Below are 51,349 nucleotides of genomic sequence, written 5' to 3'. Positions count from 1 at the left end.
AGCGGTCAATGCCGCTGCGGATGGTGTTGAGATCGGATGTGGCCTGACGGTAATCAAAGAAAAAACGGCCACGGTCAGCCGGGTCGGCCTGTGCTGCCGCCACGCGGGCCCGTTCAAGCGACGCCTGAACCTGGTCCAGCTGACGCTGAACAGACGCAAGCTCGTCTTTCTCGGATGCCTGTGCAGTAGCTGACGCCAGAAAGGTCAGCAGCAGCAGGCCGGTGATGCCCGGGACACGATGGTTGTGCCACATAGCCGGACGACTTGAGTTCATACGCACCTCCAGAAGGATTAAGGGGTGCGGACAGGATGCGGAAGGGAGAGCGCCAGGTCAGCGATAAACCTGAGCAGGAATTTCAAAATTAGTTGCAGGTCAGTGCTGCGTGGGGGATGAGCTTACAGGATTGGCGGTTCACTGATACTGACGCGCCATGAACAGTCGTTTCATGGCTTGTCTGCTGACGGCAGGCGCGCAAAACACGTTTTGCACGCCTCCGTCCAGCCCTGATTTAAAGATACTTCTTGAACGAAGCCGTGGTCACGGTCACGGCGATCCCCAGCAGGACAGCCGCCGGCAACAACAGCAAGTTCGGGTAGACTGCCGTGGGCCAGGAAAGGTACAGCATGGCGGGCACCACAGCGGCCGGTCTGACCAGCTTTTTGGCATGGTGATAGACAAACGAACTTTCATACCCCGCCCCGTACCGCCGCAGATCACGCCGCCCCAGCCCCTCAACCAGCGCCACCACCACGACCAGCACAAACAGCGGCACGGACAGCACCAGGATGGTGACGCGTACCAGGGTAATGATGCTTATCCACACCGTGGCCAGCAGGTATTCACGCAGGTAGCCGGCAAGCCAGCCGCTCCAGCTGTTGATTTCCCGGGTGACGGCATTGTCACTGTGCATCTGGTGTGCATACTGCTGCCGGACCCAGTCCAGGAAGCCACTGTCCACAAAGGCCCACTGATAGGCGGTACTCACCCAGCGCACAACCGTCACCGATGGCTCAGACAGCAGCAGGCTGCGGGTGAACTCTGTGGACAGCCACCCCAGCTCGGTGTTCATGACCGCTTCACTGTGCGCCGCCCCGGCTTCCGGCCAGAAGAAGGCGATGCCGATATATTCAATCAGCAGGCTCAGCAGCAGCGAGGACAGCACCACGCCCACCAGGGCCCATGGCCAGCCCCAGAGCAGGTTATACAGCATGCCGTGTTTGCGCTCCGGCAGCGTCTGCTGCTGTGGGGGACGTTTTACCTCAACCATTCTCCCCCTCCTGTGACCGGCACGTTCAGGGCCGGACCGTCCCGCCACCAGGATTCGCCGCTGTGATAGCTGCGCCGCATCTCCTCCGCTATTTTCTCAATACTTTCCGGCATCAGCACATCATCAGCATCCCCGGCAGGCAGCGGCATGCGGATTTTCCACAGCTGCCCGCCTTCCAGCAGGGCAAACGCCTGCCCTTTCGGCAGCGTCACGATATCAGCCGGCTCCAGCAGCGGGACTTTTACCGTCCCGACGCGGTCCTGGGTGCTGGAGGTGAAGTCCTGGTCTGCGTTGACATCGGCCGTGTCCTGGTGCCCGGAGACCAGCGTTTTGGTGTAAATCTCCACCTGCGGCAGCTGCGTGGTCAGCAGCTCAGCGGTGCGGTTCTCCCTGACGCGCAGCATAATCAGGTTGTTAAAGTTACCCTGTACCTGGGCCGTCTTGGCCGCATTCCCGATGCGGGCTTCAATATCAGAAGATGTCTGGGTATAGGCCGTCACCTGCATGCCGGCACCGCCCCCTTTGTTGATAAGAGGAATAAACTCATCCCCCATCAGCTCGTTAAACTCATCGCAGTGCAGGTTAATCAGGGACTTCCCTTCTTTCCCGCCCGGCAGGCCCGCATTGATGCCGTGTTTATAAATGTGCCCGGCCACACTCACCAGATCGGCGAACATGGAGTTACCGACCGCGCTCGCTACCATACTGTCACTGAGCGCATCAAGCCCCACATAGACCACGGCCTTTTTACGGATGATTTGCTCCCAGTCAAATATGGGCCGTGAGTCATCCATATCGAGATAGTCAGGGGCCAGCAGTTCAGCGGTCTTGCCAGTGGTCAGCTTTTCCAGCAACGGCAGCAGGGAGGCCACGATTTTGTCAAAGTAAGTGCGGTCATAACGCACTGCTGACCGCAGCCCGTCGAGGATGGGATCATAGAGCTTCTTACCTTCCTCTGAACTCAGCGCAACCTCAATGGCCCAGATGCGTAACGCATCCGGCTGCCCCTGCATGTTGCGGGGCACGTCGTCCTCGCCCAGCACCTGCTGATTATTCTCAATCTGCGTCTGCAGGGAGGGCAACTGCGCCTGGATGATTTTTTCCGCATAGCGGATATAGAGATCGGCGATATTGTTCACGTAGCGCATAATCAGCGTGTAGTCAGGGCGTTCCCCCAGGGCGACCAGCGCACGGGCGATGATGTTGACGAACCGCCAGGCAAATTCGCGGAATGCCGCGCTGTTCCCCTCACCCGACAGCTGTCCGGCCACGCGGGACGCCACCTCTGACACGCGGCCAAAACGCCCGACGGCATTATAACGGGCTGACATTTCAGGCCAGCCGAGATGAAAGATATACAGCTCATCCCCGCGCCCGGCCCGGTGGGCCTCTGCCCAGACGCGTTTCATCAGGTCTGCGTCGCCTTTCGGATCAAACACGATGGTGACTTCACCCCGCCGGATATCCTGGGTGACCAGCAGCTCTGCCAGCCGGGTCTTACCGACGCGCGTGGTGCCGTACACCACCGTATGACCAACGCGCTCCCCCAGAGCCAGCGTGACGTCTTTTTCGTCGGGTTCGATGCCGTGCAGCGCCGGATTCCCGCCCACCGGCGGTAATGGCCGCACCGGGTTCAGCGGCGTGTCGGCACTCAGCAGCTTTCCCAGCCAGGGCAGACGATGTTCTGTCAGCAATTCAAGCTGACGCGCGCCCTGGTAAAAGCGGTTCGGCTGCAGATAGCGGGCCACTTCCGGGCGGAGCGTATCCTGCAGGCGCTGGGTGTGTTTCTGGGTCCAGCGGAACCCCCGGCCGAGAAACAGGCGACGATGGCTGACGGGGATCTGTTTAGTACTCATGACATAGCGCGGCAGGCGGCGGAGATTCCGGCGGTAGCGAATAATCTTCATCCCCTGATGGGTGCGGGTGACGGCCAGCGCCGCAAACCCGGCGGCAGTGACATAGCTGACAGACGGAGCCAGGGCGACAGCCCAGGGTGCCTGCACACAGACATACGCCGCCATGCCCGACACCACGGCGGTATTCAGCTCCACGGCCGGGCGCAACAGGGCTTCAATAACGTATCGGTTACTCATCGTCTGTCTCCTTTATGATTTTACCGTCGGCCCTGCGGGTATACGTCCCCTTTGCGGAGCCGGCTTCCCTGCGGGGCAGACAGTGGTAATGCAGGGCATTCGCCAGTAAGCGCCAGAGCACATACAGAACATTCGACAGAAAGAGAAAAACAATCCATACGGCCCGCAATGACCGCAGGTAATTGTTCGCCGCGGTTTCTGTGGAGACGGCTGTGACGGTACAGGCTGCCGGCTTTGCTTCAGGCGGAGCCGCATTATCAGGTGCCGGGCATTCCTCCCACATGTAGTGTCCGGGCGGCGCGGTGCGCCATGCCGTTGCCTCCTTCTGCAGCTGGTCGTTAAGGTCACGGACCGGATGGCCCAGGACAATCCAGGCGAGCAGAATTACACCGCCGAAAGCGGCAGGCAGGACCACGGCATGACGGAATAAACAGAACACAAGCCACAACGCGTAGCGCAGGCTGTTCACGATGATATTCATAAATGATTCCTCAGAGGTACTGCCGGACGTCCTGCCCGGCGAGAATGGCCAGCAGGCGTTGCCCGCTGATGATGCGCAGGCGCGGTGACGCCGTACGAAGGGTGCGGCTCATTTTCCCGGTGCGGCCCGTGTGGATAAACAGCCCCCGGCGGCCGGACTGCAGGAGAAGCCGGTCGAAGTCCTCAACATGTGCGGGGGAAACAGCACGGCTGTACCGTTTGGCCTGGATAAGCCAGTGCTCACCGTCGATGATGACCTGGCCATCAAGGCCGCCGTCACCGCTGTAGGAGGCATTGCGCACCACGGTCAGCCCCTGGCGTTCAAAGGCAGAGAGCAACAGCTCTTCAAAGACATAGGGGCTGATTTTGCGCAGATAAGTCAGGCGCTGTGCATCCCCCGGCAGGCGGGTCAGCTTATTCAGTACTCGGTCCGCTGTTGCCCGGTATCGCCGGTGACGACGGGTGCTGGCGCACTCACGACGGCGCAGGTTGAGAAAGGCCATCACCACCAGGAACAGGATGACCAGCATGGCAATCCCTGCGGAGTGACCTGTCAGCAGACCGTTGAGCGGTGTCGCGACCATTACGGCCTCACCTGCTGCGTCAGGCCGGTATCGGTGATGAGTACCGGATAATGCGCAATCTGCAGGCGACGGGCCAGCTCGCTGCCGGAAGCCGGGGCCAGACTGACTCCGGGGGCCAGCTCGCGCAGCTCGCGCACGGCAGCCATGTCCGCGACGTTGACGATCATCCCGGCCGCATGCTGTTCAGACAACGCGCCGGCATTGGCCTTCAGCCAGTCACGGGACAGGGCATCATCCCCGAGAAGAAACAACGCCCCGATGCCGGGCAACTGCAGCGGCCGGTCGGCCACGCTGCCCGGCCGCAACTCCGGCGTGAATACCGGCAGCATGGCGGCCTCGCCCTGCACCACGAGTGACGGGGGGGAAGATGCGATCTCTTCCGTACTCATGCCGGGCTGTTTATTAACGGCCTCAAAGTACGGGGCGGCATCCTGACCGCCCAGGTCAGCAATGACGTTCAGTTCAGCATGCCCGGTCAGGGGAAGGAGGGAAAAAAGCAGTAACGAAAGCATTTTCATCAGGGTTATCTCCCGGGTTCAGTCCAGACAAAGCCTGGATCGGGGGTGAGCGCAGCAACCGAACGGGGCGCTGCCGCTGTCGGCGCAGAAATGCGGGGGACAGGGCTGATTTTTGCCAGATGCCCGCTCACGATGGCGCGGTAACGTGCAGCAGGCTGACCACCTGCGGGATGGTGGTAGCAGCCGGCCGCATCCAGCCAGCTGCCGGGCTTACGCGCCCAGCACTCACGCAGAATGGTGGCGGCGGCGTTCAGGTTGATGTAGGGGTCAAACGCCTCCCACGTCGAGGCAAAATGATGACCGTTCCAGCCCAGATTGACCTGGGCAATACCCACATCGATGCGCTTCAGCGGGTGACGCTTCATAAAAACCTGCAGCGCCTGCCAGGCCTGCAGGCGCGTCTCATAGCGATACCCTTTGCCTGCCACATTAATGGTCCAGGGCCAGGGCCGCACGCCGCGGGGAAGTTTGCGCGATGACTCACTCAGGGAGACCGAGTAAAGCGCTTCCGGGGGCACGCCGTGCGCCATGGCCACGCGGACGTAACCCTCCGGCACCGTCTGGTCAGCATGGCCGTCAGGGACGGCGGCCATCAGTAAGCCCAGCGCCAGCGCTCCGGTCAGAATGCTGCGATTGCCCATTTACCATCTCCCGCCTGCTGCAGTAATACCGGCATCAGGCCGTTACCAAAGCGCATCCACCGGCCACCGTCGTGGTTCAGCGTGACCTGTCGCTTACGCACCTTTTCCACGGGAATGTGATGGTCCCGCGCCCAGTTGCGCAGCACATCATCACTGCCCTGGCTGTCGACCAGATAGATGTCAACCGGCCGGTTGTCAGCCAGCACGGCAGACAGTTTCGCGTCGCAGGTGGCGCAGTCCTCTGACCTGACGAACAGCGCCAGCCGGCCACCGCTGTCGTGCGCCACGCCGGAGGCGTTCCCCATATTGACCGGCAGTGTGCCCGGATACAGGCGCTGCCAGGCCGCGTTCACCTCGCGCTGGAAATCAAGCTCCTTCTGGGTGCGGTCAAACTCTTCCTTCACCCACTTTTCCGCAAACTTACGGCGCTCTGCCGGTGTCTGCGCCTCGATACCGAGGGTGGAAAGCGGATCGAGCCCCGGCGACTGGATACCCCGGGGTCCCTTCATCAGCTGCTGATACCGCTGATAATCGTCTGCACTCAGTCCCCACTGACCGGCCTGCTGCTGCAGGTTTTGTTGTGCGGAGTCCGCCCGTTGTGTTGATTCCTGCCGGCTGACATCCGTCTGCCCTGATGAGGTCGCGGCCTGGGCCAGGGAACTCAGCAACATGGCGGCTAAAAAGGTATGTTTCAGTTTCATCATTCGCTCCGTTATTCTGCTCTGAGCACGGTCAGGCGGCCGTTAACCCGAAACGTCGCCTCACCATAACCGGCACTCACCAGCGTCCATCCGGCCACGGTTTCGCCCTCTCCGACCAGGGCCACCTGCGACAGGCTGCTGTAACCCCGGGGGGCGATGGCCGCCCAGGAATCATTCCCCCGCGTCTCCACGCCTGTCAGCACAAAAGGCGCGCTGCGGACCACGCGAAGGGACGGAGCAGCACGACGTGTGTCAGCGGGACGGGGCTTTTTTGCCGCAGGTTCAGTTTTTTTGACCGGTGCGGCGACAGGCGCGGCCGGTGCGGGGTGTGTTTTCAGCGCTGCCAGCTGCTCAGTGAGCGCACTCAGGCGGGTTTCCAGCCCCTGCTGTGCCTCCTGAAGGGTTCGCAATGACTGACGCACGGCGTCATCGCTGCCGGTCTGTTTCGTAACAGCGCTGAGCCGCTGTTGCACTTCGCCGAGATTTTTCCGCGTGTCCTGCAGACCTGTGCTGAGCGTGGTCACGTCAGACTGCAGGGTCGCGACCGTCTCAGCAGAGGCCGCGGTACTGCCCTGCGATTCAAGACGCGTCAGGCGTTCGTCGAGATTCGAGATGCCCAGTGTGAAGGCGGTGTAGCCCAGCGCCAGAATGCCGGCCAGCGCCACACCACCGGCAGTGCCCAGGATGAAGCGGCGGCCGGGACGCCAGCTGAATCTTTTACGGGCCGGCGCAGGGTCCGAATGGAAGGGTTGCTGTTCGCTCATTTTCTCAGAAACCCTCCGCTGACAGGTTTAACGGGGATGGACTGCGGGGCGCTGATGGCCGGTTGTGACACTGCTGACGGCGCAGGCGTGGACCAGGTGCTGTCCGGCGGCGGAAGCTGGGAGGCAGGCAGCTGGTAGCCGTCGCGCAGGCTGTGGCAGACCACCCGCTGTACATCATCCACCTCAAGCTGCCAGGCCGGACCGGCCAGGACCTGCAGGGCAGTACGCAGGCGCATCGGGCCCAGCTGGTACTGGACCGCCGGCAATGCCTGGCGGTAAAGCACACCGTTGGCAGAGCCCGTCGCACACAGGGAATAACCGGACTGGCGCAGGGCGTAACGCAGCGCATCCGCCACAGTAGGATGCAGGGATGACGGAATGCGGATATCAATGATCTGGGAAAGAGGGTCGCGCTGGGCCGCCTGCGGATCGGTGCTGACCAGCAGATAACGATCATAGCGCACCACTTCCGGCGTCCGCGCGTACTCGTCCGGCGAGACCGGCTGAACGTTGCGGGTGACGGTGGTGCCGGGTGTCGGGTCGGCAGGCGCACGCTGTTGCAGCTTTTGCGGCTGGGAAACACAGCCCGCAAGAAACAGCAGAGGAAGAGCCGCAACAAGCCTGCCTGGTGAAAATACGTTGTGAGAGGTGTGACGTTTCATCCGGAATTTTCCTGTACAGTGATAAAACAGCCCTCACTGTGCGGAATCGGTCCGGTTTCACTCAATTAACAACTGATTTTCCGTGGATGAAAAAAAACGCCACCCAAAAGGATGGCGTTGCGGTGAACCAGACAGTAATCAGTCCGGGTAGAATTCGCTGCTGAGAATTGTATCTGTTGTCCAGATGCTGTCCTCAGGGAAGATATCGAGACCAATACCGGTTTCTTTAGAAGCATCGGCGCGGGCGTCAAACCAGACATCCGCAAGCCATTCAGGATCAGAAAGCGCATTTTTGAGGCTCGGCGTCTTGTTAAGACGACGCACAATCAAATCACGCTGTCCTTTAATGGTTAACTCCCAGCTTTTACCACGATGGGTTGGCTGAAACTTCCATTTAAGTAGGTGGGCCAGTAAGACAGCCATACGGCTGGCCAGCTCACGCTTTTCACTTTTGCCCACGTCTTCAATCTCCTCGGCGATGTTCTCAATATCAATCTGACTGAGCTTTCCGGCACGCAGTAAAGCTGCCTGTTCACTGGCCCAGGCAACAACATCTGAATCGTAACGTGCGCCCATACAAGCCTCCGTTAGTCAAAAAGTGAAGAAACCGCCGGAACAGATATGCTCCGGAGATAGCATAAGATGCAACAAAAAAAGTTGCTTCCTGAAGTTTGTCAGAGACAGTCATTACAGTCAAAGCCCCGTTAATTCAGAGTGCATGGATTGCCGATTTTGGTACACCATAACCGAAGCCAATGAACGGTATATCATCGTCAAAGTCCATCGGTGGTGCACCGGCACTGCTGCCTGAAGCCTGCCCGCTGTGAGTCGGTCCAGAAGGTTGCTGTGGCTGCCCCCAGTCATTCCGGGAAGACGTATTCTGTCCGCTGCCGGACTGGCGGCCGCCAAGCATCTGCATGGTGCCACCAATGTTAACCACCACCTCTGTGGTGTATTTCTCCTGGCCGGACTGATCGGTCCATTTGCGTGTGCGCAGCTGGCCCTCGATGTAAACCTGGGAGCCTTTGCGCAGATATTCACCCGCAATTTCTGCCAGCTTGCCGAAAATAACCACCCGGTGCCATTCGGTCACTTCTTTCTGTTCACCGGACTGCTTGTCGCGCCAGCTCTCAGACGTGGCCAGCGAAAGGGTGGCAACTGCGCTGCCGTTGGGGATATAACGCACTTCAGGATCCTGACCGAGATTACCGACAAGAATCACCTTGTTAACGCCGCGTGAGGACATAATCATTTCTCCTGTTAAGAATAAAGAAACACCCCGCGAACGGGGTGTGTCAGGTGCGCATCAGAATGAGTTTTCTGCGTAGCTTTGTTGTGCGGCAGAGCCATTCTGCGGCGGCACGGAGTCAGATTTTTCAGTCTTGTAAACCATGTCCTGGCCTATTTTGATCCAGTCCACCTTTATCAGGCGGGCTTTCAGACTGACACGCTGTTCGCCAGCATGCTCGCCCTTGTTCAGCGTAAATATGTCCGTGGACGGGTTACTCAGGTTAAAGCCCAGCAGGACTTTTTTGTCTTCATCGACGGCTTTCTGGCAGCGGGCGATGAGGCTGGTAGCCTCTTTACCTGCGACAGAAATGTCAAAACGGACGTAGGCCGGATTATCAGTCGGACCACTCAGTGCATTGATTACGCAGCTGAGAAACGAGCCATTCTGATGGTTAACCTGGCGGATGTTGCTGAGATACCCGATGCCTTTGATAGTCAGGTTGAAGTACTCAGATTTTGCAGATGCAGAAGTATTGTTTGCAGACATGATGTTTTCTCCATGGAGGTAAAAAAAGGTACGACGGAGAAACCATCTGCCCTGACGGGAGTGGTTTCCCGTCGGGGGTCAGGATCAGCTGAATCCTGAGAGTCTGATATGTTGAAAGGACCTCAGTCACTGTGCAGTGACATTCGTTTCCAGAGGTTAAACGAATTTACCACCCGCAGGTATCCTCTCTCAGGCTGCGAGGATTTTCCGGTCACCCGAAGGTGTTTCTCTCAGACCGGTGAAACGTTAGATGGCAGTCACCCGAAGGCGTTTCTCTCAGACTGCTGAAACTTTGGCTGGCTGTAAAAAACAGCGGTAAGCACTGTTGATTTTTAAACCAAACAAGCCATGTGTCAACCGGTATATAAGACAGGCAAATGAAAACGGCGTTGCATAAGCAACGCCGTGAGGGCTGTACCAGACCTTAAAGTATCTCACTACTCCGGGGATCCGTTCCCGACGCGGTTTTCACGGAGCGCATGCGTCTTACAGTTCCTGCCAGATGTGCGATGGCAAACTGTTGTGCCGGTTGCCAGATCAATCCCGTTAAAGTTAATCTGGCTGCCTCCGGCAAGGGAGTACATATCGAAGCGTAGTCACATTAGCAGAACCCGACCCGGTGTTGTACAGTGAAATAACTCTTCACGGAGTTGATGATTCGGTTTTTGTCCCTGTTGCTGCTTTTTTACGCTTTGTGGTCTTTTTCCCGTTGGTGTTAATAATACCCTTGCAGTCCGGGTAACGCGTACAACTCCAGAAATCCCCTTTTTTACCCTTTCGTTTACGCGTAGGCCCCTTGCACAGCGGGCAGGGAGGTGTGACGGGAGCAGTGATTTTCACACTATCCTGGCGGCCTTTTTCGACAAGGTGACGCGTCCACTGCAGTTGCTTTTGCATAAAGGTGGCAAGCGACATTTTCCCCTGAGAAATATCATCCAGTGCCTGCTCCCACAGGGCAGTCATACCCGGACTCGTCAGCGTTTCCGGCAGCGCAGCAATCAGTTCACGGGCCATCTTCGTTGAGTGGATGTGCTTCCCTTTTTTCTCCAGATAGTGTCGTTTGAAGAGGGTTTCCAGCACGCCCGCTCGCGTCGCCTCTGTGCCCAGACCGGCGTTATCACGCAGCACTTTCTTCAGCTTCGGGTCACTGACGAAACTGGCCGCGTTCTTCATGGCCGCAATCAGCGTCCCCTCCGTGAACGGTTTGGGCGGACTGGTTTTCATATCCTTAACCTCAGCACCGGTGACCGCGCAAATATCCCCTTTTGCCAGCGCCGGCAGCGCCATACTGTCACCGTCGGCTTCCTCTTCATCGTCATCTTTTTCAGCCTGGAACAATGACTTCCAGCCTGTCACCACACTGACTTTCCCGTGTGTACGGAACAGCTGACCACCTATATTGAAGGATGCCTCCGTCACGTCAGATTCCTGCAGCGGAAGGAACTGGGCGAAATAATGCTGGCGAATCAGCTGGTAGACCTTCAGCTCATCGGCGCTGAGGCGCGACATATCAAATGCCTGCCGGGTGGGAATGATGGCATGGTGCGCGGTGATTTTCTTGTCATTCCATACACGCGAGACAAACTGCCTGTCCAGCTGATTCAGTACCGGGGCCACAGCGGGATCGGATTTTGCCACTGCCGCCAGAACGTCGGGTATTTCTTTTTGCATCGATGTCGGCAGGAAACCGCAGTCTGTACGGGGGTAGGTGGTCGCTTTGTGGGTTTCGTAAAGTGACTGGGCAATAGCGAGCACATCATTTGCGCCCATGCCAAATTTTCGGGAACAGACCTGCTGAAGGGTGCCCAGGTCAAAACAGAGGGGGGCCGCCGTTTTCTCCCGCTTTTGTGTTACTTCCAGTACCGCAGCCCTGCCCTGCTGCTGACACAGCTGCCCCGCCGCCCTGGCAGCCTGGGGATTGATGCAGCGCTTTTCCTCATCACAGTATTGCTCAACGGGCACCCAGCCTGCCCGGAACCGGACGCCCTCTTTTTCAATAAGCGCATGTACCTGCCACCAGGGCTTTGGCACGAAGGACGTGATTTCATTATCCCGGTTAACCACCATGGCAAGCGTCGGCGTCTGTACCCGCCCGACGGACAGCACTTCTGACACCCCTGAGTCACGGGCTTTGAGAGTATAAAGGCGAGTCAGGTTCATGCCGATAAGCCAGTCAGCCTGGCTCCGGCCCTTACCGGCATCATACAGCAGGGCTGTTTTCTCTCCCGGAAGAATACTGCTCAGTGCTTCCTTCACACTGGCCTCATCCAGGGCTGATAACCAGAGCCGTCGCACCGCGCCACCGTAGCGGCAGTATTCCAGCAGCTCACGCGCGATAACTTCTCCCTCGCGGTCGGCATCGGTGGCGATGACCACCTCAGATGCCTTTTTAAGGAGCTTACTGATAACGGTGAACTGCGATTTTGTCTGCTCCTTTACGACCATTTTCCAGGCCTCAGGCAGTACAGGCAGAACATCGGCACGCCATGGTCTGCCATACTGCTCACCATAAGCTTCAGGGCTGGCCGTTTCGAGCAGGTGGCCAATCGCCCAGGTCACCACGGTATCCCCCCCGCTGATGAAGCCCTGCTCCCGCTTGCTGATGCCCAGCACGCGTGCAATATCTTTTGCCTGGGAGGGTTTTTCACACAAAAAGAGTTGCATATAGTGCCTCCCGCATCAGCGCTTTTCGCCCGCCGCCACAGCGCGGACATCATTCATCAGCTTTTTGACGCCGGAACCGGCCAGACGCTGTGATGACGAGGAGCGATAGACAACATACAGCCTGCTGCCGGACCCGTTTTTCTCGATTTCGATATCCAGGTGATCACGCCCGTTCCAGTCTGAGCCCATTTTGTAGTAGCTGCCCGGCATGGCGTCCCAGACCGGATGTGCATCATCTTCAGCCGCCGCTTTCCAGTCCCCGTCATTTGAAGCCTGCCGCAGTGCCTCAAGCTCCTGCGTGGAGATAAATTTGTAATGCCGCTTCAGGCGGGCCGCTGCGGTATCCACATCGACCGGCACGGAGAACGTTTTATCGACGGACTGCATGGCCTGTTGCCCCGCCGGGCTCATCAGCGGCATGCTGCCACTTTCACCACTGCTGCTGCCACCCAGAGTCCTGGTCAGGTTTGCAGCTGTGTCACTGACCTGTTTATTAATCGCAGCCCAGTCTGTTGTTGCGCACCCGCTTAATAAAGAGAAGGCAGCAGTAAGAAACAATATGCGGATCATATTATTTTTCCTCTGGCAGGGGGTTCCGTAAAGGAGGAGAAAAAGAAGAACGCTTCTTACCAGAGAAGATTTCGGGATCGGGTGATCCCAGCTTTTCTTTGGCCTGAAGTGAGGCGGGCGTTTGGGCTGCAATGTCAGAACGATTTACTTTGACGGTACGGTAGAGTCGCAAAACGCCATATACTTTCCGAATGAGGTGAGCACCATGACTCAGTAGTTCATCACGCTGGCTGCGGGAAATAAGACCATAATGGGCAGCCTGAAATGCTTTAAGCGCCATCTGATCATAGCCGACGAGTACCCAGACACATCTGTAACCCAGCGGGGAGCGGCTGAACACGCCTATATTAAGAGGTGATGTGGAAACAATATCGGAAAATGATACCGCGGGGGGAACAGACTTCAGTATGACTTCAAGCTCTTCAACCCGGTGCTGGATATGCTCGCCAGCTGCATTCAAAAGCATCTCAACTTTATACATCGCCTCATCTGCCCACGGATTATCTTCAATTGAGTCCTGATAGATGACGCCTGAGCGCTTAATCGCCTGTGGCATACTCATAATGGCATGCCGTGCTTTCTTTTCCCCCGCCTTTGACTGGGATTGCTGGCGACCTTCCCAGAGACGGATAGCATAATTTGAGTGGATCTCGATTTTCAGGGAGGAGGTGAGTCCACCCGCTTTATCGCTTCGCGTTTCATTTTCTGTAGTCATACAGCCATCTCCTGTTAGATCCCGGTCAGGTTCGACCCGAGGCACTGATACTCTTCAGGTAAGATGTTCCGGACAACAAGAAACCAGATCCGTAAAGAAGTGAATTCTTGATTGAGAGAGGTGAAAATATTGGTCAAAAGTAATCAAAACATAACTTTGGTGACCAATTAGATACAGCCAACGGTAGCGGTGTGTGTTTTTTACACAGTGATGCTACTGGCAGTGCTGTATGTTTTTTAGCCACTACTGCCACTGGCAGCACTGTACATTTTTTAGCCACTGTTGCCACTGGCAGCACTGTACATTTTTTAGCCACTGCTGCCACTGGCAGCACTGTACATTTTTTAGTCACTGTTGCCATTGGCAGCACTGTGCATTTTTTAGTCACTGCTGCTACTGGCAGCACTGTACATTTTTTAGTCACTGCTGCCACTGGTAGCACTGTACATTTTTTAGTCACTGCTACCACTGGCAGCACTGTACATTTTTTAGCCACTGCTACCACTGGTAATTTTTTTCCGCTCAACTTTTTAGCTTACTGCGAATATCCCTGACCAGATTACGGATATTTTCCTCTGATACCGGGCGGGCAGAGGTGTGTGGTTCCGGCTTCCACAGCTGCTGTTCAGGACGCCGGGCGGATTTCTGCGCGGCACGCTCAGGCAGATCATCAGCCTGACGGGGCGCATACAACCTGCCCTCACGGGCCTTTTTCATCACGGCCAGCAACCAGCCCACCGGATTACTGAGCCGCTGACGTGCCATCACTTTCTGCAGGCTGAGCAGCACAAGTTCCGCCTGCTCCTCAGGCAGCGCCTGCAGCTGGGCGGTCAGCATGGCAAGATCTTCTGCCGGGATAAGTTCCTTCAGGCTGTCAGGCAGTACAGATTTGCCCGGTACGTACGTAGTTTTATTCACACTGTGTATGATACTACGTACGTAATGGTTCGGTTTCCGAACCCGGTCATAACCACCTGATTTTACTGGCAGTACGGATTCCGAACTCAGTGAATTTCCATACGATTCTGGACTGAGTTCGGTTTCCGAACCCGGTATTCTGGCAGCATTTTTTTGCTGGCCCTGACTGAGTCCGGATTCCGAACCCGGTGCAGGATGGGGTATCCGGCTGTGACGTTTCGCCATCTGGCTGGCTGTCTGTGGGTGGCCAAGGCGCGATTCGATCAGCGCAAGATGGCTGCGGTAATGCCGCATGGTGGGATCATTTTTGATATCGTCAAGAACGTCACGGGCGGTCTGGCTGACGGTGCGGTTTTTACTCAGGCATGCGTCTGCCACTGTGTCCAGAAAACGGGGATCGAGCGCTTCCGCATCGCTGAAGGACAGCGGCTCATCATGCTGGGCGTAAATATTACCCCGCACCCGTCCTTTATCATCCCGCACGCGTTTGCAGAGACTGAGCCAGCCGGTTATTCGCAGCATCAGCAGGACGCGGCTGACCGTCTCCCTTGAAGCCTTTCCTTTTCCGGGCGAGGCAAGCTGAAGCTGGAGTTCGTCATAGCTCGGGAAAACCGCCCCTTCATTATTCTGTGCATACAGGCGGATCATCATCCAGCCCATCTTGTCCAGCGGGGACAGGCGCGTATCGAGCAATAGCCGGCGGGGAATGGCATCATGCACATTGCCGGTAAACAGCAGGCCATTACGTATCCGTCCCTCGTCCCGCCGGGGGTTGGCCGCAAGACGGGCATTCATCTTGTCCAGCGTGTAAGCTATCAGGCTTTCTGCAGGCAGAGTCATTATTCTTCCTTTTCTGGCCACCCTCGCGGCCGTTCTGTTCTGTCAGTATGCTTAGTACTGCACCCGCGTACGGGTGCAGGGTAAACAAACTGGCATGCCGCTATTTCCGTATGGCGCTGTTATAGCGTTCGTGGCTGAGAAGAAGCCATGTCCGGCCTTCGTTGCGGCTCAGCAGCCGCCAGAACGGACCCAGATCGATTTTGTAGTAACCACACCCTTTTTCCTCAAGCCGGGTGTAATTACGCGCCCCCTGACGGAAGCGGCGAACCTGGCGTAACGCCTTCTGACAGCACTGTGGCGGCGTGCCGTGAGGGGCACGCAGACCCGGCGCAACCACCCTGTATTTCATGCCGTTTTCCTTACCGCCGCCCGGGCAGGGGGCGTCTGCATCTCCCGGGTACGGTGCCAGCCGCGAACGGCGTGCCAGACCGACGTCAGCGAGACGTTCATCTGCTCTGCAGCCAGCATCATCACGTCCAGCCCGTCAGCACTTTCCGCATCGTCAACACCTGACTTCTGCCATTGTCGCCAGAGCGCAGCATTATCGTCATCACCGAGCGCATTGCCGCGCCCCGGCCGGACATCGATACCGGCAATACGCCGGCGGGCCGCCACGTCCGTGCTCGACAGCCCGAAATAGTGCGCCATCAGCTCAATGGAGCCGCCCAGCGCCAGCGCCCGGTCGATGCGCTGAAGGCGTTTCTGTTCCGTCCGGGCCTGCTGCAGCATGCGCACCAGATTGCCGTGATTGATGCCCACACTGACGATTGACACCTCACTGCCGGAAAGGTAGTGCAGCTCTTCAAGCGAGAGCCCCTGCAGCATCTGCATTTCTTCCCGGTTCAGTCCCAGTGATTCACAGCGGCGCAGGTAGCCACTTCTGAGATCCATTACCAGCTGCATCAGAAGCCCGTTCGCAGCCTGAGATAAACTGTTCATCATTCCCCCTTAATCCTCACGGTAACCGATGGCTGCCGGACCCCGGCCGCTGACACCCTGATGAAGACGGGCGTTCTGCCCGGCCTCGTACCCCTGATAACGTGCTGTATCTGCCCCGCGACACGCTTTCAGCTCGCGGGTTGTGACGGTTTTCATACTGCGGCTTTCCAGCCAGTGACTCATCACCTGCTGCTCTTCGCGGCTGAGGTCAGCCGCCGATATCACCTCACGCACCCCGCATACCCAGCCGTCACGGAACTGTTCCGCTCTCGCCCGGCGCGTGGCCAGCTTAAGACGCCTGTTCTGGGTTCGGAGATAAGCCGTGGTGGCATCTTTCAGCTGGCGCGTCAGCACATCAAAGGCATACGCCGCTATCTCCGGTTTTTCACTGAACCCGTAAAAGGTCACGGCGCGGCGAGACCCGGCAGATGTCTGACGCCATGAGTAATACGCGCGGCAGCCGAAGGCATGACAGACACCCCACACCATGCTCACCATCCATTCCGGGATTTTTTCAGCCTCCGACGGGGCCGTGCAGGAAGAGACTTCCCGGACGGATGACAGGCCGGCATCAAGTTCGGTGATGCCATACCGTGACATCAGCTTTTGTGCCCGCTGCAGTGCCAGCCCGGCCTCATGGGGATTGCTGTTGCTGCGGCCCAGCTCCAGCAGCTTTCTGACCAGGTTCAGCAGCCGCAGCTGTCGCTGTGGATTATTCATCACTCTTCTCCTCTTCAGGCGTCACGCCGCGCTGCAGCTCCCGCAGACGGCGCATCACACGCATCAGGCGCAGCAGCTTCATGGCATCATCATCGCTGAGCGCGGGGGCTTCACGCTCCCCCGGCCCGCCGGTGAAAAGCATTGCCAGGTCACAGACACCGGCTGCCGGATGCACTGCAGGCGCATCGCCGGTCAGGCCCAGCAGGAATGCGGCTGCTTCAGAACACACCTCACCTGCCGCGCCGTAACCGGCGGATATATCACTGTCGCGTTGCGGCAAAATTTCATCTTCACAACCCAGTACTTCCCCCAGCTCCCATGCCAGACGAAAAGCGGTATTCTGCAGGTGTTCGATATCGTCCTGATGGGCCGGCACATGCCAGAGGCTGTCATTAATGAGCGGCGCATCATCCCGGGTGGCCACTTCCGGCTCAGGTGTCAGCAGGGAAAGCAGGCCGTCTTCTTCACTGTCCTCTTCATGTTCTTCAGAGAAGGTAACCAGCCCGCTGACCTCCCCGCCTTCACCTGAAATGACCGGCGCGGCACCGTACATATCCGGCTGAACCTCATGCCGGGGGGGCTCATTAACCGGTGTTTCAGCAGGTGATGACGCATTCCCCGGAACGGGCGTCGCAGCTGAGACCTCAGGACGTGAAGCGGACACAGACAGCGGGACGCCGTCATCTTTATCTGACACGGTGGCAGGCAGTACGGGTTCAGGTTTCTCTGCGGCAGGCAGGGCAACCGGCTCCGGGTCACCAAAGTGATGCCGGCGGTTGCGTTCTTTGGGGTCAAGCTCCATCATCCAGCGGTCATAGTCCAGTTCCGGATGGGGTAACGCCTGGAGTAAATCACCGATCAGTTCATCGCGGAACATCTCAACTGACCACAGTTCAGGCGAGTTGAAGCGGCCACAACACTGGCCAAACACGTCGCTGAAGGATTTTTCGCTGACATCTGAAAGCAGGCAAAACGCATCCCACACGCGTTCCGCATCATGCCGGAGAGCCAGCAGGGCCGCCACCTGTGGCCTGCCGAGCCCGGACTCCAGCAGGTCAGGGATCCACGGATAAAGGTATTTCAGCGCGTCTTCCATGCGGCTGATTGTTGAATTATGAACCGGCAGGCCTTCACGGGTCAGCAGCTCGGACAACTGGCGCAATGAAACCGTTTTTCCCGTCTGCTCTTCATAGATAGCGCGGGCGTTGTGGATACCCTTCGCCTTTTCAATAAAGCTCAGGTCCCCGCGCACCTCATTCTCTGCCAGATGGCCAATAACGCACTGCAGCCGTCCCGGCCACGGTTTGAACAGCACGTGGACGCGGAAAAACCGGTCTTCGCCGGTCTCCTGCCACAGTTCAGACAGGATCTGATAGCGGGTATTCCCGCCGTCGCTGAAAATGTAGATATCGGGTTCACCATCCGGATCCCGGGTCACCTTGGGCACGGTGTCCAGCCCGCGTGAACGGATAGACGCCTTGATATCGTCATAACGCGGGTTGCGTGACGTCCGCGGATTATCGGGATTGGGGCTTAACTGGTCGAGCGTCAGCACCATGGGCATTTCAGCTGCCGGCATGACGCTGATATTGCCGGCTGCCTGCGACTGGCGTCCCGGCTGCAGCATGGCCGCCCCCACATCAGAACGTTTACGGCTCATGCCTCTTTCCTCCCGCAGTGATAACCGAAGTCATAGCTGCCTTCCTGAAACGCCGAAAACAGCGTGTAACGCCCGTCAAACTTAATCTTCACCGTGCCGGTAGGCCCCTGGCGCTGTTTACCGACAATGATTTCAGCCACCCCGGTATCAGGGGTCCCGGGGTTGTAAACCTCATCCCGGTAAATAAACATGATGAGGTCCGCATCCTGCTCCAGCGCCCCGGAATCACGCAGGTCGCCATTGTTGGGCCGTTTATCGGGCCGCTGCTCCACCTGACGGTTAAGCTGGGAAAGCGCCAGCACCGGACAGCCCAGCTCCTTGCCAAGCGCCTTGAGCGAGCGGGAAATTTCTGAGATCTCCTGGGTACGGTTTTCCTGCTCGGGGGATCGGACAAGCTGCAGATAGTCCAGCATGATGAGAGAGGGACGGCCGTATTTGCGGACATAACGCCGGGCGCGGGCGCGCAGTGTGGCCGGGGTCTGGTAACTGGTGTCATCGATAATGAGGCGGTTTTGCCACTCAATGATGCGACCGGTGGCCTCAGATACCCGGGCCCAGTCCTCATCATCCATATTGCCGCTGCGAAGCCGGCTCAGCTCCACCCGGCCTTCCATCGCCAGCAGGCGCATCATCAGCTGCTCTGCGGGCATTTCAAGGCTGAACACAAAGACGAAATCGTCAGGTTTTCCTCTTACGGCCGCGGTGCAGGACGCCATCGCCAGGGAGGTTTTACCCATTGACGGGCGTGCCGCCAGAAGCGCCAGATCGCCGGGCTGCAGACCACAGGTCATCGCATCCAGCTCACTGAATCCGGTCGGTGTCCCGGTGAGGCCGTCGCTGGCGGTCATGCTTTCCAGCTGCGTCAGCAGTTTACCCAGCGCCTCGTTAACGCCGGTCTCACTGTTGAGCTGCATGGCGCCCTGTTCGGCAATGTTGAACAGCTTACCTTCGGCCGACTCCAGGATGCCCGCCGAGTTCGCTTTCGGGGCCTGTACATCGGAAAGAAGACTGTTACCCACCGTCATGAGCTGCCGCAGGCGGCTTTTCTCCGCCACCACCCCGGCGTAAGCCAGGATATTGGCGGCAGAGGGCGTGTTTTTACTCATTTCAGCCAGATAGGCAAAACCACCACAATGAACCAGGTCACCCCGGGTCTCCAGGCGCTCAGTGATGGTAATGAGATCGAGCGGCAGCCCCTCGCCGGCGAGCTCAGCCATTACCCGGAAGACCATGCGGTGCGGACGGGAAAACAAATCCTCCGGTGAGATGTGCAGTATCACCTCATCCCACCGGTCGTTATCAAGCATCAGTCCGCCGAGTACGGCCTGCTCAGCTTCATAAGAGCAGGGCATCATCATCTCAGACATGGCGCACCTCCGGCTGAGGATGGAAGCCTGGAATCGATGAATCCGGCCTGAGAGCCAGCGCTGGTGAATATACGCTCTGCCCGGCGGAGGAATCCTTCCAGCCAGCCCGGGGGGAAAACCGCCTCCTCCCTGAGGGTGGAGGAGGTAAATATAATCTCCCGCCATTCCTGCATTGTCCGTAGTTTGCTATCCGGTCTGACAGACTGAACAAGATGCCGGCTCACCTGAAGAGCCATCCGGAAAGGCAGGGGCTGGTTTGAATCGGGCAGTGAAGAAATAAAATCCAGCCCCGTCAGACTGGCCCAGAGTTCACATCCCAGTGAAGAGACAGACATTGGGTCAGTTTTATTCAGTTCAGTCTTCAGCAGGTGAACTTCAGCGCAGTAAAAAGCCTCTGCATCGTTTTCAAGGGCAGCCTGTTGCAGCGGGAACCAGATGCCATTAAGCCACTCACAAAGTGCTTCCGGGTGGGTAACAGTGAGCTCCAGTCCTCCACAGGGCAGATGTTGTCGCGAAACAAACCTGCCGTTTACGGCCAGAAGAGATAGCGGATGTCCACCCTGCAATTTGACAGCACCGTGTGACAACGCGTGCTGAGATGCAGACAGAATATCTTCCAGCAGACGGGACTGCCGGAGGATGCCGGGGACAGAGGAAAATATGGCTGACTGATTCATCCGCGCACCTCCCCTTCCAGCACAGTTCCGAATGCGGGCTCCCACTCAGGGAACAGTTCACAGGCCAGGTCGTGCATGGTCACGGCTGCGGCCGGGCCTTTACGCCGCGTTTTATACTCAAGACGATGCACGGGCTGCTGCTTGACGTGTCCCAGTTTGAAAATATCCAGCGCCTCGATACGGGTATCGAGTAAACGATAAACGTCCCGGTTGCCCAGCGCAGAGGCATCGTAATGTTTTCCATTGATGATGGCGGCAAGGCCGTCCATCGCTTCACGGTCCAGCAGGGTGTTTTCGATGCAGTTAACGAGAATGGAAATATCCGGCAGGCGGATACCGTAATTTTCATAGGTTTTCAGGCGGGTAAGCATATGAAGGGAGCCGCGGATAAATTCACGGACGTCCGGCAGAATGGGTTTTACCACCCCCATTACGTTCCCGGACGAGGACAGGAGAGACAGTTCGGTCATGACGCCTGTTGCGCCTTTTGAATCCACAATAATGGCGTCATAACGGGTAAAGAAAGGATGCTGAAGTATGTTACGCAGGCGAAGACGACCATCAGCAGCATGGAGCATCGCCGTCGGCAACAGCTCATCCGGGTCATTGGAGTAGATGACGTCAAGATTTTTTATGGCGGTCTGAGAAATGCACTGCGTGTGGTCACTGACCATCTGCATTAGCAGCTCATAGAGACCGAAAGGCGCTTCGTGCTCCAGCGCAAAGATACTGCTGGCAGTCGGCTGGGAGTAGTCCGCATCAACAAGAAGCGTTCTGAGGCCGGCATCAGCAAGAAAACCAGCAAGATAAGCAGCAAATGTGGATTTGCCTTCTCCCCCTTTGGGAGAGATAACGGGAAGTATTTTCATTTTGCACATCCAAATCAAGGTTTTGGATGTATGCCCAAATGAATAATCACATCTTTATAACAAAGAGGCTAAATCTTTAACATTTCGGCAATGGGATTGAAAATCCCCGTGTCCTTGGTTCGATTCCGAGTCCGGGCACCACTATTCTAAAGAACCCGCCTAAAAGGCGGGTTTTTGCTTTTCTGGGGGTGGTTGTTTTCTGTCAGATATTCTGGCCTTCTTCCTGCTCTGCTACTTCTGCCCCCACGTACCTAAAGTCAGTAAACATGTTGATCCTGTAAAAGTAACAGTCGTAGCGGAATGATTTGCAAAAATCCCTTTCAGCGCTACAGATGAACTCCCTGCAATCCGCACTCAGAGAAATGACGGCTGCAGGCAGCTAATATCGAATGACTCATCCCGCACAGCTCGCCGCAGACGCTTTGCCCGGTACGATAGCGGGCCCGGTAAAATGGGGCTGGCGACGGATCAGATTTGCATCGAGAACGGCGCGTCCCCGGGCGACGTACTCTCTGATAAAGCCTAAGATTCGCTGCTGGCTTGCCGGGACATCGCCGGCGTTAAATCCAACGGCGTCGATGCCGTAATGCTGTCCGAGGTAGATAGCGCGCTGGTTTTGAAACTGCTGGGAAACGACGGTAAAGCGGGTTTGGCCGAAGACCTCTCTGGCCCGCACAACGGTATCCAGGGTGGTTAACCCTGCGTAATCGCAGTAGATAGCTTCTTCGGGAACGCCTTTTGCGATGAGCGCTTTTTGCATCTCCCGGGGCTCGTTATAACCGACGTGGCGATTATCGCCGCTGACGATCAGCCACTTCACTTTGCCGGCCCGGTAAAGCTCTGCCGCGGCGCCGATCCTGTTTTGAAAATAGGTACCGCCGGGGCGGGTGCCGGGCACAACGCCAACCAGATTAAAAGGCACCTGCTCAACGCTTGTCCAGATCCGACTTTCGGCGCTGCTGCTGACTCTGTTGTTGGCATATATCAAAAACGCGGCGGCGATAATCCCAATACAGGCCAGCCCCGCAATGCTTCTTTTAAACGTTAACCCCATGCTTATTCCCTGCTTTCAAACATTCCATAGATGACACGACAGCGGTCGATCATAAGGCCAGAGTGGTGGCGGGCGTCAATAGCCATATTAGCGAGTAGGGTATTAAGCAATATCACCCCTCAGAAAGTGAAACCGCATAACCCGCGTGGAAACATGTGATCCAACCCACCCAATGCTAACCATGAAAATCGTGGGTTATGGACTGAAAGCAAAAGTGGTTTTCAATTTAATGTCATCAGCAACAGACTCAACTCATTGAGCCTGATTTCTGAAACGCCAGGATTTATAGGCCAGGCCAGCGGGAATTGTGAACCAGCCGATGGCTAAAACAAACAACCCAGCAAATACACCGGATAATGCGCTGTCAACCGACCCCACAATCAGCGCTATCAGACACACAAAAATAACTCCGAACGTCACCCAAACGTTGACTAAGAATCGCCTTGCCAGATCCGAAACAATGACATCTAAAGCTGAACCATAACTGGCGCTGTTATTTCTGAGTTTCTGTATATCCTTCGCCGTAAAACCCGATTTCAATAATGCCTCTTCCGTTATCGCCATACCATCCCCTCCCGTAAACTGGAACAGCATAATGCTATCAGGCCAAAAAAACCGGACAGAATGCCCGGCGGCGAATATTTCAGAATCAGTTGATTGAGCCAGTGGCTTGTGCAAAAAGGCACTTTCGCTGACAGAAACCGCCCCCTCGCTCAGCAGCCTTACCTGAATTACGAATGACCTAACAGCCGGACACTCTCACCACCCAGCCCCAGCGCGCCGGGCAGGATGCGCCAAATCAGGCGGTGAATTGAGACGGGAGGGGAAAAGTAAAAGCCCTGAAACGCGCTGGCGCCGAGCGCCCTCATTCGTCTGACCTGAGCGAGACTCTCGACGCCTTCGGCCAGTACGCGCATGCCGAGGCTGCGGGCCAGACGCATGGCGGCGGCGGCGGTCATGGACTCTGCCGAGCCCGGCGCGCCGGTACAAAACATCCGATCGAGCTTGATGGTGGTAAGAGGCAGCCGGCAGAGCAGATTTAAATTGGCCCAGCCGGTGCCGAAATCATCCAGCGCAACGTCAATGCCGTCGCGTATCAGCGCCGTTAACGTGTCCGCTGCCTGATACAGATCGGGCGCGGCGTCGCGCTCGCTGACTTCCAGCACCAGTTTAACGAAAGGCGGAAAAGACGAGAGAAATCGCCGGCAGTGCAGCGGCAGCGCGCTGTCTTTCAGGCAGACAGCCGGCATGTTGAATCCTACGCTAAACGGCTGCGGCAGCCACTTCACACGGGATGAGAGTTCCCGGGCCGTCTGGCGCATCAGCTGGCGGGTGAGCGGCACGATAAGCCCGGCCTCCATGGCGAGGGGAATAAACGTATCCGGCGAAACCCGCGGGGCGCCTTTGCGCAGCCAGCGGGCCAGTACCTCCACGCCGGTGACCTGACCGTTCGCGTCCACCACCGGCTGATACCAGGGCACAATTTCCCGCTTTCGCAGCGCCTGCCGCAGCTGTTTTGCTGTGACTCTGCTGTTATTCATGCCCGGGACGTCCTCAACGCTGGCGGCACGCTGCGCAAAACGGCGGGCACAACCTGCTGCATCTGTACGATGCCGCGCAGTACGAACGCCAGTTCCACGCGGTTGCGCAAGCCGAGCCGCAGCATCGCGTGCCCCCGCTGGGTCAACACGGTTTTGATCGAGATGTTGCTCAGAGTCGCGACCTGCCGCGTATTAGCGCCGTTGGCCATCATGCACAGCACGCGCCACTGCCCGGGGGTTAATATTTCTCTCACCATGCCTTCTTTTGCGGATTTACCCGAGAGCAACGCCACAATTTTCTTGCGCAACAGCTCAATACTCTCTTTTGCCTGCGCGAGGGTAATGCCGTTAAAGGGGCTTTTGTGGGGGAAAGTCAGTCCGGGGGGCAGAAAGTCGCTTATCACCAGCTGTTTAATTTTCGGATGCAGCCTGCGCAGCTGTAATATCTCCGCGGCCAGCTCCGGCAGGGTATCGAAGCGCTCGCGCACCCAGATCACTACGTCAGGCTCTCCCCACGCGTCACGCTCCGGCAGATGGTTAAACACCTTGAGACGTATGCCGCCGCAGGGGGCCAGCAGATGGCGCAGGCCCGTAATGGCCCAGCTATCGGTCCCGACTATCGTCACATTTTTCCAGTCTGCCCATTTTGACTGTCTGAATGATGACTGCAGCGCCGCGTCTTCGGGCTCGGGAGCCTGTTTCGCAACTGAGCCTGAGAGAGACTCATACAGAAATCCCGAACTCAAATCGGTAACTTTACGATTTCTCATGGTGCCTCCTGCACGGCGAGGTTACTGCCGATAAAGACGCTAATTAAAATCTGCGCGGAGCCCGGGCGCTGATGCCGGGCCGGCACATTGCTTACCTGCGGTCGTTCTGCTGCCTCCGGCAGCGCGAACGCCCGGCAAACAAGCATAAGAATGAATCTCATTTGGGCAAAAAAAGGGCATAAAAAATCCCACCGGCTTCTGGCGAGAAGCCGCTGTTGACGCAGTTGCATAGCCGTTGTTCTCTGGTGCGATAGTTAAAAAGGCGACAGCCGGCTCCAAGTCAAGGTATCCGAAAACCTGCCAGCTGCCGCTAACTGTTATACCGCCGGGGCACTTCCCGCGCGGGTGGTATTCCATTACGGTTTAAAATCTACTGCCCGAAGGCAGCAAAATTGATCCAGCCGGTGCAAGGTCTACGACTTGCAGCTCGCTTACGACAGGTAAACTCCGCACTGAATAATGGTCGGGTGCAGGATTGATTTCGCAGTGCTGACCATATCGTTCACCAGCACGCCATCAGCAAAGAGATAAAAACGATAATGCGATAAGTTGCATCGCGTAGCAGGATCGCGGTGACGCCGGGCGAGAAAAAATGTCATACTTTTATTATTACTTTTAATTCTATCCCGGCACCGGTGATCTATTTTTTGTCATCAATAATATTTAACTGCGAATAATTATATGCTTCCCGATGGCCAACCACAAAAGATCTTTTAAATATAATCAGGTGTATCATCGTCACTTCATAAAACTTTAAATTTTACACATAACTATGCAGTAAAAATTTATTACACTCGCCTCAAGTAAATATGACTTTTAGTTAGCGTTTGTTGAACATAGCAAATAAAGGCTAGCTATAATTCACATAAATAACAATATTTCCTTTGTAATTCCCAGAGGTTACTGTACCATCTGAAGTGAGCACAGAATTAACCTTAATATTTGTCGGTCTACTTCTCATAGTCTTAATAACTAACCCATTCGTCGCATTTTGACCATTTATCGTTACCGCTGAAATGACAGAATTATCTTTGAGATGTACGATATTGTCCCCTGAATCACTGATCGTGCTAATAGAAAATTGACCATCGTAATTACAGCTTACCTTACCGTTCACACTAGCAGAACTGCCATTGACCTCTCTGGCACTCAACGTACCATGATCGATATAAGGTGGGATATCCAGAGTGCACCGGAAATTATCCGGAGGAATTGCGGTACAGGTTGCCCCTGGGAACAGCTCGCCATGGACTCCAGCTTGTATAACAGGCCTATCGATATACACCATCCCCGCGCAAGCGGCGTCGTCCTCTGGATGGTCAATTGAGAAAGTATATGTGAAAGGTAGCTGCCTCATGTACGTGTATTGTCTGGCCACATCGGCTGTCGTTTTTAAATTTCTGGCTTCGATACATCCGCCAGCTAAGCAAGATCCTACCAGACTACCTATACCATGCCTGGAATAGGATACATCCGGACCGACCATACAAGTCTGCCAGCCGTAGCAGGGATTTGGAATACCCTCCGGCTCTGACCATGCAGCAACAGTGGCAGTAACCGAAGAGCCCTGTCGATTAAAGTTTGTGATAACCGCTACCGCTACTGCATTTTTAATACCTATAAATGAGCATAGCCATGTAAGAATAATGACCAGGCCTATACTGACTATTTTTTTCATTATTTCTGATACCTTAGCGTAAAAACAGAATTTACTCCGGGCGCCCTTACTCAAACATACCTGGATATTTTCCACAGATGATTAAATACCGATAACCTAACGCCTCTCAAAGTGGTAATAAGATAAGAAAAAGACCACCACTTCGGGATTAACTACGGATACTCAAGCTCAAACGTGGACACCGCTTCAAAATTGCCCCGCCCCACGCTGTGGTCCCGCACGCCGCTGTCGCTTGCCTGTAAATAGGCCATAAACTCCAGCAGCGTTGTACCGGACTTGAGCACATAGTTTTTGCTCTGCTTGTTAACAGGCAGTTCCTCACCCTCGGCGGTCTGTATGCCAACGGCAATATGCCTGACGCCGGAGCTGCTGCTTAATGCCAGACGATCCGGCTGCTCGGCATCTGGCGTGCCGGTAAAGGTCACGCTGACATCTTTACCCATAGAGATATCGCACGGTCAGCGTGATATGAAACTTCTGCATCGCGCTTCGACGGCCGTAGATGGAATAAAACGTTTTTTCTGCCACGGTGCCGAAATCGACAACCACATTTTCACCGTCGCCGCCGGGTGCCACCACACAGGGCTCGGCAACCAGATTGCCTTTGAAATCGACATCGGCGGAGGCGGCTTTACTCTTCGCCAAAGCCTGCGCGGATATCGCAATCAGAACGACCGCTAACGCTATCTGAAGCTTCATTACGGCACCTCCACGCTGAGCTTAATGCTGGCGGTAAAAGGGCTGGCGTTAAGCTTGACCGAGGGATCGGCCACGGGCACCGCCGTCAGCACCGGCTGCGCGCTGCTATCAAGCGCTACGGCCTGGTTAAGCGGCTGCGCCTCGCCGTTTCGCCGCAGCTCAATCCCCAGCCCTTTCACACTGGTCGCTACCGCCGCGTGATTAAATGAGACCGGCGTTCCTTCCAGCGTTAACGTCATCGGCGGCATTTTTCCGCCGGAATAATTTTCGCACTCGAGGTGAAAAGGCACCGGCTGCTCGTAGCGCTTGCCGTCGATGCGGTGGATCCCCACCGCATTGCCGAAATCGACGCTCTGTTTCTTTCCGTCGTTGAGACGGCACTCGACCACCAGCAGGGTGCCGTGAAATTTAACCTCTGAGTCCGCCACAGCGGGAAATACCGGCAGCAGGGAACAGCAGGCAGCAATGCCGACGGCTGCCTTAATGAATAAATAACGTTTTTTCTTCATAAACAGTCTTAGCTGACCTGCAAAATCAGCGTGGCAGAGGCGTTAAATTCGCCGCCATCCAGCACCGTTTTACTGTCCGATGTCAGATGCGCGGTCAAATTAAAGGTCCCGGTTTTCGACGTCAGGCCAAACTTGCTGGTGACGTCGTAAAAAGTATTGAGATCGACAGGCTCCGATTTGGCCGAGGTAAAGGTGATGCCCAGCCCCTGGCGATCCGTTTGCAGCGCGTGCGTATCAAACGCGCTTTCCGTCCCTTTTAGCTCCATGGACAGGGTTCCCTGCGGCTTGTCGTCGCAGGCAATCGTAATCGGCACGTTCGCCGTCGCGAGGTTTAGCTTGTTGACGGGAACCTCGCCAAACTCCGCTTTAATCGCGCGATCGCCGTTGATGCGGCAGGTATTTTTAACGATGCTCAACTTAATCGTTACTTTCGCCATCGAAGAGTCCTGACCCGACGCGGCGGTAACGTTCAGCAGCGCCGCCGTCATGAATAGTGCCGTTACGGACCATCTTTTTAGTTTCATCGCAACACTCAGTCATAGCTCAGCGTAAAGTTGGTCACCGCCTGGAATTTGCCGGGAACAAGCGGGCCAGGGACGCGCTGCGCCTGTAATAACCAGCGCAGGGTGTTATCCCCCGGCGTGAGCAGTTGCGGCACGCCGCGGCTGCCGAGGCGGATATCGCGTCCGCGACTGTCGGTCAGGCGCAGCGCAATGCCCTGCACGCCGTCGAGTTTCATTAATGACGGATCGCTGGAGTCCGCCGGTGCGATAAAGCTGACGCTCACTACCGGCTGATCTGCGCCCCATACGGTACTGTCCGTTTGCGAATCCCTCAGGTGGCCGGAGGCGACAAGACAGCCCCGCAGCCGCACCGAAAAAGGCACCGGCCGGCTTCGCGCGCCGGGTTGATGCAGCTCGGCAGAGGCGAGAGTTCCAAGACTGACAGTTTGATCGCGGGAATCCATGCTCATCTGGCAGGGAGAATCAACCAGCTGACCGTAAACGTGCAGGAGACCGTGTTCGCCATCGGTATTCTCCAGCGGGCCCGCCGCGCCTGCACCGCCGCTTGCCAGCAGGGCAAGCGCGCACGCCAGCGCGGTTCTAATGCCCGTCGCCGCACGCTCGCGTCGCCGCACGCCGCCTAAAATCTGCTCTCTTCTCATTTCACCCCTCTCTTCAGCCATCCCTCGACAGCAGCGTCCGGTTTATTTGCCGGCGATAACGCCGCAGGTACTGCCGCTGCAGCTGAACTTCAATACGGGGCGTCCGCCCCAGTCGTTGATATAAGCCACGTGCGGCTGGCCGCCCATCGCGCTCGCCTTCACGCCGAGATCGGCGGAGCTTTTCGGGGCCAGCATCAGGGGCTTCATTTCCACGTTGCCGTCGGCCACCAGCGTGACGTAATACGGGGTTGGGTTATTGACCTGATAACCTTCGCCCTGGCGCGTTAAGGAGAGCTTTTCCTGCCACGGCGTTTCGCTGCTGGCCGCCTGGGACACCAGCGCTGCCGGGCGATAGAACATTTTTACCCGCGTCTGCAGCGCCAGCTGCAGCACGTTGGCCTTGTTGCTTTTCGGCGGTATCTCACGCAGGTTGAAGTAAAACAGCGTCTCCCTGTCCTTGGGCAGTTTTGCTTCCGCCACGGGATCCAACTGAATTTTTACCAGGCTTTTCGCGCCGGGTTCGAGGCGCTGCAGCGGCGGCAGCGCCATTAGCGGAGACTGGATCTTCTGCCCGCCGGTATCCTCTACCCACGCCTGAGCCAGATAAGGCAGGCTGGTATTATCATTACGGACGTTGACGCTCATGCTCTTTTTCCCGCCTTCAAAAATGACGCGGGTGCGGTCCAGCGCAACCGCGGCGCTGGCTATCTGCATGGCGCTAACACTGAGCAGCGCGACGGCAACCGCGCTGCGGACGAAAGGAATAGCGTTATGATTCAACTTCATGATATCTCTCTGCTTATCGGATTTTAGAGTGCCATCCCTGGCAGCGCGTCCCTGCGGATCCACTTCTGTTCATCCGCGCCACTTCCCGATGCGGATCCTCTCTCAACGCTTATGCATGACGGTGGCTTGCGGCGTCGCAGGTTAGCAGCAGCAGCTGACCCGTCTCTTTCGCCGGAAGCTTCTGCGGAATGGTGATGCCGCAGATCGGACTTTCATTTTCGCGCAGCTCCATTTTCGCGCCCGGTTCAACCCCGGCCAGCCAGACGCTGCCGCCGTCATCAATAACGCCGGTTTGATGGGACCCGCGCCAGAGAACGGAGCCAAATGCCGGGCTGCTGCCGTCGGCAAACTTCACTACCGCCATCAATTTACGACCCAGCATGATGTCCAGCTTGCGATAGCCGATAGCGCCTTCGGTCATGGTTAACTCCGTGAGCGGATGGCTGGCCTCCATATCGTCCCCGAGCATGTCCACGTCGACGGCAACGCTGTTGCGCCAGTAGTTTCCCAGCCCGGTAATGACGGCCTTGCCGAACATATTGGTCTTCTGCACCGGGCCGCTGTTTTTCAGCGGAACCCCTGCGGCGTCTCCGGTATCTATCATCAGCCGCGTTTCGCCGTTGGTTCCTTCAGGATGTAGCGCCGCGCCGTAGCGGGTTGCCGTCATGCCGCCCTGCAGCGACATGCCCAGCGAGCTGTAGCTCCCCTCGCTGTAGCTGGCGCTCAGGCTTCCCCGAGCCAGATCGCCAATGTGGGTGAAATAACCGCTGCCGGTTGACTGACTGTCTGACGACCTGCCGGCCTGCAGGCTGTAGCTGTTGTTGGCGTCGATACTGTCGTACCAGCCCGCCGTCTGTGTTGTTCCGCCGTCGCGCGAGGTCTGACCGCTGTAGCTCAGGGAGCCGCTGCTGCCCCAGGGAACACTCACGTTAACGTACATACCGTTGTCTTTTATGCCCCAGGACTCGCTGCTGTAGCCCGTCAGGCTGAGGCTGATATCTTTCCAGCGCCCCACGTCCAGGTACTTCGAGAGGGTCAGGCTGTAGCGATCCTGATCCGGGCGGTCCCAGTAGGTGCGGTGGCTGTAATTGCCGTAGAGGTTCATTTTCAGATCGCTGAACGCTTTGCTGGCGGTGATGGTATACAGCTCCTTCTGCCGCCCGCGGGTCATCCCCCACTCCCTGTCGTGAAAGCGGGCCTCCAGATAGTCGCTCATGGACATAAAGTCTCTTTCCGAGAAGCGATAGCCCGCAAAGGTCACCTGACCGCCGATTTTCTCAAAGCGCTTGGAGTAGCTCAGGCGATACGATCCCCCGTGCTTCTCTTTGCCGCCCGGCAGCCGGGCTCTGGACTCGGTGACGTCGAACGATACGGCCCCGAAGGCCAGCAGGTCCCGCCCGATACCGCTTGCCAGCGCGGTGTACTGCTTCGCGGTTATCCCGCCGCCAAACAGCGACCAGCCGTTAGAGATCCCCCAGGAAAACTCGCCGGTAGTAAACGGATCGCCCTGAATGCGGTGTTTCCAGTCCGTAGGCCGACCCGCCGCGAGTTTGTAGCGCACCATGCCGGGTCGGGTCAGATAAGGGACATCGGCAGTGTCCACCGTAAAGGTCTGAACGCGGCCGTCGGCCTCTTCAACCCGCACATCCAGGGTGCCGCGAGTGGCCTGATTCAGCTCCTGAATACGAAACGGCCCCGAGGCGACCTGCGTCTGATAAATGACCCGTCCCTGCTGGCTGATAACAACTTTTGCATTAGTGCGCGCGACCCCGGTCACTTCGGGCGCATACCCCTGCAGGTTTGGTGGCAGCATGCTGTCATCGGTGGCCAGGCTCGCCCCGGCAAAGCGGAAGCTGTCAAAAAGCCCCGAATCCAGATCGCTTTCCCCAAGGGTCAGTTTCGCCCCGAGCGTCGGCAGCGCGCGATAGAGGTAGTACCGGCTCCACTGCATACTCTGCTGCGTGTAGCTCCGGGAGGTATAGCGCTGCGCCTGCCAGTCGGCACGCAGCCGCCAGGGGCCGGCGTTGGCACCCACCGTGCCGTTACCGCTGATGCTGGTACTGCTATCGCCACGCTTTAAAAATTGCCGGGTGGCGTTGAGGCTATAGTCAAACAGCAGGCCGGCTACCCCTTCATCCCAGCGCGAAGGCGGATCCCAGTCCGGTGCGCTGTACTCGAGATAGGCCTGAGGCACGCTGATCCGCAGCGATCCGGTGGCGAGATCTCCCGCAGCGGACATTCCCGGCAGGGAGGTTTTATCCAGGCACTGCCTGCCGCCAATGCGTTGCCAGGCAAGCTTCGACACTTCACTTTCCTTCAGGCCAAACAGCGCTGTCATCTCCGGCGTCAGGCAAGCCACGCTGCCGTGGGGATCGTCTGCCGGCGTAAAGAAGGTCACCGAAATATCCCGCACCTCCGCGCCGTTGACGTTCAGCGTCAGCGGATAGTCGCCCGGCATGACGTACCCGGCGCGGGCAAAGTGGCTGACGTCGACATTCGCCCTGTCGGCCACATCCATCACGTCGGTATTAAATTCAGTATCCCCGGAGGCCGCGGCAGGTGCGGCGCTGGAAGATGCGGGTACGGCTGCGCCCTGCTCTGTCTCAGAGCCCGCTGACGCAGGCAGGCTGTCCCGCGCCTGAACGCCGGGTACAAAAGCCCCCAGCGCCAGCGCCAGCAAAAGTGCCTGAGTCAGCGGGTTCAGCGCGGGCAGGCCGCGGCAGGATGTAAACGCACCCATTATTCATACTCCATAAAAAAACGCAGCGCGGTAGTAAAGCGGCCGGGATGAATAGCGTGGCTATCCTCTTCAATCTGCAGCTGGTAGTGCAGCGCCATCTCACCCGGTAAAATCGGCGTCGCCGACATCGGTTCGCCGGGTACAGCCTGCATACCCGCCGCGTCCACGATCGCGACCCCTTCACCGCTGCTCGCCCCATGAACGGCAAACAGCCTTTTTCCGTCCGGCATGCCCTGAAACGTAATCCGCACGTCTTTCCAGTGGTGCGCGGCATGCGTATCGGCGCCGTCCAGGGTGCAGTTGATGAGATGCACGGTGAAAGGCACCGGCGGCCCGCGACCGTCGTTGATTAATTCCGCTACGGGTAGCGTTCCCATATCGATCACCTGATCAAGATCGCCGGTTGCAATCGCACATGCGGTATCAACGATGCTGCCGCGGATCTGCACGTGACCGTGGCCGTGCCCAATGGCAAAGGCCGCCGGCGGCAAATACAGCAGGGCCATCACAGCCAAAGCATGTTTATTCATTCGCGTTTAATTCCGGATAAGAGGAGGGGAACCCCCTCCTCATCGAAGCAGACGAGCGCCAGGGATTACTGGTAAGCCAGCACGAAGTCAGCGGCGCCGGTGAAGGCACCCGGAACAACATCGGCTCCGTCGCCCTGCAGGTAGGCGGACATAGCAATAGTGGTATTGTTTGCAACCAGCGCAGTCGGCGCAGAAGCTTTACCCATTGCAATGTCTTTCTCGGAGGCATCTCTCAGAACAATGGCTGCACCAGACGCGGTACCGGTAATACCCCACGCGGTAGGCATATTGACATCAGCAGTACCGCCCCAGGTGGCAGTCACTGTTTTATAGGTAGAGACATCGCAGTTCTGCAATTTAATATTGAACGGCACTGGCACAGATTTGCCGTTATCTTTCAGCGCAGAGTTAGAAACCTGGCCGAGGTCAACAGTCTGATCAGCGGTATCCGGAGAGATAGAGCACGGCGCATCAATAATTTCACCTTTAAAATGAACGGTGCCGTGGCCCTGGCTACCCGCAGCTGCACCCTGAGCAGGTGTATCTGCATCCGCATTTGCCATACCGCTTGCCATTACCAGGCCAAAGCCCATTGCCAGTGCAATTTTAGAGAATTTCATATCTTGCCTATTATTTAAAGAGACTTACGTTGTGCCCGAGTAATATCGGGTTATCTATGCAGGGACGGCAATAGCGTATAAACAGGGCAACCTGCATTGTTATAATGCAGGGCCTGATTTATAAAAAAGATATTAGCCATTTCCTGTGCAATCTATTTTCCAAGTATCGAATGAAAGTGTCAATTTAAGTAAGTCGCTTCGAACGAAGCATATAACCCATTGAATGAAATAACTTAAATAAGAAAAGCAAAAATGAAAAGGCAAAGGGCAGCTATTTGCTTCATAAAATGAACTGGCTGCAATAGCAAGTTTCAGGCTGTTGGGTAGGCACATCAAAAAAGAGAGTTTTATCACTTAAATGCGCAACGAGATCAAATATCGACCAATACAAATAAAAATTTAAGTATCGTTGATAAAAGTACTTTTTAAAATAAATTACGACGCCGGCAGGATATAATATTGGACGTTTAGATTATGTTTAAGATAATAATCAGGCTTACATTACAGATTATTAACACTGGCCCTTTGGAGGTAGGATATTTCCTAATACGATAATTTTAATGCTGGCACTAAGCACGCAGTGAAGTAAAACAACCATTGTAGGTAAATTCTTATAAACTGGCTATTTGAAAATAATCCAATGATATACAGTAACGCTGGAAAATTAAGAGACGATGAAATCATATAATACTTAGTAGTAATACTATTGGTAAAAAGTGACTTATCCCCGTCATACTTCAAGCCGTTTGTGAGTTGACTGCCCTACTCAAAAAAAACCCCCTGCCCGGCAAGCCGTTCAGGGGGTTGTGCGGCGGCCACGCTTTCACGCTTGCCGCCGGTTACGCCAAAAATTCTACTTCCCTGCCGCCTTAGTCTTCACTTTTGACGGCTCTTTCTTCACGTGCGGGTCTTTCTTCACCGTATCGCTGGGCTTCTCTCCCGGCTGGTCGGAGCCCTGCTTAAGCACCACCACCCGGTAGCGGTCGGTCTGCGGATCGCGGGTGACGCCGTGGATGTCCGTTTCGAATCCCGGATAGTGCTCGCCGATATCGCACAGCATCTGCAGGAAGTTCAGCACCGGCATACTCTCTTTGGTGATGCGTTCGCCCGGCATAATCACCGGCACTCCCGGCGGGTACGGCAGGATCATATTGGCACTGACCTTGCCCACCATATCGCTTAGATCCACCATCTCAATATTGCCGCGCACCTCTTCCTGGAATGCGTCGTGCGGGGTGATGACCATCTCCGGCAGCACTTCAAAGGCGCGATACATCAGGTCCGGCAGATTGTGGTGGCGCGTCAGTTTGTGGATGCCCTCGGCCAGTTCCTGGATGCGCATGGTTTTGTAGAAATCCGGCGCGCTCTCATACAGCGACGGCAGCACGTGCTTCACAAACACGTTGCGGTCGTATACGCGCTTAAAGTCGGTCAGGGCGCGCAGCAGGCTCATGGCCTTGGTTTTGTCGATGCCGATACTGAACAGGAACAGCATATTGTACGGGCCGGTCTTCTCAACAATGATCCCTCTCTCATCCAGATATTTAGAGACGATCGACGCCGGGATCCCCGACTCTTCCAGCGTGCCGTCCGGGCTCATGCCCGGGGTCAAAATCGTCACTTTGATGGGATCGAGGAACATATGATCGTCATCAATATTGTTGAAGCCGTGCCACGCGTTGCGCGGATTCAGTGGCCAGCAGGCCACGTCGTCGATATTGTCCGGCTGCCAGACGTCGAAGAACCAGCCGTCGGACTCGGATCGCAGGCGGCGGATCTCTTTACGGAAACTTATCGCCCGTTCAATAGAGCCGTTAATCAGCCGCTTGCCGGTTTTGCCGCGCATCATCGCCGCCGCCATTTCGGTTGAGGCCACAATGCCGTAGTTCGGCGACGTAGAGGTGTGCATCATATAGGCTTCGTTGAATGTCTCTTCGTTAATAGCCCCTTTAACGTGGATCATCGAGGCCTGCGAGAACGCCGCCAGCAGCTTGTGGGTGGACTGGGTCTCGTAAATCACTTTCCCCTCAACCCGCTCACCGCTCATCCCCGCATGGCCGTCATAAATGGTGCTGAAGTTGGTATAGGGCACCCACGCGGAGTCAAAGTGGATAGACTTCACGTCGAGGGTCTCTTTAATGTAATCGGTGTTGTAGAACAGGCCGTCGTAAGTGGAGTTAGTGATCACCGCGTGCACCGGCCAGGTAGCATTCGGGGTGCTCCTCACCCGCTCTTCTATACTCTCACGGGTAAACTCTTTTTTCGGGATCCCGCCGAGAATACCGTAGGCGTTGCGGGTCGGGCGCAGGTAGATAGGAATGACGTTGCTCATCATCATCAGGTGCGTCAGCGACTTGTGGCAGTTGCGATCGATCATGATCGTCGCGCCGGCGGGCGACGCGTACATTCCCACGATCTTGTTGGCGGTAGAGGTGCCGTTGGTAACGATATAGCTGCGTTCGGCATTAAAGGTGTGCGCGATATACTCTTCTGCCTCGCGGTGCGGGCCGCTGTGATCGAGCAGGGATCCGAGCTCGCCCACCGAGATCGAAATATCCGAACGCATTGTATTTTCGCCGAAGAAGTCGTAGAACAGACTTCCCACCGGACTGAGATTAAACGCCGTGCCGCCCATGTGTCCCGGCGTACAGAAGGTGTATTTCTCCTGCTGCACATATTTATACAGCGCCTTGTTAAGCGGCGGCAGGATCGCGTCAATATACTCGTCGGTGCTCTGGCGGATTTTGACCGCGATATCTTCCGCGCTGCCCAGCATGTACTCGAAAAAGCGCACGTTGAGGCGCAAATCGTTCATGGTGACATCAAGGGTGGAATTATTGTTGGCGAAAGCGTACACCGGCATCCGATCGTTAAGCTCGCTTATCTCTGAACACAGCTCCAGGTTATAGGTATCCCAGTCGAAGATAACGCCGCACAGGCGGGCGTTGCTTTCAATCAGCTTCAGCAGATCGTTACGATCGGTAGGGTAAGCGAGGCGAAAACCCGCTTTCTCCAGCTGCAGGTGGAGCTCTCGCAGGGCCTCATCTTTGAAATAGGCGCCCTTGTCATTCATTACGGCAATAATATTCATGCGGATTCTCCGGATCTCATGGATATTCAGCGCGCAGCGCCCGGCGGGCGCTGCGCAAAAAATTAAGCATTAACACGATGAATCAGGGACGAGGCTGGCTGACGGGGGGAACGCCACTAGCAGCTACTTTCCTCGCCGCCGCCTGGGCGACGCCCAGCTTGCGGGTGTAGAACATCAGGATAATCAGGCTAATAATGCAGGTTCCCGCCAGTTCGAAAGAGTCGGCCCCCATCAGCGCGACGAACACGAAGCAGCAGCCGAGGATCGAGGCGATCAGGCTCAGCAGGTTCTTCACGTTCGCACCTTCATAGCGGATCAGATCAATACAGGAGTAGAAGTACGGCAGCATGGTCAGCAGGACCGCGATCCCGGTGAGCATGCCAAACAGATCCGACGCTTTGCCGCCGCCGGAGCTCATTACCGTCAGCAGCACCATTAGCGCGGTCATTTTGACCGAGGCCAGAATCAGCCCCTTCTTCGGGATCCCGTGCTTGTCCATCTCGCCGTAAATGGTCGGGAAATTGCCGTCGTGCGCCGAGCGCGCGCCGGCCTGGCCCACCAGCATCATCCACGAGCCCAGTGAAGTGAGACAGGCGAAGGCGGTAAACGCCGATACCAGCGCGGCTGCCCAGCCGCCAACCATCGTCGAGGCACTCACCGCAAACGGCGCGCCAGTAGCCGCCATCTGGCTTGCGGGATACATACCGGAAATCACCTGCGTCGCCAGAATGTAGACCACCCCGGCAAGCAGCGTTCCTGCCATCGTCGCGATCGGCACGGTGCGTTTTGGATTCTCAACCATCCCGGTACTTACCGCCGCAGATTCAACGCCGATAAACGCCCACAGGCACAGCAGCACGCTGTTAACAATCGCCCGGGTATCGGGCTCCTGCGAGACGTTCCAGTTGGCCATATAGGTGGCGGTATCGAACCAGAACCAGCCGAACAGCGCGGTGCCCACCACCGGGATCAGTACTAACACCAGCCCAATGGTGGTCAGCCGGCTGACCCAGGCCCCGCCCAGCAGGTTAACGAAGGTGAAGATCCAGACAATCACAATACAGGCAATGCCCGCCGGCACCGGCTGGTTGAGGATCGGAAAAAAAGTGGACAGATAAGAGACGGCGGTAATGCCGATAGCCAGGTTGCCGATCCAGTTGGCGTGGTAGTAAAGCACCCCGGTCTGAAAGCCGAAAGCGGGCCCTACTTCACCTGCATAGGCGATAGGCCCGCCCTCCTGAGGATTGTTGGTGGCGAGACGCGCGTAGACGTAGGCCAGCGATACCGCGCCGATAAGTGCGATAACCCAACCCCAAATGGCGATAGAGCCAATGCCCGCCAGGTTTGCCGGCAGCAGGGCGATGCCGCTGCCCATCATATTGCCGGCAACCACGCCGGTGCAGGCTATAAGCCCTATTTTTTTTGCAGATGCCATACAGAATCACTCCCGTTAAATCTTTATACGGTGAAAGGCATTTAATTTCTAAAACATCAGGCAGGTAATATTCGTCGTGAGAAATAAGTATAGGAAAGATTTATTTATTTGCGCGTAATTAAATAAATAGCGAAAGTTAAAAAATTAAATTCAATCTATTCATCACGATAGCCAGCGCAAAAGATAATTCATCACATTAATCATGGACTTAAAACCACTCAATGTTTGCATGAACTATCATGAAATATATCCTTACAGAACACATTCCCCTCACCCTTTTACTGCTAATTACAGGATTAATTGAGGCTATAAATAATAAATAACCAGACTTTTTATATATTTAGTAAAATAGATAACTCGCACTCTCTAAATATAATATATCCTTGTGCTTTTAGCGTAATAGACTAAGGCAGGAAATTACGCAGGCGCGCATAACGCATAATACTAAGCGGATCGTTTATCTCAATCTGCAGAATACCTCCCCCGCTGTTGCAGGCGGGCCCGGTCGGAACGCAGCCGCTGCCAGCGTTATTTCCGCGCGTATCGCTGTGGGAACACTTCTGAGCGGATTGAGCGGTATCGCCCAAACATAACGCCATATAATCAATTTATTTGACAAACTATTGCGAATTGTTTCGATTTTAAACATCGAACTGACGGTCTATTATTTGTGACATCAGCGCAAAACGCGCTCAAATGACCAAACAAATTAAGGAATAAGACCATGAAAACCATCAAAACTTTTGCAGTAGCCGCCGCCCTCTCGCTGGTTTCTTTTACTTCATTCGCCCAGAGCGTAAGCGCCACTGCCTCTACGCTGGATGGTGCAGAAGCCAAAATCGCGGCTAAAGCCGCAGCAGAAGGCGCGTCATACAAAATTACCAGCGCCCAGTTTAACGAGCGCGTGCACATGACCGCTGAACTGACCAAATAAGTAAGATTGCAAAACAAAACAGGCTGCCTGCGGGCAGCCTGTTTTGTTTCAGGCGCGGGGGCTTATCTGCCCTGCTGCTGACGCGCCAGCGCCGCCAGCACGGTGCGCTCGGAGAGCGACAGGTAGCCGCTCATCGCCTCCGCCGCCTCGTCGTTGCGCCCGGCCTGCAGCAGCGCCAGGATCGCCGCGTTTTTTTCAATGTACGGCGCGTGCAGCAGGGCGTGATTGTTGAGGTGGCCGAACGCCAGGCGCAGCTCGGCGGAGATTTGCCGGTAGAGGCGCATCAGCCGATCGCTGTCCGCCAGCTCGACGATGGCGGTATGAAACGCCATGTTCTCGGTGCCGACGCTGCGCCAGTCGCCGTCGGCCTGCCAGCGGCGGGCGGCGTCTACCGCCTGCACCATCCGCGCGACCGAGGGATGAAAAGCGCTGGCGCCGCGCAGAGCGTCGCACTCGATCAGGCGACGAACGCGGTAGATATCGATAATGGCGGCCACGTCCGGCAGCGCCACGCTGACGCCGCGGTGCGGCTCGTGGCGCACCAGCCCTTCCTGAGTCAGCAGGCGGAAGACTTCTCGCAGCGTGTTGCGCGATATGCCGAGCTGCTCGCTGAGCGCGGCTTCCGACAGGCGGGTACCCGGCACCAGATCGCCGGCGGTAATGCGGGCGCGGATGGTTTCCGCCGTGCGGTCAATCAGCGTCTGGGCGGGGGCGTCTTTTTTCATCATATCTCCGGGCCGCGGTGAGCGGCCATCTTCACATAATCGCCAAAGCGCCACAAGGCGCTGAGCGGCGGTGCGTTACCGGTCCCGCCCCCAGCCGCGCAGCGCTTTGCACCATCATGACGCACGCCTGCACCACAATGAAACATCGCGTGATCCCCTTCGTATTTCTCATCTTCCCCCTGCAAAAAGTATTGTCTAACCCTGACGCGCCCTCCAGGATATTGTTCAACAATAAAACAAACATTGATTAACAAACATAAAACATACCTCAACAATGGTCCGGTTATTGCTTGCATGGATCTATCGTCCACCGCAGTCAATCGCTCAGGGAGTCCTCTCATGCCCGCACTGGAAGTCGATAACAAAGCGTTTCTCCGCCGTCGGCGATCGTCGCTGATTGCCGCCATATTTCTGATGGCCACCTCTGCCATTGGTCCGGGGTTCATCACCCAGACCACCGCCTTTACCGCCACGATGGGCGCGTCCTTTGCGTTCGGGATCCTCGCGTCCATCATCATTGATTTTGTGGTGCAGCAGAATATCTGGCGGGTGGTGACCCTGACGCAGATGCGCGCTTCGGAGGTCGCCAACGCGGCGCTGCCGGGCAGCGGCTACCTGCTGGCGGTACTGGTTATCTTCGGCGGGCTGGTATTTAACATCGGCAATATCGCCGGGGCCGGGCTGGGTCTGAACGCTATGTTCGGTATCAGTCCGAAATGGGGCGGGCTTATCAGCGCCGGCTTTGCGCTGTATATCTTCTCCTCCCGCCGGGCGGGCGTCGCCATCGATCGCCTGATGGTGGGGCTCGGGATTATGATGATTGCGATGGTGGTGGGCGTGATGTTCGTGACCAAACCGCCGATCGGCGACGCGCTGTTTCAGACCGTGATGCCGGAGCATATCGACTTTGCCACCATTACCACGATTGTGGGCGGCACCGTCGGCGGCTACATCTGCTACGCCGGCGCGCACCGCCTGCTGGATAAAGGCATGGTCGGCCCGGAGCATATTGACGCGGTATCGTCCGCTGCCAATAAAGGCATTCTGGTGGTGGGGATCATGCGCTACGTGCTGTTTCTGGCGATCCTCGGCGTGGTGGCCAGCGGCGTAACCCTCGATCTCTCCGGGCAGGCCGCCAACCCGGCTTCTCAGGCGTTCCAGTACGCGCTCGGGGAGTTTGGCGTGCGCCTGTTTGGCTTTATCTTCTGGGCGGCGGCTATTACCAGCGTTATCGGGGCGGCCTATACCTCGGTGTCATTTATGACGGTGTTTTCTCCGGCGATGAGCGATCGCCAGCGCAATATTGCCACGCTGATATTTATCACCGTCTCGCTGCTGGTCTATCTGGCCCTCGGCACCGCTCCGGCGGCGCTGCTGGTGTTCGCCGGCGGCTTTAACGGCCTGGTGCTGCCGGTGGGATTAACCCTCTTTATCTATATCGGCTGGCGGCGCAGCGACCTGATGCAGGGCTATCGCTATCCCCGCTGGCTGCTGTGGTCCGGGCTGGTTATCTGCGCCCTGACCTGGTATATGGCGGCCCTCTCCGTCGGCACCATTTTTAGTTTCCTGGAGATTGTCTGATGCAAACCATTGATTTAAACAGCGACCTCGGCGAAAGCTACGGCCAGTGGACCCTCGGCGACGACGCCGCCATTCTGCCGCTGGTGAGCAGCGCCAACGTAGCCTGCGGCTTTCACGCCGGTTCGCCGGACGTTATCCTCGCCACCCTGCGGGCGGCCGCCAGCAGCGGCGCGGCGGTGGGCGCCCACGTTTCGTATCCCGATCTGGTGGGCTTTGGCCGCCGCAATATGGATATCGCTTACGACGAGCTGTTCGCGGACGTTGTCTATCAGATAGGCGCCCTGCAAGGGCTGGCGGCGGCGGCTGGCACCCGGGTGCGCTACGTTAAGCCGCACGGCGCGCTGTATAACACCATTGCCGGCAACGCGCGCCAGGGGCAGGCGGTGATTGACGCCATTAAGGCGGTTGACGCCACCCTGCCGCTGGTGGGGCTGGCGGGATCGCAGATCCTGACCCAGGCCCGCGAGGCGGGGCTGAGCACCGTGGCCGAAGCCTTTGCCGATCGCGCCTATCACCGTAACGGCGCGCTGGTCTCCCGCCGCGAAAGCGGCGCGGTGCTGCACGACCCGCAGCAGGTCGCCCGCCGCATGCTCCAGCTGCTCACCGAGGGCGGCATCACCTCCATCGAGGGCGACTTTACGCCGATTGCCGCCGACTCCATCTGCGTGCACGGCGACAGCCCCGGCGCTATCGAGATGGCGCGCCAGCTCCGCGCCCTGCTGGAAGCAAACGGCTTCACTATCCGCGCCTTTACGGAGGAGTCATGAAGTTAATCAACGCCAGCCGCGAGGCGATAATGGCCGCGCAGCAGGCGCGGGCAGCGATCCGCGCCGGTTTCGACAAACCCACCGCGGGGATGGCGCCGGGGATGACACAGGCCAATATGATTTGCCTGCCCCGCGACTGGGCATTCGATTTTTTACTGTACGCCCAGCGCAATCCTCAAAGCTGTCCGGTGCTGGACGTGGTTGAGGCAGGCGATTACCGCACGCCGCTGGCGCCGGGTGCGGATCTGCGTACCGATATTCCGCGCTACCGCATCTGGCAGCAGGGGAAACTGGCGGATGAGATCACGGATGCCACCAGGCTCTGGCAGCAGCATCCGGATTTAGTCACCTTCCTGATCGGCTGCAGCTTTACGTTTGAAACGCCGCTGCGCGAGGCGGGGATTGAGATTCGCCACATCACCGACGGCTGTAACGTTCCGATGTATAAAACCAACCGCCTCTGCCGCCCGGCCGGACGGTTGAGCGGCGAACTGGTGGTCTCCATGCGCCCCATTCCTGCCGATCGCGTCAGCGATGCTGTAATGATCAGCGGCCGCTTTCCGGCCGTTCACGGCGCGCCGGTGCATATCGGCGAACCGCATCTGCTGGGCATTGAGGATATTCAGCGCCCCGACTTCGGCGATGCGGTGCGCATTGAGCCCGGCGAAATCCCGGTATTCTGGGCCTGCGGCGTAACCCCGCAGGCCGCGGTGATGCGCTCCGGCGTACCTTTCGCCATCAGCCACGCGCCCGGCCATATGTTTATCACCGACGTGCCCGACGCCGCCTGGCAGGGGGCGTAACGTGCGCTTCCTGCCCGTAAATACCGACTGCTTTCTGATTGAACTGGTGAGCCTCGACGAGACGCTGGCGCTGTACGACACCCTGCGGGAGAGCGCCCTGCCCGGCGTAGACGAACTGGTGCCCGCCGCCCGCAGCGTGCTGGTTCACTTTTCACCGTGGCTCACCTCCGCGCAGGCGCTGGCCCGGCGCATTGCCGGGCTGCCCAGGATCGCCAGCGGGGATCGGCAGGTGCCGGCAGTTGAGGTCCCGGTGCGCTACGACGGGGAGGATCTGCCCGCGCTGGCCGAAATGCTCGGGCTCAGCGTGCCGCAGCTGGTGGAGCAGCACCAGTCTCTGCGCTGGAAAGTGGCTTTTACCGGCTTCGCGCCGGGATTCGCCTATATGGTGAGCCCGGCGTGGCTGCACCAGGTGCCGCGCCGCGCGACGCCGCGCACCCGCATTCCCGCCGGATCGCTCGGGCTGGCGGGTGAATTTAGCGGCATCTATCCCCAGGCCAGCCCCGGCGGCTGGCAGCTGATCGGTACCGCCGCCGCGCCGATGTGGGACATCACCCGCCGGCCCCCGGCGCTGCTGCAGCCGGGCGCGGAGGTGCGCTTTATTGCGGACGCTGGCCGCAGCACCGTGTCGCTGCCGCCTGCAGCTATCACCGCAGTAGCAGACGCCGCGCCGGCGGCTCTGACGATTCTGTCTCCGGGCTTGCAGACGCTGTGGCAGGACGAGGGGCGGCGCGGCCAGGCGGCGATGGGGGTTTCCGAGTCCGGCGCGATGGACAAGGCCGCGTGGCGCAGCGCCAACCGGCTGGTGGGCAACCCGCCGCAGACGCCGGGACTGGAGATCACCTGCGGCGGATTTGCCGCCCGGGCCGAAACCGATATTGTGCTGGCGGTGACCGGGGCGGATTGCGCCCTGACGCTGGAAGCCGCGGGCCAGCGGCTGCCGCTGGCGATGAACCGGCCTTTTGCCCTGCAGGCGGGCGACGTGCTGCGCGTCGGCCCCGCCCGACGCGGGGTACGCAGCTATCTGGCCCTGCGCGGTATCAGGCCGCCCGCTGCGGTGCTGGCCAGCGCGGCCTTTGATACTCTGGCGCAGGTCGGCCCGCCGCCGCTGCGTTCCGGCGACGCGCTAGCGCTGGATAATGCTGCCAGGCCCGCCAGCGTGGCTGAACCTGTCGAGGCGGCCACGCTGCCGCAGCCTGGCGAAACTGTCACGCTGGAGATCGTCGCCGGGCCGCGCCAGGGATGGTTCACAGATGATGCCCTGCGGCTTTTGACCACCCAGCTCTGGCAGGTGACCGCCCAGTCCAACCGTATCGGCCTTCGCCTGCAGGGTGAGCAAGTGCTCACGCGCAGCCAGCATCAGGAGCTGCCGAGCGAGGGCACCTGCACCGGCGCCATCCAGGTACCCGCCGGCGGCCAGCCGGTGCTGTTTCTCAACGATCATCCGCTCACCGGCGGCTATCCGGTTATCGCGGCGGTCGCGCCGCACCATCTCGATCTCGCCGGGCAGATCCCGCCCGGCTGCGCGATTCGCTTTCAGCTTATCCCCTCGTTACCCATTTCCCAGGAGCACCACCGCCATGACTGATACCGTTCAGACCCCGCACAAAGTCCTGATTGCTAACCGGGGAGAGATCGCCGTGCGCATTATCCGCGCCTGCCGCGATACCGGCATGGCGTCGGTGGCGGTCTACGCCGATCCGGATGCGGATGCGCTGCACGTGTCGATGGCGGACGAGGCCTGCGCGCTGCCCGGCACCGCGCCGAAAGAGACCTATCTCAATATCGCCGCGCTGGTGGACGTCGCCCGCCGCAGCGGCGCCACGATGGTACATCCGGGCTACGGTTTTCTCTCCGAGCGGGCGGATTTTGCCCGCGCGGTGCAGGCGGCGGGCCTTGTCTGGATAGGCCCTTCCCCGGAAAGTATCGAGCAGCTGGGGGATAAGGTGCAGGCGCGTAAAATCGCCCTCAAGGTCGGCGCACCGCTGGTGAAAGGCACCGCCGATCCGGTGGAAAACGCCGGGGAAGTGGTGGCTTTCGCCCGCGAGCACGGCCTGCCGGTAGCGATTAAAGCCGCGTTCGGCGGCGGCGGCCGCGGCCTGAAAGTGGCGTGGACGCTGGAGGAGATCCCGGCGCTGTTCGCCTCGGCGGTCAGCGAAGCGCAAACCGCTTTTGGCCGCGGCGAGTGCTACGTCGAACAGTATCTCGACAAACCCCGCCACATCGAGGCGCAGGTGATGGCCGATACGTTCGGCAACGTGGTGGTGATCGGCACCCGGGACTGCTCCCTGCAGCGGCGCAACCAGAAGCTGGTGGAAGAAGCCCCGGCGCCGTTTATCAGCGACGCGGTACGCCAGGCGATTCACCAGTCTGCAGAAGCTATCTGCCGCGAGGCGGGCTACGTCAGCGCGGGCACGGTTGAGTTCCTGCTCAGCCGCGACGGCACGCTCTCGTTTCTGGAAGTGAATACTCGCTTACAGGTCGAACATCCGGTAACGGAAGAGACCGCGGGCATTGACCTGGTGATCGAACAGCTGCGCGTGGCTCAGGGGTTGCCGCTGTCGATAAGCGAGACACCCGCCCCGCGCGGCCACGCCTTCGAGTTTCGCATCAACGCCGAAGATGCCGGACGCGGCTTTTTACCGACACCCGGCGCGGTAACCCGCTTTGCGCCACCTTCCGGGCCGGGGATCAGGCTGGACAGCGGGATCGAGAGCGGCGGCCGGGTGCCGGGAAGCTACGATTCGCTGATGGCGAAGCTTATCGTCACCGGCGCTACCCGCGAGCAGGCTATCGCCCGCGCCCGCCGCGCGCTGGCGGAGTTTGAGATTGAGGGCGTGGCCTCGGTGCTGCCGTTTCACCGGGCGGTGATGGACGAGGCGGATTTCACCGAGTCTTTCGCGGTGCGCACCCGCTGGATTGAGACCGAATTCAACGACCGGGTACCGCTGGCACCGCGCCAGCTGCCGGCTCAGGACACTCCGCTGGTGCGCAGCTGGATCGAACTGGACGGCAGAAGAGTGCGGCTGGGCATCCCCGCGGGGCTGCTGGCCGCTCCGCAGGCAGTTGTTCCTGAAGTGAAGGAGGCCAGCGCCGCGGCAGATAACGCAGTTACCGCGCCGGTGACCGGCGCGGTTCACCGCTGGCTGATAGAAGACGGCGCCGCCGTCCGCGAAGGCGATACGGTGGCGATCATGGACGCGATGAAAATGGAAGTGCCGGTGCTGGCCGAACGCGGCGGCACGCTGCGCCACGACGCGGCGCAGGGCGATCAGCGGGAGGCAGGTGCCGCGCTGGGGCACATTATTTAACGTCGCGCGGGCTCAGGCGGTATACCGGCACCCGGCGCAGGGTGCCGGTGAGATTATCCGCCACGGCAGTTTCGCCGGTGGCAATCGACACGCCCGCTTTGCGCAGGCGCAGCACGTCGGCGGCCATGCGCTGAATGCCGAACCAGAACAGCCCGTCCAGCGCCGTCACCGACAGCCCCGCCTCCAGCGCAATTCTCAGGCGCTCGCGCGGGGCTTTGGTTTCTTTGGCAATCTGCTGGAAAGGCGAGGCGTCAACGCCATCCGCCGATACGCGGCGAATACGGGTTGAGAGGCGATAGCGAAAGGTATCCGGCACCGTCTCCAGCTCGCGCCTGAGGCTGTAGACGCAGCCAAAGCGCTTATCGTTAAACAGCGCGCTCTTCTGGCTTATCGCCAGCGCGTCGCGCATCCCGGCAATCAGCTGCGGGGCGCGGATCAGCAGCAGGCGAAACGGCAGCTCGAAGCTGGTGACGTAGTCCACGTTGAGCAGGGCAATGCGCAGGCGCTCGGCGCTGTCGGCTTTTGCCTGCTGGCACTCGTCCAGCACTTCCGCCCACTGGCGCGCGAGGCGCGGATCCTCATCAACCGCCGTAAACTGGTATTTTTCAATCTGGTAATCGATTTGCGCCGCCACTGGAGCTCCCTTTCAGCCTTGTCTTCACCGTCTGACTGCCGGTTACTCTATCAACAGCGGAGCCTCTGCAAAAGGGGATTTCACCCGTCGCGGAGCGCTTCAGGAAGGGGATAAATGTTGGACAGGGGATGAGGCACGCAGCCGGACGCCTCGCGCCCGGCCGCGTTAACGGCTAGCGTTTCTCGACCATCAGCGGTTCGATATCGCTCTCTTTTTTCACCACCAGCGTCTCGTCGCCGCGCAGGCAGCTGCCGCCGTAGCTGCCGCCGATAGTGAAGGTGCAGACCTGAATATACTTCCCGTCCACCTTCGGCAGGCACCACAGCTGCTGGTAGATGTTTTTGCGATCGACAAACTGGCCGGAGCTTTGATCCAGCACGCCGGCATCACCGCCGATAAGATCGATATTGCTGCCGCAGCGCCCGGAGATAGGCTTCACCGCGTAGCCGGTCTTCGCCAGCTCGTCGTTAACCAGGAAGTCAGTATCCAGCAGATAGTGATGGTGCGGGAACAGCTGCCACAGCACCGGCAGAATAGCCTTGTTGCCCGGCACCACAGTCCACAGCGGTTCAAAGACCATCACTTCCGGGCGCAGCAGCACGTCGATAAGCCGCACCTCGTTGTTGGCGTTGCCGGTGCGGATAGGCACCGCCGCGTACTCGGTTTCGCTCACTTCGCGCACCTGCTCAATGACCGTTTCCCACGCCCAGGTTTTCCAGACGCAGTTGACCAGCCGGCCGTCACCGTCAATCAGCTGCCCGGCGGGATCCCAGCCCAGCTCGTCGAGACCAAACAGGATCTTGCTCTCAAAGCCGGCTTCGGTAAGGGCGTGCTGCATAAACAGGGCGTGGTAGTTCTCCTCCAGATCCTTGTCCTGCATGATGTGCACGAACGGCCGGGCGGAGCTGTGCTTCCACGCGGCGGTGAGCTGGCTGATTAGATCTTCTGCCGGGTTGTAGCCTTCGCCGCGGTAGCCGGTTTTCGCCCACTGCTCCAGGATCAGGCCCCCTTCTGTGTGGCAGGAGGCGGAGTCGGCGTTGTACTCGTACACTTTGAGCCCGCGCTCGTCCATGCAGAAATCCATGCGCCCGGTGATCATGTCGTGGCGGCGGCGCTGCCAGGAGAGGCGCAGGCGCGGCCAGAGGATTTTCGGGATATCGAACAGCGCCAGCAGATTGTCGTCCTTCATGACCTTGTCGGTGGCGTGCAGGTACATCAGGTGCATCTCGTTAGTCGCCTTGATCAGCTCCTGCTCGGCGCTCTCGGTGATGCTGTAGTAGTGGCACGGGTTCTGGTTGATGACGTGGCCGTTGGCCGCCACGTAGGCGGCCTGAACGGGATCGCGCTCGTCGAGCCACTTGCCGCTGAACTGGCCTTCATCCGGGAACTGCGCGCCGCGAATTTGCAGCAGCTCGCCGGGAATTTCGGGCTGCGGCAGGCTGTGCTCGGTGCGTTCAGTCTGGATCATCCAGCCGAGAATGGTGGTGTCATCAAAGGTGTCGTGCAGAGTATAGCAACCGTCTTCTACGGTAAGCGCCAGCTCGCGGGTCCACTGCTGGCCCGGCGGCAGCGGATGGTGGAGCACGTTCTGCTCGGCAATCCGCACCTTATTGCCGAGCAGCTGGGTTATCACCGCCACGTGCCCGGTTTCCTGAAACTCGCCGCCGTTCTCCCAGATAAGCAGCGCCCCGGCTACCGGCGGCTGGCGCGAGCCGTTGGCAAACGCCTGCAGCGGCAGCAGGTTGTCATTCACCACCTGGCGCAGAAAGCGCAGGGAGAAAATCTCGTATGCCATGCCGACGTCGGTAAACACGAAGCCGTAGGTCAGGAACAGGAAGCGGCGGGCGAACTCCACGCACTGCCACTTGTGGCCCATGTATTCGTTATCGATGTAGCTGCGAAAAGAGGGATCGTCGCGGGACGGTCGGGGCGTGAGGCTGCTGTAATTTGAAGAGTAGATGGCAACGCCACCCGGCGCATAGCCGAGTAATGTTCCGAAAGGGGCGTCGCTACTGGAATATCCTGTACTCATTGTTCCAACCTAAGTTATCAACGAAAGATAGCAGGCGGCGAGTGGCACCGGGTCATTGTCGTCTGCGGGCTGTCATTACTGCGACAGAACTGGCTTAATCATACACGCGTGCCGGAAGATAATCCGCATGCGCAACCAACGGTACGGCACATCTGGTCAATATCAGGAGGCAATATGGCATTACAGGCGCAGCCGCTGGAGTGGGGCCACGGCCCGAAAACCTTTGAAGTGTTTCTGGAACCTACCTGCCCGTTTTCGGTGAAGGCATTTAAGAAGCTGGATGCCCTGCTGGAGCTGGTCGGTGAAGAGAATGTGACAATAAAAATTCGCCTGCAGTCGCAGCCCTGGCACCTGTTTTCCGGCGTCGTGGTGCGCTGCATTCTTGCGGCCTCCACCTTGCCGGACGGAACGGCTGCCGCAAAGCGCGTCATGAAAGCGGTGGCGGAACACCGTGAAGAATTTGAGTTTGTCGACCACTGCGCCGGCCCCAATATGCAGGCCACCCCGGAACAGATTATTGCCCGGCTGGAAGATTATAGCGGCGTGCCGCTGAGCGCCGCGTTCGCCGAGCCGGATCTGCAGACGGCGATTAAGTGGCACGCGAAATACGCCCGCCAGAACGGCATTCACGTTACGCCGACATTTATGGTCAACGGTCTGGTGCAGCCGGATCTCGGCAGCGGCGACAGCATCCGCGCGTGGGCGGATAAGATTGAAGCCTGAGGCTTAACGCCTCAGATGGCCAAACTGCGGCCGGGCCAGTTGCTACACTCGATTAATGCAATCCTAACCAACCCGTAACCATAAGGCAGGTTCACGATGTCTGATAACAGCTACCAACCTCCGAAAGTCTGGGAGTGGAAACAGAACGGCGGCGGCACGTTTGCCAACATTAACCGGCCGGTGTCCGGTGCAACGCACGAGAAGACGCTGCCGGTGGGCGAGCATCCTCTGCAGCTTTACTCCCTGGGCACGCCCAACGGCCAGAAGGTGACTATCCTGCTGGAAGAGCTGCTGGCGCTCGGCGTCACCGGCGCGGAGTACGACGCGTGGCTAATCAACATCGGCGAGGGAGATCAGTTCTCCAGCGGCTTTGTTGAGGTGAACCCGAACTCGAAAATCCCGGCCCTTAGCGATCGCTCGGTAACCCCGGCCCTGCGCGTGTTTGAGTCGGGCAATATCCTGCTCTACCTGGCAGAGAAATTCGGCCACTTCCTGCCAAAAGATCTCGCCGGGCGTACCGAAGCCCTGAACTGGCTTTTCTGGCTGCAGGGTTCGGCCCCCTATCTCGGCGGCGGCTTTGGCCACTTCTACAACTACGCACCGGTAAAAATCGAGTACGCCATTGACCGCTTCGCGCTGGAGGCCAAACGCCAGCTCGACGTGCTGGATAAGCAGCTGGCGCGCGGCCGCTATATAGCCGGTGAGGAATACACCATCGCCGATATCGCCATCTGGCCGTGGTACGGCACGGTAGTGCTGGGCGGTATCTACAACGCCGCCGAGTTCCTGAATGTTCAGGAATATAAAAACGTGCTGCGCTGGGCGCAGGAGATTGCCGATCGGCCCGCGGTGAAGCGCGGCCGCATCGTCAACCGCGCCCAGGGCCCGCTCAACGAGCAACTGCGCGAGCGCCACGCCGCCAGCGATTTTGAGACGCAGACTGAGGATAAGCGTCAGTCCTGAGGGACGTGCTTTTTTCACGGGAGTTTATCGGCAGTGACATCTGGCGCCGATAGCGTAAACAGGGGCTCAGCAGGTGGGGCCCCTGTTAAACCCGACATGGTCTTAATTCAGTAAACATTTTTCCACCTTCGCGAAATAGTCCGTTCAAAGACATCCGGGATGATGGCATGCCGCTACTATACATCTTGTCGACACCGCCACGGTTACCAGCGCAACCTGTCAGATTTGATTCAACGACTACGACTTTATCAAACACATACTTGAACACTAAGCGATAGTCAGCGAAAATTCGCTCATTACCAGTTGATAAGGAAATCCAATGTATCTTGCAGTCCCTCCGGGCGAGAAAACCACTGCCTGGTCAGAAATGGCCCTCGATCGCGAAGTTCGCAAACTCATCAACGTTGCCAATACGGTTTCCGCAATGCATCTCAAAGATGGACTGACGCGCATCAAATTTGTTGAGGAAATCCGAGCGCTGATTACACAACAATTCAGCGCGGTTCGCCGATCGAAAACTCTCGATGCCTATACGAATGCCATACAGAAAATTCAGGCCGAACAAGCAAATCTGCATGAACAAGACAGGCTCATCCGCACCAAAGCGGCCCAACTTTATGCCAGGATAGAGTTTGTAAAGGAAAACAATGAAATTGTTGGCTACATGATCAGTGCAGTCAGTGTTGTTCTATCGGGATTTGAAATAGTGGCAGGCGTAGCACTTTTTGGCACCATGACCCCAGTTGGCATGCTTGCAGGAGCTACCCTGGTGATGGATGGCCTGAACGGAATTTCTAAAGAAATTAACAACCAGATATTGGGGAAAAAAGAGTC

The 51,349-nt window shown here is 57.8% G+C and carries 54 protein-coding genes (1 of these 54 running past the window's edge); 9 read left to right on the top strand and 45 right to left on the bottom strand.

Going from position 1 to position 51,349, the window contains the following annotated elements:
• From QZ766_RS16210 to cadB, 41 genes are all read right to left on the bottom strand, one after another.
• On the bottom strand, positions 1-274 hold a 274-nt coding region (locus tag QZ766_RS16210), incomplete at its 3' end, for an RAQPRD family integrative conjugative element protein (protein ID WP_297203716.1).
• A 235-nt stretch (positions 275-509) separates the two neighbouring features.
• Positions 510-1,268, bottom strand: a complete 759-nt coding sequence (locus QZ766_RS16205; RefSeq protein WP_297203714.1) for a TIGR03747 family integrating conjugative element membrane protein — start codon at positions 1,266-1,268, stop codon at positions 510-512.
• Positions 1,256-3,361: a type IV conjugative transfer system coupling protein TraD gene (gene traD, locus QZ766_RS16200; protein ID WP_297203712.1), complete on the bottom strand. Its 2,106-nt coding sequence runs from the start codon at positions 3,359-3,361 to the stop codon at positions 1,256-1,258. The genes QZ766_RS16205 and traD overlap by 13 nt, the downstream gene beginning before the upstream one ends.
• The gene (locus tag QZ766_RS16195) at positions 3,354-3,842 is read right to left on the bottom strand and encodes a hypothetical protein (protein ID WP_297203710.1); all 489 of its coding nucleotides are present in this window, start codon (positions 3,840-3,842) and stop codon (positions 3,354-3,356) included. Before QZ766_RS16195 ends, traD begins: the two co-directional genes overlap by 8 nt.
• 10 nt (positions 3,843-3,852) lie before the next feature.
• A complete protein-coding gene (locus QZ766_RS16190) occupies positions 3,853-4,425 on the bottom strand; it encodes a restriction endonuclease (RefSeq protein WP_297203708.1) in 573 nt (190 codons plus the stop codon).
• Complete coding sequence (locus QZ766_RS16185) at positions 4,425-4,943, bottom strand: integrating conjugative element protein (protein WP_297203706.1); 519 nt, start codon at positions 4,941-4,943, stop codon at positions 4,425-4,427. The genes QZ766_RS16190 and QZ766_RS16185 overlap by 1 nt, the downstream gene beginning before the upstream one ends.
• A gap of 5 nt (positions 4,944-4,948) precedes the next feature.
• Positions 4,949-5,584, bottom strand: a complete 636-nt coding sequence (locus QZ766_RS16180; protein ID WP_297203704.1) for a lytic transglycosylase domain-containing protein — start codon at positions 5,582-5,584, stop codon at positions 4,949-4,951.
• Positions 5,563-6,285 carry a TIGR03759 family integrating conjugative element protein gene (locus QZ766_RS16175; protein WP_297203724.1) on the bottom strand — a complete coding sequence of 241 codons (723 nt, stop codon included), beginning with the start codon at positions 6,283-6,285 and terminating at the stop codon, positions 5,563-5,565. The genes QZ766_RS16180 and QZ766_RS16175 overlap by 22 nt, the downstream gene beginning before the upstream one ends.
• Before the next feature lie 11 nt (positions 6,286-6,296).
• On the bottom strand, positions 6,297-7,049 hold the full coding sequence (locus tag QZ766_RS16170; RefSeq protein WP_297203702.1) for a hypothetical protein: 753 nt from the start codon (positions 7,047-7,049) through the stop codon (positions 6,297-6,299).
• Positions 7,046-7,711, bottom strand: coding sequence for a PilL N-terminal domain-containing protein (locus QZ766_RS16165; protein WP_297203700.1), 666 nt, complete (start codon positions 7,709-7,711; stop codon positions 7,046-7,048). The genes QZ766_RS16170 and QZ766_RS16165 overlap by 4 nt, the downstream gene beginning before the upstream one ends.
• Positions 7,712-7,849: 138 nt before the next feature.
• Positions 7,850-8,287, bottom strand: coding sequence for a DUF29 domain-containing protein (locus tag QZ766_RS16160; RefSeq protein ID WP_187800979.1), 438 nt, complete (start codon positions 8,285-8,287; stop codon positions 7,850-7,852).
• 133 nt (positions 8,288-8,420) lie between these two features.
• Complete coding sequence (locus QZ766_RS16155) at positions 8,421-8,957, bottom strand: single-stranded DNA-binding protein (protein ID WP_297203722.1); 537 nt, start codon at positions 8,955-8,957, stop codon at positions 8,421-8,423.
• 60 nt (positions 8,958-9,017) lie between these two features.
• Positions 9,018-9,488 carry an STY4534 family ICE replication protein gene (locus QZ766_RS16150; protein WP_147199764.1) on the bottom strand — a complete coding sequence of 157 codons (471 nt, stop codon included), beginning with the start codon at positions 9,486-9,488 and terminating at the stop codon, positions 9,018-9,020.
• Positions 9,489-10,130: 642 nt separating this feature from the next.
• Positions 10,131-12,152, bottom strand: coding sequence for a DNA topoisomerase III (locus tag QZ766_RS16145; RefSeq protein ID WP_297203696.1), 2,022 nt, complete (start codon positions 12,150-12,152; stop codon positions 10,131-10,133).
• A 15-nt stretch (positions 12,153-12,167) separates the two neighbouring features.
• Complete coding sequence (locus QZ766_RS16140) at positions 12,168-12,722, bottom strand: hypothetical protein (protein WP_297203695.1); 555 nt, start codon at positions 12,720-12,722, stop codon at positions 12,168-12,170.
• A 1-nt stretch (position 12,723) separates the two neighbouring features.
• A complete protein-coding gene (locus tag QZ766_RS16135) occupies positions 12,724-13,437 on the bottom strand; it encodes a PFL_4669 family integrating conjugative element protein (protein ID WP_297203693.1) in 714 nt (237 codons plus the stop codon).
• 133 nt (positions 13,438-13,570) lie between these two features.
• A complete protein-coding gene (locus tag QZ766_RS16130; RefSeq protein WP_297203691.1) occupies positions 13,571-13,963 on the bottom strand; it encodes a saposin in 393 nt (130 codons plus the stop codon).
• Positions 13,960-15,195: an STY4528 family pathogenicity island replication protein gene (locus QZ766_RS16125; protein ID WP_297203689.1), complete on the bottom strand. Its 1,236-nt coding sequence runs from the start codon at positions 15,193-15,195 to the stop codon at positions 13,960-13,962. Before QZ766_RS16125 ends, QZ766_RS16130 begins: the two co-directional genes overlap by 4 nt.
• A 100-nt stretch (positions 15,196-15,295) precedes the next feature.
• Entirely contained in the window at positions 15,296-15,544 is a 249-nt protein-coding gene (locus tag QZ766_RS16120) for a hypothetical protein (protein ID WP_297203687.1), read from the bottom strand.
• The gene (locus tag QZ766_RS16115; protein WP_297203685.1) at positions 15,541-16,137 is read right to left on the bottom strand and encodes a DUF2857 domain-containing protein; all 597 of its coding nucleotides are present in this window, start codon (positions 16,135-16,137) and stop codon (positions 15,541-15,543) included. Before QZ766_RS16115 ends, QZ766_RS16120 begins: the two co-directional genes overlap by 4 nt.
• Positions 16,138-16,143: 6 nt before the next feature.
• A complete protein-coding gene (locus QZ766_RS16110; RefSeq protein ID WP_297203683.1) occupies positions 16,144-16,854 on the bottom strand; it encodes a DUF2786 domain-containing protein in 711 nt (236 codons plus the stop codon).
• The gene (locus tag QZ766_RS16105; protein WP_297203681.1) at positions 16,847-18,514 is read right to left on the bottom strand and encodes a ParB family protein; all 1,668 of its coding nucleotides are present in this window, start codon (positions 18,512-18,514) and stop codon (positions 16,847-16,849) included. Before QZ766_RS16105 ends, QZ766_RS16110 begins: the two co-directional genes overlap by 8 nt.
• Positions 18,511-19,881, bottom strand: coding sequence for an SPI-7-type island replicative DNA helicase (dnaB-PI, locus tag QZ766_RS16100; RefSeq protein WP_297203679.1), 1,371 nt, complete (start codon positions 19,879-19,881; stop codon positions 18,511-18,513). Before dnaB-PI ends, QZ766_RS16105 begins: the two co-directional genes overlap by 4 nt.
• Positions 19,869-20,558: a hypothetical protein gene (locus QZ766_RS16095; RefSeq protein ID WP_297203678.1), complete on the bottom strand. Its 690-nt coding sequence runs from the start codon at positions 20,556-20,558 to the stop codon at positions 19,869-19,871. The genes dnaB-PI and QZ766_RS16095 overlap by 13 nt, the downstream gene beginning before the upstream one ends.
• Entirely contained in the window at positions 20,555-21,427 is an 873-nt protein-coding gene (locus QZ766_RS16090; RefSeq protein ID WP_297203676.1) for a ParA family protein, read from the bottom strand. Before QZ766_RS16090 ends, QZ766_RS16095 begins: the two co-directional genes overlap by 4 nt.
• A 394-nt stretch (positions 21,428-21,821) precedes the next feature.
• On the bottom strand, positions 21,822-22,481 hold the full coding sequence (locus QZ766_RS16085; RefSeq protein ID WP_297203674.1) for an ElyC/SanA/YdcF family protein: 660 nt from the start codon (positions 22,479-22,481) through the stop codon (positions 21,822-21,824).
• 252 nt (positions 22,482-22,733) lie between these two features.
• Entirely contained in the window at positions 22,734-23,159 is a 426-nt protein-coding gene (locus QZ766_RS16080; RefSeq protein ID WP_297203672.1) for a hypothetical protein, read from the bottom strand.
• Positions 23,160-23,212: 53 nt separating this feature from the next.
• Positions 23,213-24,022, bottom strand: a complete 810-nt coding sequence (locus tag QZ766_RS16075) for an EAL domain-containing protein (protein WP_297203670.1) — start codon at positions 24,020-24,022, stop codon at positions 23,213-23,215.
• Entirely contained in the window at positions 24,019-24,792 is a 774-nt protein-coding gene (locus QZ766_RS16070; protein ID WP_297203668.1) for a LuxR C-terminal-related transcriptional regulator, read from the bottom strand. Before QZ766_RS16070 ends, QZ766_RS16075 begins: the two co-directional genes overlap by 4 nt.
• 850 nt (positions 24,793-25,642) lie before the next feature.
• The gene (locus QZ766_RS16065) at positions 25,643-26,470 is read right to left on the bottom strand and encodes a hypothetical protein (RefSeq protein ID WP_297203666.1); all 828 of its coding nucleotides are present in this window, start codon (positions 26,468-26,470) and stop codon (positions 25,643-25,645) included.
• Positions 26,471-26,622: 152 nt separating this feature from the next.
• A complete protein-coding gene (locus QZ766_RS16060) occupies positions 26,623-26,913 on the bottom strand; it encodes a fimbrial protein (RefSeq protein WP_297203663.1) in 291 nt (96 codons plus the stop codon).
• The gene (locus QZ766_RS16055; RefSeq protein WP_297203661.1) at positions 26,906-27,169 is read right to left on the bottom strand and encodes a hypothetical protein; all 264 of its coding nucleotides are present in this window, start codon (positions 27,167-27,169) and stop codon (positions 26,906-26,908) included. Before QZ766_RS16055 ends, QZ766_RS16060 begins: the two co-directional genes overlap by 8 nt.
• Positions 27,169-27,678 (bottom strand): fimbrial protein, encoded by a 510-nt coding sequence (locus QZ766_RS16050; protein WP_297203660.1) that lies wholly within the window; start codon positions 27,676-27,678, stop codon positions 27,169-27,171. Before QZ766_RS16050 ends, QZ766_RS16055 begins: the two co-directional genes overlap by 1 nt.
• A gap of 8 nt (positions 27,679-27,686) precedes the next feature.
• Positions 27,687-28,202, bottom strand: a complete 516-nt coding sequence (locus tag QZ766_RS16045; protein ID WP_297203658.1) for a fimbrial protein — start codon at positions 28,200-28,202, stop codon at positions 27,687-27,689.
• Between the two features lie 8 nt (positions 28,203-28,210).
• Positions 28,211-28,843, bottom strand: coding sequence for a fimbrial protein (locus QZ766_RS16040; protein WP_297203657.1), 633 nt, complete (start codon positions 28,841-28,843; stop codon positions 28,211-28,213).
• A 42-nt stretch (positions 28,844-28,885) separates the two neighbouring features.
• Complete coding sequence (locus QZ766_RS16035; protein WP_297203720.1) at positions 28,886-29,557, bottom strand: fimbria/pilus periplasmic chaperone; 672 nt, start codon at positions 29,555-29,557, stop codon at positions 28,886-28,888.
• Positions 29,558-29,738: 181 nt separating this feature from the next.
• Positions 29,739-32,369 (bottom strand): fimbria/pilus outer membrane usher protein, encoded by a 2,631-nt coding sequence (locus QZ766_RS16030; RefSeq protein WP_297203656.1) that lies wholly within the window; start codon positions 32,367-32,369, stop codon positions 29,739-29,741.
• Positions 32,369-32,899: a fimbrial protein gene (locus QZ766_RS16025; RefSeq protein ID WP_297203655.1), complete on the bottom strand. Its 531-nt coding sequence runs from the start codon at positions 32,897-32,899 to the stop codon at positions 32,369-32,371. The genes QZ766_RS16030 and QZ766_RS16025 overlap by 1 nt, the downstream gene beginning before the upstream one ends.
• 65 nt (positions 32,900-32,964) lie before the next feature.
• Positions 32,965-33,519, bottom strand: a complete 555-nt coding sequence (locus QZ766_RS16020) for a fimbrial protein (RefSeq protein ID WP_297203653.1) — start codon at positions 33,517-33,519, stop codon at positions 32,965-32,967.
• 853 nt (positions 33,520-34,372) lie between these two features.
• Complete coding sequence (gene cadA, locus QZ766_RS16015) at positions 34,373-36,610, bottom strand: lysine decarboxylase (RefSeq protein WP_297203651.1); 2,238 nt, start codon at positions 36,608-36,610, stop codon at positions 34,373-34,375.
• Positions 36,611-36,692: 82 nt separating this feature from the next.
• A complete protein-coding gene (gene cadB, locus QZ766_RS16010) occupies positions 36,693-38,045 on the bottom strand; it encodes a cadaverine/lysine antiporter (protein ID WP_297203649.1) in 1,353 nt (450 codons plus the stop codon).
• 724 nt (positions 38,046-38,769) lie between these two features.
• Between cadB and QZ766_RS16005 the strand changes: the two genes are divergently transcribed.
• Entirely contained in the window at positions 38,770-38,979 is a 210-nt protein-coding gene (locus QZ766_RS16005; protein ID WP_297203647.1) for a YdgH/BhsA/McbA-like domain containing protein, read from the top strand.
• A gap of 62 nt (positions 38,980-39,041) precedes the next feature.
• Here QZ766_RS16005 and QZ766_RS16000 read toward each other — a convergent pair whose 3' ends face one another.
• Positions 39,042-39,704, bottom strand: a complete 663-nt coding sequence (locus QZ766_RS16000) for a GntR family transcriptional regulator (protein ID WP_297203645.1) — start codon at positions 39,702-39,704, stop codon at positions 39,042-39,044.
• A complete protein-coding gene (locus QZ766_RS15995) occupies positions 39,704-40,000 on the bottom strand; it encodes a hypothetical protein (protein WP_297203643.1) in 297 nt (98 codons plus the stop codon). Before QZ766_RS15995 ends, QZ766_RS16000 begins: the two co-directional genes overlap by 1 nt.
• Positions 40,001-40,043: 43 nt before the next feature.
• On the opposite strand from QZ766_RS15995, the gene QZ766_RS15990 reads away from it, so the two are divergent.
• The 5 genes from QZ766_RS15990 to QZ766_RS15970 are packed head-to-tail and all read left to right on the top strand — an operon-like array spanning position 40,044 to position 46,163.
• Positions 40,044-41,285 carry an NRAMP family divalent metal transporter gene (locus QZ766_RS15990; protein WP_297203641.1) on the top strand — a complete coding sequence of 414 codons (1,242 nt, stop codon included), beginning with the start codon at positions 40,044-40,046 and terminating at the stop codon, positions 41,283-41,285.
• The gene (locus QZ766_RS15985; RefSeq protein WP_297203718.1) at positions 41,282-42,052 is read left to right on the top strand and encodes a 5-oxoprolinase subunit PxpA; all 771 of its coding nucleotides are present in this window, start codon (positions 41,282-41,284) and stop codon (positions 42,050-42,052) included. The genes QZ766_RS15990 and QZ766_RS15985 overlap by 4 nt, the downstream gene beginning before the upstream one ends.
• The gene (locus QZ766_RS15980) at positions 42,049-42,855 is read left to right on the top strand and encodes a putative hydro-lyase (RefSeq protein WP_297203639.1); all 807 of its coding nucleotides are present in this window, start codon (positions 42,049-42,051) and stop codon (positions 42,853-42,855) included. The genes QZ766_RS15985 and QZ766_RS15980 overlap by 4 nt, the downstream gene beginning before the upstream one ends.
• Position 42,856: 1 nt before the next feature.
• Positions 42,857-44,440 carry an urea amidolyase family protein gene (locus QZ766_RS15975; RefSeq protein WP_297203637.1) on the top strand — a complete coding sequence of 528 codons (1,584 nt, stop codon included), beginning with the start codon at positions 42,857-42,859 and terminating at the stop codon, positions 44,438-44,440.
• A complete protein-coding gene (locus tag QZ766_RS15970; RefSeq protein ID WP_297203635.1) occupies positions 44,433-46,163 on the top strand; it encodes a biotin carboxylase N-terminal domain-containing protein in 1,731 nt (576 codons plus the stop codon). The genes QZ766_RS15975 and QZ766_RS15970 overlap by 8 nt, the downstream gene beginning before the upstream one ends.
• Here QZ766_RS15970 and QZ766_RS15965 read toward each other — a convergent pair.
• Both QZ766_RS15965 and gss read right to left on the bottom strand, forming a co-directional pair.
• The gene (locus tag QZ766_RS15965) at positions 46,156-46,797 is read right to left on the bottom strand and encodes a helix-turn-helix domain-containing protein (protein ID WP_297203633.1); all 642 of its coding nucleotides are present in this window, start codon (positions 46,795-46,797) and stop codon (positions 46,156-46,158) included. The two genes, QZ766_RS15970 and QZ766_RS15965, sit on opposite strands and share 8 nt — an antisense overlap.
• 172 nt (positions 46,798-46,969) lie before the next feature.
• Positions 46,970-48,829, bottom strand: coding sequence for a bifunctional glutathionylspermidine amidase/synthase (gene gss, locus QZ766_RS15960; protein ID WP_297203631.1), 1,860 nt, complete (start codon positions 48,827-48,829; stop codon positions 46,970-46,972).
• Positions 48,830-49,003: 174 nt separating this feature from the next.
• Here gss and QZ766_RS15955 point away from each other — a divergent pair, with 174 nt between their 5' ends.
• From QZ766_RS15955 to QZ766_RS15945, 3 genes are all read left to right on the top strand, one after another.
• Positions 49,004-49,552, top strand: coding sequence for a thioredoxin domain-containing protein (locus tag QZ766_RS15955; protein ID WP_297203630.1), 549 nt, complete (start codon positions 49,004-49,006; stop codon positions 49,550-49,552).
• A gap of 96 nt (positions 49,553-49,648) precedes the next feature.
• Positions 49,649-50,515, top strand: coding sequence for a glutathione-dependent disulfide-bond oxidoreductase (gene yghU, locus QZ766_RS15950; protein ID WP_297203629.1), 867 nt, complete (start codon positions 49,649-49,651; stop codon positions 50,513-50,515).
• 319 nt (positions 50,516-50,834) lie between these two features.
• Positions 50,835-51,349, top strand: the 5' portion of a protein-coding gene (locus QZ766_RS15945; RefSeq protein ID WP_297203626.1) for a DUF4225 domain-containing protein. The gene runs 286 nt beyond the window's last position; only the first 515 of its 801 coding nucleotides appear in the window; it begins with the start codon at positions 50,835-50,837; its stop codon lies beyond the right edge, outside the window.

The organism is uncultured Pluralibacter sp., from assembly GCF_913775985.1.
In the GTDB taxonomy this organism is placed as follows: domain Bacteria; phylum Pseudomonadota; class Gammaproteobacteria; order Enterobacterales; family Enterobacteriaceae; genus Pluralibacter.
The sequence above is the reverse complement of the archived record's forward strand: the minus strand, read 5'-3'. Positions and strand labels throughout refer to the sequence as shown.

What these genes read in the sequence shown, in the direction of transcription:
- QZ766_RS16205 (WP_297203714.1), bottom strand. Translation starts at nt 1,268, where the DNA reads ATGGTTGAGGTAAAACGTCCCCCACAGCAGCAGACGCTGCCGGAGCGC.
- traD (WP_297203712.1), bottom strand. Translation starts at nt 3,361, where the DNA reads ATGAGTAACCGATACGTTATTGAAGCCCTGTTGCGCCCGGCCGTGGAG.
- QZ766_RS16195 (WP_297203710.1), bottom strand. Translation starts at nt 3,842, where the DNA reads ATGAATATCATCGTGAACAGCCTGCGCTACGCGTTGTGGCTTGTGTTC.
- QZ766_RS16190 (WP_297203708.1), bottom strand. Translation starts at nt 4,425, where the DNA reads ATGGTCGCGACACCGCTCAACGGTCTGCTGACAGGTCACTCCGCAGGG.
- QZ766_RS16185 (WP_297203706.1), bottom strand. Translation starts at nt 4,943, where the DNA reads ATGAAAATGCTTTCGTTACTGCTTTTTTCCCTCCTTCCCCTGACCGGG.
- QZ766_RS16180 (WP_297203704.1), bottom strand. Translation starts at nt 5,584, where the DNA reads ATGGGCAATCGCAGCATTCTGACCGGAGCGCTGGCGCTGGGCTTACTG.
- QZ766_RS16175 (WP_297203724.1), bottom strand. Translation starts at nt 6,285, where the DNA reads ATGAAACTGAAACATACCTTTTTAGCCGCCATGTTGCTGAGTTCCCTG.
- QZ766_RS16170 (WP_297203702.1), bottom strand. Translation starts at nt 7,049, where the DNA reads ATGAGCGAACAGCAACCCTTCCATTCGGACCCTGCGCCGGCCCGTAAA.
- QZ766_RS16165 (WP_297203700.1), bottom strand. Translation starts at nt 7,711, where the DNA reads ATGAAACGTCACACCTCTCACAACGTATTTTCACCAGGCAGGCTTGTT.
- QZ766_RS16160 (WP_187800979.1), bottom strand. Translation starts at nt 8,287, where the DNA reads ATGGGCGCACGTTACGATTCAGATGTTGTTGCCTGGGCCAGTGAACAG.
- QZ766_RS16155 (WP_297203722.1), bottom strand. Translation starts at nt 8,957, where the DNA reads ATGTCCTCACGCGGCGTTAACAAGGTGATTCTTGTCGGTAATCTCGGT.
- QZ766_RS16150 (WP_147199764.1), bottom strand. Translation starts at nt 9,488, where the DNA reads ATGTCTGCAAACAATACTTCTGCATCTGCAAAATCTGAGTACTTCAAC.
- QZ766_RS16145 (WP_297203696.1), bottom strand. Translation starts at nt 12,152, where the DNA reads ATGCAACTCTTTTTGTGTGAAAAACCCTCCCAGGCAAAAGATATTGCA.
- QZ766_RS16140 (WP_297203695.1), bottom strand. Translation starts at nt 12,722, where the DNA reads ATGATCCGCATATTGTTTCTTACTGCTGCCTTCTCTTTATTAAGCGGG.
- QZ766_RS16135 (WP_297203693.1), bottom strand. Translation starts at nt 13,437, where the DNA reads ATGACTACAGAAAATGAAACGCGAAGCGATAAAGCGGGTGGACTCACC.
- QZ766_RS16125 (WP_297203689.1), bottom strand. Translation starts at nt 15,195, where the DNA reads ATGACTCTGCCTGCAGAAAGCCTGATAGCTTACACGCTGGACAAGATG.
- QZ766_RS16120 (WP_297203687.1), bottom strand. Translation starts at nt 15,544, where the DNA reads ATGAAATACAGGGTGGTTGCGCCGGGTCTGCGTGCCCCTCACGGCACG.
- QZ766_RS16115 (WP_297203685.1), bottom strand. Translation starts at nt 16,137, where the DNA reads ATGATGAACAGTTTATCTCAGGCTGCGAACGGGCTTCTGATGCAGCTG.
- QZ766_RS16110 (WP_297203683.1), bottom strand. Translation starts at nt 16,854, where the DNA reads ATGAATAATCCACAGCGACAGCTGCGGCTGCTGAACCTGGTCAGAAAG.
- QZ766_RS16105 (WP_297203681.1), bottom strand. Translation starts at nt 18,514, where the DNA reads ATGAGCCGTAAACGTTCTGATGTGGGGGCGGCCATGCTGCAGCCGGGA.
- dnaB-PI (WP_297203679.1), bottom strand. Translation starts at nt 19,881, where the DNA reads ATGTCTGAGATGATGATGCCCTGCTCTTATGAAGCTGAGCAGGCCGTA.
- QZ766_RS16095 (WP_297203678.1), bottom strand. Translation starts at nt 20,558, where the DNA reads ATGAATCAGTCAGCCATATTTTCCTCTGTCCCCGGCATCCTCCGGCAG.
- QZ766_RS16090 (WP_297203676.1), bottom strand. Translation starts at nt 21,427, where the DNA reads ATGAAAATACTTCCCGTTATCTCTCCCAAAGGGGGAGAAGGCAAATCC.
- QZ766_RS16085 (WP_297203674.1), bottom strand. Translation starts at nt 22,481, where the DNA reads ATGGGGTTAACGTTTAAAAGAAGCATTGCGGGGCTGGCCTGTATTGGG.
- QZ766_RS16075 (WP_297203670.1), bottom strand. Translation starts at nt 24,022, where the DNA reads ATGAATAACAGCAGAGTCACAGCAAAACAGCTGCGGCAGGCGCTGCGA.
- QZ766_RS16070 (WP_297203668.1), bottom strand. Translation starts at nt 24,792, where the DNA reads ATGAGAAATCGTAAAGTTACCGATTTGAGTTCGGGATTTCTGTATGAG.
- QZ766_RS16065 (WP_297203666.1), bottom strand. Translation starts at nt 26,470, where the DNA reads ATGAAAAAAATAGTCAGTATAGGCCTGGTCATTATTCTTACATGGCTA.
- QZ766_RS16060 (WP_297203663.1), bottom strand. Translation starts at nt 26,913, where the DNA reads ATGGGTAAAGATGTCAGCGTGACCTTTACCGGCACGCCAGATGCCGAG.
- QZ766_RS16055 (WP_297203661.1), bottom strand. Translation starts at nt 27,169, where the DNA reads ATGAAGCTTCAGATAGCGTTAGCGGTCGTTCTGATTGCGATATCCGCG.
- QZ766_RS16050 (WP_297203660.1), bottom strand. Translation starts at nt 27,678, where the DNA reads ATGAAGAAAAAACGTTATTTATTCATTAAGGCAGCCGTCGGCATTGCT.
- QZ766_RS16045 (WP_297203658.1), bottom strand. Translation starts at nt 28,202, where the DNA reads ATGAAACTAAAAAGATGGTCCGTAACGGCACTATTCATGACGGCGGCG.
- QZ766_RS16040 (WP_297203657.1), bottom strand. Translation starts at nt 28,843, where the DNA reads ATGAGAAGAGAGCAGATTTTAGGCGGCGTGCGGCGACGCGAGCGTGCG.
- QZ766_RS16035 (WP_297203720.1), bottom strand. Translation starts at nt 29,557, where the DNA reads ATGCAGATAGCCAGCGCCGCGGTTGCGCTGGACCGCACCCGCGTCATT.
- QZ766_RS16030 (WP_297203656.1), bottom strand. Translation starts at nt 32,369, where the DNA reads ATGGGTGCGTTTACATCCTGCCGCGGCCTGCCCGCGCTGAACCCGCTG.
- QZ766_RS16025 (WP_297203655.1), bottom strand. Translation starts at nt 32,899, where the DNA reads ATGAATAAACATGCTTTGGCTGTGATGGCCCTGCTGTATTTGCCGCCG.
- QZ766_RS16020 (WP_297203653.1), bottom strand. Translation starts at nt 33,519, where the DNA reads ATGAAATTCTCTAAAATTGCACTGGCAATGGGCTTTGGCCTGGTAATG.
- cadA (WP_297203651.1), bottom strand. Translation starts at nt 36,610, where the DNA reads ATGAATATTATTGCCGTAATGAATGACAAGGGCGCCTATTTCAAAGAT.
- cadB (WP_297203649.1), bottom strand. Translation starts at nt 38,045, where the DNA reads ATGGCATCTGCAAAAAAAATAGGGCTTATAGCCTGCACCGGCGTGGTT.
- QZ766_RS16005 (WP_297203647.1), top strand. Translation starts at nt 38,770, where the DNA reads ATGAAAACCATCAAAACTTTTGCAGTAGCCGCCGCCCTCTCGCTGGTT.
- QZ766_RS16000 (WP_297203645.1), bottom strand. Translation starts at nt 39,704, where the DNA reads ATGAAAAAAGACGCCCCCGCCCAGACGCTGATTGACCGCACGGCGGAA.
- QZ766_RS15995 (WP_297203643.1), bottom strand. Translation starts at nt 40,000, where the DNA reads ATGCAAGCAATAACCGGACCATTGTTGAGGTATGTTTTATGTTTGTTA.
- QZ766_RS15990 (WP_297203641.1), top strand. Translation starts at nt 40,044, where the DNA reads ATGCCCGCACTGGAAGTCGATAACAAAGCGTTTCTCCGCCGTCGGCGA.
- QZ766_RS15980 (WP_297203639.1), top strand. Translation starts at nt 42,049, where the DNA reads ATGAAGTTAATCAACGCCAGCCGCGAGGCGATAATGGCCGCGCAGCAG.
- QZ766_RS15970 (WP_297203635.1), top strand. Translation starts at nt 44,433, where the DNA reads ATGACTGATACCGTTCAGACCCCGCACAAAGTCCTGATTGCTAACCGG.
- gss (WP_297203631.1), bottom strand. Translation starts at nt 48,829, where the DNA reads ATGAGTACAGGATATTCCAGTAGCGACGCCCCTTTCGGAACATTACTC.
- QZ766_RS15955 (WP_297203630.1), top strand. Translation starts at nt 49,004, where the DNA reads ATGGCATTACAGGCGCAGCCGCTGGAGTGGGGCCACGGCCCGAAAACC.
- yghU (WP_297203629.1), top strand. Translation starts at nt 49,649, where the DNA reads ATGTCTGATAACAGCTACCAACCTCCGAAAGTCTGGGAGTGGAAACAG.